We start from the raw sequence: 57,671 nt of genomic DNA, 5'->3' as shown, positions 1-57,671 counted from the left end.
ATGGGCGGCGCCTCTGGTGGTTATACTTCAGGCAAAAAGGAAGTAATTGATTGGTTACGTCAGCGATCTCGTCCGTACTTGTTTTCTAACTCGGTTGCACCTGCGATTGTTTCAGCATCGATTCGAGTACTGGATTTACTCGCTGAATCTGGGCACCTTCGCAGTAAACTATGGGAAAACTCAACGCACTTCCGTACACGTATGGAAGCGGCTGGTTTTACGATGGGAGGAGCCGATCATGCCATTATTCCTATTATGCTAGGTGATGCAAAAGTTGCCGCGGAGTTTGCTGAACGCGCTTTAGTATTGGGTATTTACGTGGTTGCTTTCTCTTTCCCTGTTGTACCTAAAGGAAAAGCACGAATTCGTACACAAATGTCAGCGGCACATTCCCGTGAACAGCTTGATACTGCGATTGATGCGTTCATTAAAGTTGGACAAGAGATGGAGTTAATTGGTCATGAAAATTAAAGCGTTAGCTAAATTAAAGCCTGAACAAGGGTTGTGGATGACGCAAGTTGAAAAGCCTGAAGTTGGCCATAATGACTTGCTTATTCGCATTAAAAAAACAGCAATTTGTGGCACAGATATCCATATTTACAATTGGGATGAATGGGCACAAAAAACGATACCTATTCCGCTTGTAGTTGGTCACGAATATGTAGGTGAAGTGGTTGGCATGGGGCAAGAGGTTCGCGGGTTTAATATTGGCGATCGGGTTTCTGGAGAAGGGCATATAACTTGCGGACATTGCCGTAATTGCCGTTGTGGACGTACTCATCTTTGTCGTAATACAAGTGGAGTGGGCGTTAACAGAACAGGGGCTTTTTCTGAATTTTTAGTATTGCCTGCGTTTAACGCGTTTAAGATCCCTGATCAAATATCTGACGATCTTGCTTCTATTTTTGACCCCTTTGGCAATGCAGTTCATACCGCGTTATCCTTTGATTTAGTAGGTGAAGATGTTTTGATCACAGGCGCTGGGCCCATTGGAATTATGGCTGCCGCTGTAGCAAAACATGTTGGCGCTCGTCATGTGGTGATCACTGATGTTAACCAATACCGTTTAGATCTTGCAAAAAAAATGGGTGTAACACGTGCTGTTAATGTCAAAGATGAAAAACTGGAAGATGTAATATCTGAACTGGGTATGACAGAAGGTTTTGATGTTGGTTTGGAAATGTCTGGTAACCCAACTGCGTTTAATAGCATGTTAAAAAATATGAACCATGGCGGTAAAGTCGCTCTATTAGGTATCCCACCTGCAGAGATGGCAGTGGATTGGAATCAGGTTATATTTAAAGGTTTAGTGATTAAAGGTATCTACGGTCGAGAGATGTTTGAAACGTGGTACAAAATGGCCAGTCTTATTCAATCGGGTTTAGATTTAACGCCTGTAATTACACATCATTTTAGTGTTGATGATTTCCAAAAAGGCTTCGATATGATGCGTTCAGGTAAGTCAGGTAAAGTGATTTTAGATTGGGAAAAATAACTGCTTTATCACTGATTTAACTTGCTGAGTTTAGCAGTTAACTTTTAGTGCTTACTTTATAGTATTTGTCTTTTTTTAGTCGAGAATGCTCAATACTGGTAGCATACTTATACCATTCCGAAAATTAATCGGAATGGTATAAGCTCATTTTATGAGAAGGTTAAACTTGGTTGATCAACATTACTCGTTGCTACTTTACGTCGATCAGTCAGCTCTGTGTATTCTGAGCTAAGAATTGTGTCGACATAATGCCATTGACTTTTAACTTTCTCTTGAGTGAAGGTGAGTGTTAAAAAGCCTCTATCTTTAGCATTTGAATATTTAAGTCCTTCAATCAAAGACACAAAACCATCCTCTGTGCTTTCTATTGCATCGTCGCTAATACTTAAATAATACTCAAGACCAGGGGAGGAAATAGAAGCCGTTGCAAACTCCACACCAACAACTTTATCATCGCTATTAGATAACTCATTTGCCCACGCATTATGCGTATCGCCGGCCACCACAACTAAATTTTTTGACGCGTCATTAAAGATGGCCAAGATTTTATCTCTTTCTGTCGCATACCCATCCCATGCATCTAAGTTATATGGCAGTTCTGGAAAAGATAATAAACTAAGTGCATCAGCCGTGAGTTTATCTGCATTAGCTTCATAGTAAGTCTGCTCATCTGCGGTTATGGTAGAATCTCCTGCTTTAATGCGCCCAGCTAACAAAGCTAATGTACCTAACTCAGCATAATCAGTTGTACTCATGGCATTTAATGCAACTGCACCCGGCAACTTCATTGCACCCATCAATACTTGTTGACCTAATAATTGCCAGCGCCCATTGTTGACGCTCACACTATCTTTAAGCCATTGTAATTGCTCCGCGCCCAACATAGTTCTTTCAGTTTCATAGAGATCTTTGTTAAACGTTGCTTCATCAAACAAAACACTACCATCGAAATAATCAGCGTAATCGAGTTGTTTTTCTCGTGCTAGAACCCGTGTATCTAACATATATAAATCAACGAGATCACCAAATGAAAATTGGCGGTAAATTTCTGCATAATTACCTTCACTCCAAGGTCGAATAGGTAACCATTCAAAATAAGCTTGTAACGCTGCGAGTTTACGATCGTCAAAACTGCCTTCATCCTCATTATGATTTGCAGCTCCTTCACTCCAGGTATCATCAGCTACTTCATGGTCATCCCAAACGGTAATAAAAGGTACTTTACTGTGTAAGAGTTGTAAGTCAGGATCGCTATGATATTGAGCGTAACGAGTACGATAATCGCTTAAACTAAAGATCTCAGTTGTCGGCAGTACTTGACGATCTAATGTCTCCGCATTATCACTTCCATACTCACCTCGGCCATATTCATAAATATAATCACCGAGATGTAAGATGGCATCTAAATCATCTTGTTGTGCCGCTAAGTTATAAACGTTAAAAAAGCCTGCAGGATAGTTTGCACAGGATAATACAGCTAATTTAACGGATTCAGGCGAACCATCAGGTAAGGTTTTAGTGGTACCAATTGAAGATGTTGTGCCATTACTGATGAAACGATAATAATAAGTTGTGCTAGCCGAAAGACCGATAGCATCTACTTTGATTGTATAATCTCTTGCTGCACTGGTGGTGGTATTACCGGTGTTAACTAGTTGAGTGAAAGCCTGATCTATAGCTATCTCCCAAGACACGGTTATCTCACCATCGCTACTTGGTGTTATACGTGTCCACAAAATAACGGTATCCGTTAAAGGATCACCACTGGCAATACCATGGTTGAAGCTAATACTATTTTTTGTTTGCTTGTCATCATCATCAATAGCACAGCCCATTAAACCGTATGATACAACGGCTGCACCTGCACCTTTTGCTGTTAATATGAGGAAGTCACGACGAGAAATAGAGCCTTTCATTCACTTTATCCTTCTGTATGTAAAAACGAGTAGTCTAGAGTGAGTGTGTGACAACTAAATGATAAAATAGTTAGTTATTTCATCATTTAGTTGCTGTTTCACATTACAGATAAAACTGAGAGAAGTGAGTACCTTAGGTTGCTTATGATAATAGGTGCCTATTATAAAAGGCACCTATTATAAAAGATTATCTATTATAAAAATTCTTTCCAATGTTAGAAAATAAGACTGTTACTTATAGTGACTGTAACAATCATTCTTCAGTTAAATTTTCAAATAATCTATCACAGCCTTTTTTTAATTCGAGTAGTTCTTGTAGAGGTAATTTTGCTTTACATAACATCTGTTCTGGAACGGCTTCTGCTTGTTTTTTTAAGTTGATACCTTGCTCAGTTAAAAATATTTCGCGTACGCGTTCATCGTCTTCACCGCGTTTTCGCATTAATACTTGCTTACTTTCAAGGCGCTTTAATAAAGGTGTTAAGGTGCCTGAGTCTAAATGTAATATCTGCCCAAGATCTTTTACATTGATACCGTTATTGCTCCAAAGCACAATCATCACTAGATACTGAGGATAAGTTAAGTCTAGCGCTTTTAACATCGGGCGATACGCACGAACAATGGCATTAGCTGTGCTGTATAAAGAGAAACACAGTTGCTTTTCAATGGCTAAGTTAGAACCAGGTTCTACTATTGAACAGTTATTAGCTGAGCAATCATTAGTTGAACTATTATCAACTAAATTATTACCAACTTCTTCACCTTCACTCACTTTCAAATCAACCTTATCGTTACTCATATTCAATCCGTTAAATAATTACATTGTGCACAATATACTTGCGTTATCGTTTCAATGCGAGATATAATTGCCGCACAATTAAGTTGTGCGCAATTTAATTAGAATGATAATTATTTCGATGTGCCATATTTGATCAATATTTGGCCCATGTTGTTTCCATATTTGATCAAAATGTAATGCTGAGGCGTATAGGACTTTTACGAAAGTCGATTCGATGATATTCAAATATCATGTATTCAAATATTCTGTTTCAGCAATACAATACAAAATTTTTTAATAAACGATTGCACTTATTACTTGAGTTCAACAATCGTTTTAGAGGAGTAATAGATGAACAATTTTAGTTACCACAACACGACCGCAATCCATTTTGGTCAAGGTCAAATTGCAGCGATCACTAACAGCATTCCAAAAGACAAAAAAATATTAGTGACCTATGGCGGCGGTTCTATCAAAGGTAACGGTGTTTATGATCAAGTTGTTACTGCGCTGGCTGACCATAACTGGGATGAATTCTCAGGTATTGAGCCAAACCCACAATACGATACATTAATGAAAGCCGTAGAGCGCGTTCGTGCTGAAGGGTTTGATTTCTTATTAGCGGTAGGCGGTGGTTCTGTTGTTGACGGTACTAAATTTATTGCCGCTGCAGTGAATTTTGAAGGTGAAGAAGCATGGGATATTCTTGCTAAACAAGGCAAAATTGAAAGCGCATTACCATTAGGCTGTATTTTGACACTACCTGCGACGGGTTCTGAAACGAATTCAGGTGCGGTTGTTACGCGTGGTAAAGAAAAATTAGCATTTGGTAATCCACTTGTACGCCCTCAGTTTGCGGTGCTTGATCCACAAACTACGTTAAGCCTTTCTGAACGCCAAACATCTAATGGTGTTGTTGATGGTTTTGTTCACGTAATGGAGCAATACCTAACGTACCCAGTTAACGCAAAAATTCAAGATCGTTTTGCAGAAGGTATCCTATTAACGTTAGTTGAAGAAGGTCCAAAACTGATTGTTGATTTACAAGATATGGAAGCGCGTACCAATGTAATGTGGGCTGCGACTCAAGCATTAAGTGGTTTAATCGGTGTAGGTGTTCCTCAAGATTGGGCAACACACATGATTGGTCACGAATTAACAGGTAACTTTGGTGTAGACCACGGTCGTAGTTTAACCATCGTTCTACCTGCTATTATGCAAGTATGTCGTGAAGAGAAAAAAGCAAAATTATTACAATACGCAGAGCGTATCTGGAATATTACAGAAGGTTCTGATGATGCACGTATTGATGCAGCTATCGAGAAAACAAAAGCCTTTTTCTCGGCAATGAAAACACCTGTATCATTAACTGAAATCGACTTAACTAAAGCAGATATTGATACTGCAATGGCAAGTTTAGAAGCGCATGGAATGACTAAACTTGGTGAAAACGGCACAATAGATTTAGCACGTTCTCGTCAAATCTTAGAAACAGCACTTTAAGTTTTTTGATCGCAAAGTTAGTAATGGCTTAATGTTATTAATTTGTAAGTAGAACAAACTTATCTAACGATATGTTAGATGATATAAACGCATGTCTAAGCAATTAGACATGCGTTTTTTTGTTTTTAGGTTACCCCCTGTGTCAGACTGGGTTTACTCTTAACCTATTTCTTTTTTTTATTTTCTTGCCTTTAAAATCCAAAGCCGATTAACCACGAAGACACGAAGGTGAGAGAAGGTTAGGTTCAAACCTTTACTATTAACTGACATTGTAGCTTTTCTTGGTGTCTTTCGTGCAGCGTAGCGGCTTCGTGGTTGTTTGCTGTTTTTTAAAATCAAAAGCCGATTTAACCACGAAGGCACGAAGGGGAAAGAAGGTTAGGTCAAAAGCCTTATTATTAACTAACATTGTAGCTTTTCTTCGTGTCCTTCGTGCAACGTAGCGGCTTTGTGGTTGTTTGCCGTCTTTTCAAATCAAAAGCCGATTAACCACGAAGACACGAAGGGTGAAGAAGGTTAGGTCAAAACAGTATTATTAAAGAAGCCGCATAAAAATTAGCTAATGAGTGCCAACTGTCTTGAAAAACACCAGTAAAGGACCTTGTCGTAGTTCGAAAACCAAAGGGATCAATATAGCTATCAGTAATGCGTTTTTAGCCAGACAAGGTTTGATATTATTAAAGGATTTGTGGATTAATATTCACTATTCATCATAAGATGAACCGCCCTGTGCGGAGCCGCATGCAGTGTGGTGTGGGGCTGGTGGTTAGATACCTCCGGCTACCCGATTAGGTGGTTATTAACCCATAATTGTTTGAATTAGTATATCTAAGTCGATTTTCGATGCCCCTTCAATCACATTTGCTAACCATGTACTGACCGTTGCAATGCTAGCTATATTTGTTAACTTTTGTCCTATTGTGGATTTAGATATAAGTTCAGATCTTACCTCTGAGTTTTCACATTTCGCAATATCACCAAGTTCTTGCGCATACTTAAACCTTTCCGAAGCTGTTGCTGATTTAAGTAATTGTAAGAATTGTTCATCTAATTCACCCGCTACAATCCCAACACCATTATCGACAAATTTAGTGGTCTTCATATCAACTTCAACGCCTTCGCCTAATAGCATCCCAATTCCATTCTTTTCAAAATGACAATCTTCCATTGAAATCATTGGCCCTTTAGGAAAAGTCAATTGTGGTGTTTTTTTCTTAAATGGCAATACTTTTGACATTATGTTACTCCTGTTAAAAGTGTAAAATATGAGGCTATGTAAGCCACTGTTTTTGTTCCGTTTAAATGCCTTGTCATGCCAACTTACCACGACTTCGAGCGACATATGCCAAAGGCGCATTATTTACACGACGATCCTCTCTAATACTAGAAACTGCTTGAGATATTGTTGATGACAATGTAAAAGCAGCCCCAGCAAATGCGACACGCTCATCAAGTTGAGTCGCGGAAGCAGATAGTCCAGCACCGATTATTGGAGTAATTGCACTAAAACTCAATTTTTTCCAAAATGGCTTCATTTTAGACTCAATGTATGAAACTTCATCTAGTGAGTCTTTAATAAAATTTTGCGTCAGCAAAATACGTTCTTCCAGACTATCAAGTTTTGAAACATTGATACAGTGCCCTTCAACACGGTTTCTAAACTCCGGAAGAAGCTGACCATGTTTTTCTTTAAACTTCACTAAGGTAGATGCTTTAATTGGCTCATCGGGATAAGGCAGTAACTCCTTCAAGATCATTGTTCGAGACTCTTCGCTTCTTTTGGAACTTTCTTGGCTAATGTTATTTCCTGTATAATTTGCATACAAATTAGCAATTTGAACACTATTAGTAACAGGTGCTGCATTTACTTCGGTTAAAGACCCAAGGCATGAAGCTAAGTAGGCCATAAATAGATTGGCGGCCCATGCTTCAATAGAATACCACTCATCATGACTTTTCTTCGCTAAGCCTTTTTCTACAAAATAGTTTTGTACAATGCCTAACTTCTCTGCGTGAATTAAAGCCTTACGATGTATTCCGAAAATCTTATGGTCAGGATTACGCTGCTGAATAGCTTGAACCGCTTGTAATTTGCTTTCAATTAACGCTTTAAAACTCGAGTCAAATGCTTCAATTTCATATAAATACTGTCCTGGGTGTAGATTTTCAACCAACCCCTCTCTTAATAACGTTCTCATGAACGATGTCATTTTTTCCGGCTGAGCCATATGGTCAATAGGCACTATAGAAGCTAATTTATCCCAGTAGAGAAGAGTATGGTATGTCCACTGTTTCCGAGGGATTGAAATAAAAGGAAAAAATAAAGCATTACTTCTCATTATCATATTACTCATAATTGATTGTTGGCATAACAGCTTTATTAACTCACAAAATGTCATTTTAACGGTGGAAATTCGACAAGAGTTAATGATTAAAATATTATTATTACTTTACGTTGGTTTATCGATAAAACAAAGATCTATAGTTCACTTGTGAAGTTTTAATCATCTAAAAGCGTAGGGCATTGTAATCTTTATAGTGCAAATACTGCAGGTGAGAGATATATGAACTTATTGATTATTTGAAAGCATCAACTCAAATAAAGTCAGGTGAATCTAACGCTTCAAATTACAGACATAAAAAAACCTAGCAGTGCTAGGTTTTTACTATTCTACAATTTAACAAATTATCTTGAAAAGATAACTCAATTCTAGAAAGGAATATCGTCATCAAAATCCATTGATGGCTCGTTAAACGCTGCAGGCTCTTGTTTTGGTTGAGCTTGTGGTGCTGCTGGACGTTGTGGTGCAGGTGCCTGTTGCGGAGCAGGTTGTGAAGGTTGCGGCGCTTGTTGTGGCTGATAAGCTGGTGCCATTCTAGGCGCTGCTTGTTGTGCTGGTGGCTGTTGTGGTGCATTACCCCAAGATTGTGCTGGTGCAGCTTGTTGTTGTGGTGCGTTTTGGTAACCACCTGGTTGCTGCTGTCCGCCTTGGTATGGCTGACCTTGACCTGCGTTTTGAGAGCGAGCATCTAACATTTGGATATCGTTAGCAATGATTTCAGTCTTGTAACGATCTTGACCGTCTTGACCTTGCCATTTGTTAGTTTGTAATTTACCTTCAACGTAAACTTTTGCACCTTTTTTCAGATACTGGCCGACCATTTCGCCGAATTTACCGAATACAACAATGTTGTGCCATTCAGATTTATTTTCGTATTCACCTGTTTGTTTGTTTTTCCAGCTTTCAGTGGTTGCGATTGAAAAGTTTGCCACTGCGCCACCATTTTGGGTGTAACGCATTTCTGGATCTTTACCTAGGTTACCTACTAGGACTACTTTGTTTACACTACGGTTAAACATGTTTTTTGCTCCGCTATTTCGACTTATTTATGTAAAATATTTGATTGTAATAGTGATTTAACTATTACCTAAAATGTATTGCGCTTGTTGTCGTTGAAAACGCTGTGTATTCGCTTTGATACAAATGGCCTATTTACTTCTATATAAACAATCTGCTCTTTTGCAATAACAACAACTTCTAACGCGCTCTCTAATGCTAGCAATCGCTAATGAGTATATTGGCTTGTTGTTGATCTTTTATGCCTAATGTAAATATAAAAGTGCAAACGTAAAAGTACCAATTTTGCTCGTGTCATGGATGTTACAAATGTCAATAGACAGTATAAACCAGACAATCATTAACCCTGTTAAGCATAAAAATAAGCCACTACTAGCAGCTAGTTTATAGGATAACCCACCCATAATACCACCGAAAAATTCACCTGAAAATTGATATGTGCTGTAGATCCCTATCGTACTGCCTTTGTTGACTGAAGAAGTTTGAATTGGAAGAAAGATTACTAAAGATGTTTCTAAAAAGTTAAAGCTTATAAAAACAGTAACGTAACTAAAAGCATTAAAATTTAACTGTGTAGAGAGTGCTATTACAAGTAGTCTTGAGTGTTATTAATAATATTAAAAACAGATGAAAGTGTTTGTTTTTCTGCTTTTTACTTAACTTTTGCTTAAACATACTAGTTTATAAAACAAGGAGAGAGCGAAATAGAATAATGATAGGTAGTTAATTTTCGGTTATCTTTTTTAGCGCAATAGAATGCGAAACTCTTTATACTATGGCAGTCATTTTTTTATTTTTTTGGAGTTTTTGTGCTGAGTTATCGCCATTCATACCATGCTGGGAATTTTGCAGATGTTTTAAAGCATACTGTATTAACTTCTATCCTTGATTACTTATTACAAAAAGACAAAGCTTTTTGTTATTTAGATACACACTCTGGTTGTGGCGCTTATCAATTAGACTCTGCGCAATCGTTAAAAACCGGTGAGTTTAATAATGGTATCGGTGCATTGTGGAACTTAACTAATTTACCAGTTCCTGTGGCACGTTATTTAGATCAAGTGAAAGCATTTAATGGGGAAGGGGCGTTATTGTCTTATCCTGGTTCTCCGATGATTTGTAACCAAATGCGTCGTGATGAAGATCGTATGTTCTTATTTGAATTACATCCGAATGAGTTTACTAATATGCGCGGTAACTTCTCTGGCGATCGCAGCATTAAAATGGCGAATAGCGATGGTTTACAAGGGTTAATTGCTAATATGCCACCTAAGGAACGCCGTGGTTTAGTATTAATTGATCCTTCCTATGAGATTAAAACCGAATATGATGAAGTGGTTGAAAAGCTAATTGCTGCACATCGTCGTTTTGCAACGGGGACTTATGCATTATGGTACCCTGTAGTGAAGCGACAATTAATTTCAAAAATGGAAAGATCCTTAAAAGCGTCAGGTATTCAAAATATTCAACTCTATGAATTGGCGATTGAAGCGGATAAAGAAGAGAGAGGCATGACCTCTAGTGGCATGATTGTAATTAATCCACCTTGGACGTTACAAAAAGAGATGCAACATAGTTTACCGTTTTTAGCGGAAACACTAGGTATTAACGGTGAAGGTTTTTACCGTATTGAAACGTTAGTCGCTGAGTAAGCACTTATTGGTTATCGATGGGTAACCAATACTTTTGAGCTTTAAATTAAATTATTCAAAGTTATTTTTTACCTGCATTTATTTGCGCCGTAAATAATTATAATAAAGTTCTATATTTGGGGTACTGAGGCTGTAACGAGTCATCGATACCTCTATCACCCTGCGATAGCATCAAAAAATAGCGGCTCTTTCTCTATAGTGTTAGATAATCCTTCGATAACCTACAAATCTTTCTTATTAAAAACCTATTAAAAGCAATGTTTTATCTTTTCATTAACATTGATAGAAATGATTGCTCTGATGTTGATAAATAAGCTTGTTTGAAGCTTACTTTAATGAAAAAAGAGCCGTGCAGGTATAATCTAAATCCTATAAACGGCAAGTTCGCAGGTTTGCTTATTCGGAACGGGTATATTAATGACTAAATTATTGTCAACACTCTATTTATCCCTACTTTCACCCACACCATCAGCATGATATATTAGCCTCCATTTATTTTTTTCATCTATTTAGCCCTTAAAGACTCACTTTTTTAAGAATACCTAAATTGACACTTTTACATGGAATAAGTCATGACTAAATCGACCGCTGATATTCGCCAAGGATTTATGGATTTCTTTGGTAAGAAAGGGCATCAAACCGTGAGCAGTAGTTCTCTCGTCCCTGATAATGACCCTACTTTGTTATTTACTAATGCAGGTATGAATCAATTTAAAGATACCTTTTTAGGCACTGAAAAAAGAGCTTATACTCGCGCAACGTCAAGCCAACGCTGTGTTCGTGCTGGTGGTAAACACAACGATCTAGATAACGTTGGTTACACTGCTCGTCACCATACTTTTTTTGAAATGTTGGGTAACTTTAGTTTTGGTGATTACTTTAAAGAAGATGCCATTGGTTTTGCGTGGGAATACTTAACTGACGTTTTGAAAATACCAAAAGAAAAGTTACTTGTTACTGTTTATGAAAGTGATGACGAAGCATTTTCATTATGGGCGAATAAAATCGGTGTACCAGAAGATAAAATCATTCGTATTGGTGATAAATCACCTGATAAAAAATACGAGTCTGATAACTTTTGGTCAATGGGCGATACTGGACCTTGTGGTCCATGTTCTGAAATTTTCTACGATCACGGTGAACACATTTGGGGTGGTCCTCCAGGAACTCCTGAAGAAGATGGCGACCGTTTCATTGAAATCTGGAATATCGTTTTCATGCAATTTAACCGCAGTGCTGACGGTACAATGGAAAACCTACCTAATCCATCTATTGATACGGGTATGGGCTTAGAGCGTATCTCTGCGATTATTCAAAACGGTCATTCAAACTATGATATCGACCTATTCCAAGGCTTGATCCAAAAAGTAGCGGATGTAACCGGCGCAGAAGATTTACAAGATAAATCATTACGTGTTGTTGCCGACCATATTCGTTCATGTGGTTTCTTGATCTGCGATGGTGTGATGCCGTCTAACGAAGGACGTGGTTATGTATTACGTCGTATTATTCGTCGCGCAGTTCGCCACGGTCATAAATTAGGTGCGAAAGAAGTATTCTTTTACCGTATTTATGAAGAGCTAGTTAAACAGATGGGCGATGCTTACCCTGAACTAGGTCAGCAACAAGAGTTCGTTGAAAAGATCTTACGTTTAGAGGAAGAGCAGTTTGGTAAAACACTAGAGCGTGGTTTACAAATTCTAGATAATGAATTAGATGCTTTACAGGGATCTATTATTCCTGGTGATGTTGTTTTCAAACTTTACGATACTTATGGTTTCCCTGCTGATTTAACCGCAGATATTGCGCGTGAGCGAGAGCTAACTATCGACCAAGATGGGTTTGACTCTGCAATGGCTGAGCAACGTAAACGTGCTCAAGCAGCAAATAACTTCGGTAAAGATTATAACGACATATTAAAAATTGAAGACAAAACTGAGTTTATTGGTTACCAAACGCTAACAGGCACTTCTACCGTGACAGCCTTGATCAAAGAAGGTCAGTTTGTTGATAGTTTAGTAGAAGGTGATAACGCACAAATAGTACTAGCTGAAACACCATTTTATGCGGAGTCAGGTGGTCAAGTTGGTGATGCAGGTGTGCTTAAGTTGAGCAATGGTATTTTTGTTGTAACTGATACTAAAAAATCTGCTGATGCTTTCTTACATATTGGTTATGTGAGTATGGGCTCTATCAAAGCGAATGAGTCTGTTGAAGCTGAAGTCGATGCTGAACGTCGTAAATCAATTGCATTACACCATTCTGCAACGCATTTACTACATGAAGCGTTACGTCAAACGTTAGGTGAGCATGTGACTCAAAAAGGGTCGTTATGTGATGCTGATAAACTACGCTTTGATTTCTCTCATTTTGAGGCAGTATCTGCTGAAGCACTTAATAAAGTGACATACATTGTTAACCAAGCAATTCGTAACAACTATGAAGTTGTGACTAAATTGATGGATATCGAAGAAGCTAAGAACCAAGGTGCAATGGCATTATTTGGTGAGAAATATGGCGATATGGTACGTGTTGTACAAATGGGCGATTTCTCTACTGAATTATGCGGTGGTACGCATGTACAACGTACGGGCGATATGGGGTTATTTATCATTACTTCTGAAGCAGGAACTGCTGCAGGAGTTCGTCGTATTGAAGCAGCTGCGGGTGATGCTGCTGGCAATGTATTGCAAAACCTGCGTGAGCAATTCAACAAAGCCTGTGATTTAGTCAAAGGCGATTCATTCACTCTAGGTGAAAAAATTCTACAAACACTGGACCGTAATAAAGTGCTTGAGAAAGAATTAGCACAACTTAAAGCTAAAGTAGCAAGTGAAGCGGGCTCAAATCTGACTGAGCAAGCAATTGATATCAATGGCGTTAAAGTTGTTGTTGCTTATATGGAAGGTATTGACCCTAAAACATTACGCGACAGTGTTGACGAAATGAAAAACAAACTACAATCAGGCATCGTGGTGTTAGCGACAACAGTCGGTGATGACAAAGTTAGCTTGATTGCAGGTGTGACTAAAGATTTAACTAACAAAGTCAAAGCGGGTGAGTTGGTTAATGTTGTTGCCATTCCTGTTGGTGGTAAAGGTGGCGGTCGCCCTGATATGGCGATGGCTGGAGGAAATAATCCTGCTGCATTAAAAGATGCACTGGCACTAGTAGAACCTTGGTTAATTGAACGTTTATAATAATTAAGAGTCTATACCCAACTGTATAGCAAGGAATAAAGATGGCACTAATAGTTCAAAAATATGGCGGTACTTCCGTTGGCACTGTGGAGCGAATCAAAGCAGTGGCTGACAAAGTAAAAGCTACAAAAGAAGCGGGCCATGATGTTGTGGTTGTTTTATCCGCAATGTCTGGTGAAACCAATCGTTTAATTGCTTTAGCGAAAGAATTTATTGAGAAACCAAGTGCACGTGAAATGGATGTATTATTAACAACCGGCGAGCAAACCACGATCGCATTATTGTCGATGGCGTTGCATAACTTAGGTGTTGATGCCGTTTCCATGACCGGTGATCAAATTCGATTGAAAACCGATCGCAGCCATTCTAAGGCTCGTATATTAGATGTCGAAACTGAAAACCTACAAAAACACTTAAAGCAAGGTCGTATTGTTGTTGTCGCTGGCTTTCAAGGCCGCAGTGAAGATAATAACATTACTACGCTTGGACGTGGTGGCAGTGATACCTCTGCCGTAGCGATTGCTGCTGCATTAAAAGCGGACGAGTGCCAAATCTACACCGACGTTGACGGTGTTTATACAACAGATCCACGCGTTGAGCCTAATGCTCGTCGTCTTGATAGCATTACTTTTGAAGAGATGTTAGAGATGGCTAGCTTAGGCGCAAAAGTGTTACAAATTCGTTCTGTTGAATTTGCAGGGAAATACAACGTGCCACTACGTGTACTTTCTAGTTTTAAAGATGGTGGTGGTACGTTAATTAGTTATGAGGAAAATAAAATGGAATCTCCTGTTATCTCTGGCATCGCATTTAATCGTGACGAAGCGCGTCTAACGTTATCAGGTGTTCCTGATCAACCGACTGTTGCAGCGCAAATACTTTCCCCTATTGGTGCCGCTAATATCGACGTTGATATGATTGTGCAAAATACATTAGGTGATGGTAAAACTGATTTTACGTTTACTGTACATCGTGATGATTATGTTGAAGCAACTAAATTGTTAGAAGTTGTTTGTACTAAGTTGAATGCTGACTCAGTACAAGGTAATAACGAGATTGCTAAAGTGTCTATTGTGGGTGTGGGTATGTGGAATCACCCTGGTGTGGCACAAAAAATGTTTGAAACCTTAGGTGAAGAAGGGATCAACATGCACCAAATTGCTACTTCTGAGATTAAAATTTCAGTGTTAGTAGATAGTAAGTACTTAGAATTGGCTGTACGCGCATTGCATAAAGCATTTGAACTAGAGTCTGAACCAAAGCAAGAAAAATAGAAATTGTGAACTGGGCACTAAATAAAAGATGAATTTAGTGCTTAGTGAGCCATACTCATGTTAACGGAAATGAAATAAAAATAATTTAGGAGCAGGATATGCTAATTTTAACGCGCCGTGTAGGCGAAACTCTTATGATTGGTGACAACGTGACCGTTACTGTTTTAGGTGTTAAAGGTAACCAAGTACGTGTCGGTGTTAATGCGCCAAAAGATGTGTCAGTGCATCGTGAAGAGATTTATATGCGTATTCAAGCAGAAAAGAACGCAGCCAGTTCACAGTAGACAGTGAATTGTTATTTAAAGAAGAGCTTAATTGCTCTTTTTTTATGTCTAAAATTCAACCATAATAGATAAAAAACAAGCAGTTTGTTTAATTACCAAGCAAGCAGTAAATTATTATGCTAAAAAGGTTTGACTTGTTTTCAGAAGACAGTAATATGTGCGCCAACAAGACGACGGTGGGGTGGCCGAGTGGCCGAAGGCGCTCCCCTGCTAAGGGAGTAACGGGTTTATAGCCTGTTCGAGGGTTCGAATCCCTCCTCCACCGCCATTCTTGTAGATTCTTAAAGCGGGTGTAGCTCAGCTGGATAGAGTACCTGGCTACGAACCAGGCGGTCAGGGGTTCGAATCCCTTCACCCGCACCATCTTTCTATTTGCACGAAAAGACGGTGAGCTTAAGAATTGAAATAAAAACATAAAGAATATCGCGGCGGGTGTAGCTCAGCTGGATAGAGTACCTGGCTACGAACCAGGCGGTCAGGGGTTCGAATCCCTTCACCCGCACCATTCTTTACAAGCTTACGAAAGTAAGTTTTTTTGTTTTTAGAGCTTATTAATATTATTCCCAATAATATTAAGCACCATGCGGGTGTAGCTCAGCTGGATAGAGTACCTGGCTACGAACCAGGCGGTCAGGGGTTCGAATCCCTTCACCCGCACCATTTCTTTATATTTCCATATATAATTTTATCTATTCCCTATAAATTCAAGTCCATTTGAATATTTAATCATAATAAATGACTATATTTATTTTTTTATGCTTATTTTTTCTTTAAAAATGCATGTTTTCTTCATAATTATGCATAAATAGTCAGTTTGTTTTATTTCTAAATAGTGATTTAGACCTCCCTTGCTTTCATCTTTATTAGACTATTTTTTGTTAAATGCAAACTATGGAAGTTGAGTCAAATTCCATTGCTTTCATTTTTTAGCCAAAACCACTATAATAAGCCCCTGTGAAACACTATTTTACTGAAAATACATATGTTCAACGCGTATTAAATCAAGTATTCTGGTGGTTGATGTTTATTATTTACATGGATTTAATCGTGATAAGTATTCAATACCCACTGTTGGCAGCATATTAAATATTTATTAGATTTGAATAAATATTCATTTTTAATCTGTTGAATGGCTGTTTCAGTGTGTATCTAGAAAAGGAAAGGGTACATTTATGGATATTACAGGATCTTTAGTTACTGCATTTATGCTATTGGGTCTCGGCATGGCATTTGTTTATATGTTTTTAGGTTTATTATTTATTTGTATAAATCTAATGGCTAAATATATTCCTGCAGACAAACCTGTTATTTCAGCTAAGCGTAAAGCACCCGTCGCTACTCAAGCTGCAAGTCAAACACAAGTAAGCCCTCAGGTAATCGCTGCAATCACTAGTGCAGTGCAACAATACCGCAAAGCACGAACAGTTTAATGGACAAAGAATCAATAAAGGAGCAAGTGAATATGTCTAAGCCTCTCGCAATCACCGAAGTTGTTTTACGTGATGCACACCAATCATTATTTGCAACACGTATGCGTATTGACGATATGTTACCAATCGCAGAGAAATTAGATAAAGTAGGCTATTGGTCTTTAGAGACTTGGGGTGGTGCTACTTTCGATTCATGTATTCGTTATCTAGGTGAAGATCCTTGGGATCGTATTCGCGCTTTAAAAGCGGCGATGCCAAATACACCACAACAAATGCTGTTAAGAGGTCAAAACCTATTAGGCTACCGTCATTATGCTGATGATGTGGTCCAGAAGTTTGTTGAACGTGCACACACTAATGGCGTAGACGTATTTCGTATTTTCGATGCAATGAATGACGTGCGTAATTTTGAGACGGCGATTAAGTCTGCCGTTGAAGTGGGTGCTCATGCTCAAGGTGCTCTTTCTTACACTACTAGTCCAGTCCATACCATTGATGGTTGGGTTGATATGGCGAAACGTCTTGAAGACATGGGGGCTCACTCTATCTGTATTAAAGATATGGCGGGTCTATTAAAACCTTATGTTGCAGAAGAGTTAGTCACAAAAATTAAAGCTTGCACCAATATCCCATTAGCCTTGCATTGTCATGCAACAACCGGTCTTAGTTTAGCGACTCAACAAAAAGCGATTGATGCTGGTGTTGATATTATTGATAGCGCTATCTCTTCAATGAGTATGACCTACGGTCATTCACCAACGGAGACATTAGTTTCTATTGTAGAGGGAACGCCGCGTGATACTGGGTTGGACTTACATCAATTAGAAGATATTTCTGCTTACTTCCGCGAAGTGCGTAAAAAATATGTGAAATTTGAAGGCGAATTGAAAGGTGTTGATCCACGTATTTTGATAGCACAAGTACCGGGCGGTATGTTAACTAATATGGAAAGCCAACTTAAACAGCAGGGTGCTGCAGATAAGATGGATGAAGTATTAAAAGAAATTACCTGTGTTCGTGAAGATCTTGGTTTAATTCCATTGGTAACGCCTACTTCTCAAATTGTTGGTACACAAGCCGTGATCAATGTATTGATGGGTGAGCGTTATAAAAATATCACTAAAGAAACGGCGGGTGTATTAAAAGGTGAATATGGCGCAACTCCGGCACCTGTTAATGCTGAATTACAAGCTAAAGTATTAGATGGCGCGACAGCAATTACTTGTCGTCCAGCGGATAATATTAAACCAGAAATGGCATCGATCGAAGCTGAGTTCAAAAAGCTAGCTGCTGAAAAAGGCGTTAAAGTTGCTGATAATGAGATTGATGACGCGCTTATTTATGCGTTGTTCCCTGAAATCGGACTTAAATTCTTAGAAAACCGCAACAACCCAGATGCATTTGAGCCTGTACCAAGTGCTGATGATATGAAAGTTGCTAACACTCCTGCTAAAGCTAAAAATGCGCCAGAGTCTTACTCGGTTTCGGTTGATGGACAACTATTTAACGTACAAGTTGGTCCAGAAGGTAGTATCGATGGTATTTCTCCAGTTAAAGCCAATGCTGCACAGGTGAACACAACAGTTGCGTCGTCAGCTGCTGCACCAGCTGCTGACGCCGAAGGTGAGGATGTACCGGCACCTTTAGCGGGTAATATCTTTAAAGTACTCGTAAACAAGGGTGATCACGTCGACGAAGGTGATGTACTGGTGATTATGGAAGCGATGAAGATGGAAACTGAAATTCGTGCTCCAAAATCAGGTACAGTGCAAGCCGTTAACATCAGAGAAGGCGATGCTGTGAATGTCGGTGACTCACTGTTTGTAATAGGTTAAGGAAGATAACGTGAATGGATTAATGACACTATGGGCCGATACGGGAATTGCAAATTTCCAGTGGCCTGAATTAGTGATGATGGCCGTTGGTGGTTTGCTATTGTATTTAGCGATCGCACGTAAGTTTGAGCCCTTATTATTACTACCGATTGGTTTTGGCGCTATTTTAGCGAATATTCCTAATGCAGGTTTTAATGATGAAGGTGGCATGCTTTATTACATCTACCATATTGGTATTGAAACGGGTGTATTCCCGTTAATTATCTTCATGGGGGTAGGAGCATTAACCGACTTTGGTGCCTTGATTGCTAATCCTAAAACCTTATTTTTAGGTGCAGCTGCTCAGTTTGGTATTTTTGCGACGTTATTTGGCGCTATTTTATTAAACTTAGTACCTGGTTTTGAATTCACGCTTGCAGATGCTTCTGCGATTGCCATTATAGGTGGAGCAGATGGGCCGACGGCTATTTTCTTAGCCTCTAAACTTGCTCCTGACTTACTTGGTGCAATAGCGGTTGCTGCTTACTCATATATGGCATTGGTTCCTATTATTCAACCGCCGATCATGCGTGCTTTAACAACGCCTGAAGAGCGTCAAATTAAAATGGAACAGTTACGCCCAGTTAGTAAGAAAGAAAAAATTATCTTTCCGTTAGCGGTGTTATTCATGACTATCTTATTTTTACCTGCTGCCACGCCATTGGTTGGTATGTTCTGTTTAGGTAATTTGATGCGAGAGTCTGGTGTTGTTGACCGTTTAAGTTCAACTGCACAAAATGAATTGATTAATATTGTTACGATTTTCTTAGGCTTAGGCGTTGGTTCTAAACTATCTGCAGACAAGTTCTTGAACTTAGAAACATTGGGTATTTTAGGATTAGGTGCGATTGCTTTCTCGATTGGTACTGCCTCTGGTGTATTGATGGCTAAAGCAATGGGACGTTTCTCGAAAAGTCCAATCAACCCTTTGATTGGTGCTGCCGGAGTCTCTGCGGTACCGATGGCCGCGCGTGTTGCTAACAAAGTTGGATTAGAAGCAAATCCACATAACTTCTTATTAATGCATGCAATGGGCCCTAACGTGGCCGGTGTATTAGGGAGTGCGGTTGCTGCTGGTGTATTATTAGCGATTGTTGGTTAGATAAGCTGATAACAATTACACTTATTGATTGAGGCCACTTTTTAGTGGCCTTTTTTATATGCTTTAGTAATACTTATTCTTAAAAAGTAAGGGTAAGAAAAAGGAGAGAAAGACTTTTGAGTATTTTCCTGAAAAATAGAGAATTATCTTTGCTATCTTTAAGAAAAAGAAATGAATGATTATTGGCTGCTATTTAGCAGTGGTTTTATCTCTTCAACATTATTTCCAGGTGGATCTGAGGTGCTGTTTATTTATTACTTGCAGCAACAGTTATCTTTAAAATGGGAATATTTTTTTGCTGTAACCATAGGTAATAGTTTAGGCGCAGTAGTCACATACTTACTCGGTTATTACATTAATTTTGGACAGGCAAAGGCGGCTTTAAAATATCCCAAAACATTATTGTTCTGTCAAAAGTGGGGAAATATTGCATTATTATTAAGTTGGCTGCCTATTGTGGGTGATGTGATCTGCTTATTTGCTGGCTGGCTTAAGCTTTCCAGAGGACCTGCTTTTATTAATATCGCGATTGGTAAAAGTTTGCGTTATTTGTTCCTAATGTTTTTATTCTTTATCTTTCCATAAGCCCCTTGATTAGGGAGTAAAAACGCTTAACAAAACATCAATTGTTTGCTGTTCTAAGTACTGCTTTCTTGTTTCTATTAAATGCTTATTTAGTTCAACTAATTTAGGTGGTAGAGTTAGCGCTCTAAAAAATCACCTAGGGGTTTACACTTGGCTAAGAATTTTCAACAGCGTATTAATTTCCTCAGCGAACATCCTGAGAGCTTCATTGCATTCGGTCGTGGTATTGAACGCGAAACGTTACGTGTAAACGAGGATGGTAAGCTATCTCAAGAGGGGCACCCTAGTGCTTACGGTAGCGCTCTTACACATACTTCTATCACCACTGATTTTGCTGAGAGTCTGTTAGAGTTTATTACGCCGGTTGCAACTAGTGTAGATCAACTGTTTAACTATCTTAATGACATTCATCATCATGTGGTTGTGAACTTGCCTAAGGAGCAATACCTTTGGCCAATGAGTATGCCTTGTTATGTAATGAGTGAAGATAATGTGCAATTAGCGCAGTATGGTTCATCTAATATCGGCAGAATGAAAACGACTTATCGTCAAGGTCTTAAAAACCGTTACGGCAGTATGATGCAGATTATTTCTGGCGTGCATTATAACTTTTCATTGCCTGCTGCGTTTTGGGATAATTGGGGTGAATTGCACGACTCACCGTTAACCGGTCAAGCAGCTCAATCTGCTGGATATATGGGGTTAATTCGAAATTACCTACGTTATGGGTGGGTTATTCCTTATTTGTTTGGTGCTTCTCCTGCTATTTGTAAATCATTCTTACAAGGTAAAGAAACAAAACTTCCCTTTGAAGCTACAGGTAAAGGAACGATTTATTTACCCTATGCAACGTCATTGCGTTTGAGTGATTTAGGTTATACCAATAGCTCTCAATCAGATTTAAACATCTGCTATAACAGCCTAAACACTTACCTTGATAGCGTGCGTAAAGCGTTATCTAAAAAAGAGTCCAAGTTTACTGCGATGGGAACGGTCAAAGATGGCGAATATGTTCAGCTTAATGATAATGTTCTGCAAATAGAGAACGAATTATATGCCTCTATTCGTGCTAAACGTGTTCAAAAAGCTAACGAGACGCCATCACAAGCATTAAAAGCACGTGGTATTGAGTATATTGAAATTCGTTCTTTAGATGTTAATCCATTTTGTAAATTAGGTATTACTGAAGAGCAAGTGAACTTCTTAGATCTATTTTTAACTTGGTGTGCAAGTGTTGAATCACCAACGTTATCACAGGAAGAATACGCAGCCTGTGCGGATAACTTTAATGAGATGGTAACACGAGGTCGTGAACCTGAACTTACTTTAACCATCGCTGAGCAAACTAAAGATGTTGCAGGTTGGGGAAAGTGGTTAAATCAACAACTGTCTGAAATGGCGTCGTTATTAGATAAAGAGCGCGTTGATAATCGCTATCAAAATGCAATGCAACATATCAGCCCTCGTTTTGAAGACCCAGAGCAAACCAGCTCTGCGCGTATTTTAAAACGTATCAAAGATTCTACGGGTGATAATGGCACATTAGCATTGAGTTTAGCAAAACAGTATAAAGTCGAGCTACAAGAGCAACCTTATTCTATTTGGTCTGAGGAGATATTTGCACAGCAAAAGCAAACTTCAATTGAAAAGCGTGAAGCCATTGAAGCTGCTGACACATTGAGTTTTCCTGATTTTTTAACCGATTACTTTACTAACGCTAAAAAAGTATAAACAGCAGATAGCTGGTCATCTCTAACAGCACGTACTTTGTATGTGCTGTTAAAATTTCTCTGCATAACGTGTTAGGTTATTATTAATCTGTTTTCTAATGTTATTCATTTAGCGCCAATAAAATAGGAAAACGATACGTTATTCGCGGTTAACTGAGAGGTTTAAAGTAAAGCTATGCACTTATTTAAAAAAATAATCACTTTAATTTTTCCTATCACATTAATCGCCTGTGCAACACCGCCTCCTAAAAATCCTGAAAATATTTGTGATATTTTTTTTGAAAATCGAGACTGGTATAGTGCTTCTAAAGAAATGCAAGAACGATGGGGGACGCCCATTCATGTGCCGATTGCTATTATGTATCAAGAAAGTAGTTTTAAACATGATGCTGCGCCACCGATGCAATATTTTTGGTTTATACCCATTGGTCGAGCGAGTGATGCCTATGGTTATGCACAAGCCAGAGACATGACTTGGAGTGACTACCAACGGGAAACGGGTAATAACTGGTCTAGTCGTGATGATTTTGATGATGCTATCGATTTTATGGGCTGGTTCACCAGCAAAACGCATAAAATAAACGGTGTGTCGAAGTGGGATGCTTACGGCCAGTATTTGAATTATCATGAGGGTTGGACAGGATACAAACGCAAGAGTTACAACAAAAAAGCGTGGTTAGTAAAAGTCTCTCGTAAAGTGGATGTACGTGCTAAAAAATATGCAACACAGTTAAAAGGTTGCCAAGAAGATTTGGATTCGAGTTGGTTATGGCGATTGTTTTATGCCTAGTTAGTAGATGCAATACTAAACTCAATCCTTGAAATGAATAAATAGATAATTAATTAAGTAATAAGGAAACACCCTATGCCATTATTAGATAGTTTTACCGTTGACCATACTATTATGAAAGCGCCAGCAGTACGTATTGCTAAAACCATGCAAACACCAAGTAAGGATACTATTACAGTATTTGACTTACGTTTCACTGCGCCTAATAAAGATATTTTATCTGAAAAAGGCATTCATACATTAGAGCATCTGTACGCGGGATTTATGCGTGATCATCTCAATGGGGATCAAGTTGAAATCATCGATATTTCACCAATGGGATGTCGTACAGGGTTTTACATGAGCTTAATCGGTGCACCTACAGAACAACAAGTGGGTCAAGCTTGGTTAGCGGCAATGCAAGATGTGTTAAATGTAGAAAACCAAAACCAAATTCCAGAACTAAATGAATATCAATGTGGTACTTATGCAATGCACTCATTAGCTGAAGCAAAAGAGATTGCGCAAGCAATTATAGATGCGGGTGTTGGTATCAATAAAAATGATGATATTTCATTGTCTGCAGAGCAATTACAACAACTGTAAATATGAGATAACTATTAAGGCTGCTTTGCAGCCTTTTTTTTGCTTTATTTTTTAGTGAATTGTTTTATATCAAGTATCAAAAAAACTGATGCTTTACATTGAGAGCTCAATAACGTCATTAATGGACTCTCATGAAGTACACCTTAAAGCAGTTACAAGTTTTTAACGCGATCGCGAGTAATGAAAGTGTTAGCCGTGCCGCGGAACACTTATGCATGACACAATCTGCAGTGAGTATGTCCTTAGCACAATTAGAAAACTTACTTGACCGACCTTTGTTCATTCGCCATGGAAACCGTTTAACCTTAAGCCACTGGGGGAGATGGTTAAGACCGCAGGCGCGAAAACTGATCCAAAATGCACAACAAATTGATCAAGGCTTAAAAGATCAGCATTTAATCAGTGGTACCTTATCATTGTGTGCAAGCCAAACCGCCGCTGAACACCTATTGCCAAAACTAATCAGTAATATCGATAGTGACTTCCCTGAACTACGTATAGAACTCTCCATTGAAAATAGTGAAGAGGTGATTCGAGGGTTATTAAATCATGAATTTGAATTAGGTATTATTGAAGGGCGCAATGATGATAGTCGTGTTATGCAAGAAGCTATTTTTGATGATCATTTAGTCATTTTTACTAACACCCATCACCCTTACGCACATTCAAAGGTAGTTAACCTCGCACAGTTAGAGCAAGCCCGCTGGATTTTAAGGGAACATGGAGCTGGTACGCGACGTATTTTTGAAAGCGCGGTACATGGTTTAATTGACCATCTTGATGTGTGGAAAGAATATGAAAGTGTCCCTGTTATTAAAGAATTGGTGAAAAATGGCAGTTATGTCGGCTGCTTACCTCTGTTAGATGTAAAAAGAGAAGTTGAGCGTTGTGAACTAGTCATACTGAATACTCCTGAGTTAGATATGCATCGTAGTTTATCATTTGTTTGGTTAGATGATTTAGGGCAAAACCCATTAAAAGATTGTGTTATTACAGAAGCTAAGCGTTTAGTACGTAGTATACAAAAAAATAGAATTAATCACTTTTCCGATTAATTCTATTTTTATTGAGTTGCTATGTAACCTTCGGCAGTGTCATTTTAAGCTATGCCATTTTGAGTTACATAGCTTAAGTTATGCGTCTTTATTAAGCCGCTTGATGTGATGTGGTGTTTGGTTGGATTTCAGAAACACCTTCTTCTTGAAACTGCATCTGTAACAGTAAATGTTGAGTAATATGCTGGCGTGTGATCGTACCCACTACAATACCATTATCAATCACTGGATAGATAGAAGGGCGTTTAGCGGCCGCTTTATTAAGGCGTTGATGGTAACTTAGGTATTGGCTTGATAATAAAACACCTGAATCGCTAACCGGGAATAAGATACTTTTATCGACGGTCATAAATTCAATTAACTCTGCAATACTTTGCTCTGGAGTGACACTTAATACTTCAGTTTGCATGACATCAGCGACACTTAACTGCTGATCTAACTCAAAATCATTTGCCCACCAGTTACGTAATAAATCCTGCTCTGATACAAAACCAAGTAGTTCTTTTTGCTCATTAATAACGACTGCTCCACGCGCTTGTTGTGCTGATAACTCTAATAAAGCAGAGGTTGCCGTTTGTTGTCCTGAAAAAGTGATAGCTTTTGTATCCATTAACTGTGCAACAGTTAGGTCAGTTAAAAAGGTATTGTTCATAATTGGTGTTCCTTGTGATGGTAAATAAGTCGTCGTAGCGAGGTCTGATGTTGATTTGTGAGTCATCGATGTCGGTGTTATTGATTCTGTTGGTAACGGGGCATCATTTGTTAATGGAACTGGAATATCTTGGTAAATTAACCAATAGCCTAAACCAACCATTACGCCTCCTCCGACAATATTGCCTAGGGTAACGGGGATTAAATTATTGAGTACAAAATGACTCACTGTTAGGTCAGCAAAACTATTTGCGTTATATCCCAATGAGATTAAATACTCAGCTGGTACGGTATGTTGTAAAACAATACCCAAAGGCACCATAAATAGGTTCGCGATACTATGTTCAAAACCGCTGCTGACAAACATTGCAACCGGTAGTATCAGTAAGAATGACTTTGTTAACATATCTTTACTGCTAAATGTCATCCAAATACCTAAACACACCAATAGGTTACATAGCACGCCTAAGGAAAATGCTTGTAGCCAGGTGTGGTGGATTTTATGCTGTGCAAGATGCAGTGCATTAATACCCCATTGTCCACCGTCAAGTTGGTACATTTTGGCACCAAAAATCAGTAATAAAATCAGCATCGCCCCAACAAAGTTGCCTAGGTAAACACGTACCCAGCAACCGATTAACTGCAGGGTACTTAATTTACCCTGTGCCCAGGCAACGCTACTCAATACGGTACTAGTGAATAATTCTGCTCCACATACCACTACGAGTATTAAGCCTAAACTAAATGCAGTGCCTCCCGCTAAACGTGTGAGGCCCCAAGAAGAGGCATCACTGCCGGTCGTTACCGTAACGTAAAAAACAAATGCAATGGCGATAAAAACACCCGCAAACACTGATAAGCCAAAAGAATGAAGTTTACTTTTGTTGGCTTTTTGTACGCCATAATTACTGACATCTGCTAAAGGATGTGACTTGGCTACTGCTTGGGTCGTATTCGTATTTAAGTGGTTAATGGCATGGTTCATATGCAATCACTAAGCCTCCTGCAATAAAATGATATGAAGTGGTCGTCATTGTTTATCTCCTATTGAATTCAACTATTCATTGAACACTTATTAATTGAACGCTATCGATGCGTTGTAAAAACAATACGATCCTTTTTAGTTAAAGAATATTTGATATTTTTTATTCTCAGAATCAAAAATATTGATGCTTAGTAGCTGTTGTAAAAAAATTAAGAACACATACTTACTTCAATCATTACAAGTTGGCGCAGACCATCTGCAATGATTATCTTAGTGGAGAGGTAGTTTGTTAGGAGGAATGCTGTTAAACACTAAATTTAGAGCAAAAAAAAGCAAACCGATTGGTTTGCTTGATAGAAAGTAGCTAATTTTTCATCACTCATAATAGCTAGATTAGATGATTATTATGCAAGATGACCTAATGCTATTAATTGAGCTAATGTTATTAATTTTCCTCACTATATAAATGAGGAATAATTTTCACTAATTTAACCATATTGTTTTCAACTTCAATGATTTCCATTGGATAACCACATATACGTGTACTGATGTTGGCGGTAGGGATTGTTTCAAGATGCTCAAGAATTAAACCATTTAAAGTACGAGGCCCATCTGTAGGTAAAGACCAACCCATTTCTTTATTGAGGTCACGGATGCCTAAGCTACCTTCAATAATATAACTGTCATCTTGTTGCTTGTGGATCTCTTCTGAACTATGTGGCTCTCGGGTTGTGGTAAAGTCACCAACTATCTCTTCTAGAATATCCGCCAGAGTCACTAACCCTTGAATATCACCGTATTCGTCCACCACTAAGCCCATACGTTCTTTATTTTGTTGGAACTTTATCAATTGCGTATTAAGTGGTGTACCTTCTGGAATAAAGTACAACTCACGTACACTTCTTAACAATGTGGTTTTAGTAAAGTCTTCTTTTAACAGGATCAATAGCGAGTCACGTGCGTGTAAGAAACCAATAGAATCATCAATGGTGTCGCGGTATAACAAGGTCATAGTATGGGTACGATGTTTTAACTGCTTTAAAATCGTATCCCAATCTTGGTTGATATCAATGGCTGCGATTTCGTTACGTGGCACCATGATTTCATCGACAGTGACTTTTTCTAACTCAAGAATACTTAATAGCATTTGTTGGTGATGCTCAGGGATCATTGATCCTGCTTCATGTACAACAGAGCGTAATTCGTCACTTGATAATGCATTATCACTTTGATTATGAACACTGATACCAAATATTCTTAATAAACCGTTAGAAATACCGTTAATACACCAAACTAATGGGCTTAATATTTTTTGTAGAGGTGCTAATAAGACCGAGCTAGGGAAAGCAATTTTTTCTGGATATAAAACCGCGAGTGTTTTAGGAGTAACCTCAGCAAAAATCAGTATTACTAGTGTCAGAACGCCTGTCGCAATAGCGATACCTGCATCACCAAACATGCGTTGACCTATAATGGTGGCAATCGCAGAAGCCAATATATTAACTAAGTTGTTACCAATTAATATCAAGCCGATCAATTTATCTGGTTTGTTTAATAGTTTTTCAACACGTAGTGCAGTTTTGTTTTTGTCTGCTGCTAAGTGTCGTAAACGATAACGGTTTAAAGACATCATGCTGGTTTCTGAACTAGAGAAATAAGCTGAGATGATGATTAAAACGGCTAAACTAATAAATAATGCGCTTGTGGGTATTTCGTTCAAGAGTGCTCTCGATAGTTGCTTTTAAAAAAATTAAAAATGATGGCCTTGATATTATCGAAGAAATGCAAATATAACAAAGTAGATTTTCTAAAAAGCCCTATAAAAAAGTATTTTGACGATATTATGTGAATTATTGAAAACTCGCTCTGCTAATCCTCAATTACCTACTTAGCTATTTACCAGCCTATATAGCGCTAACTACTACTGAACAGCGAACTGTAAAGTAACTATTGAGACTCTATATGCGCTCAATTAAAACTCAATAATGGTCATTTTATGACATTAATCACTTGTCAGCGTGTTGAATAATATTGATAATGCCGCCTTTTGAATAATAGGGCATGCTTATCAAACCTTTACTGTTTATCTCTATACTATTTTTGTCATTACCTTCCTATGCTGAGAATACACAAATACAATCCTTTTCAAGTGCTAAAAAGAAATTAGAGAAAGAAATCTATTTAGTACCTCAAGAACGCCACACTTTATATTGCGATGCAGAGTTTGATAGCAAAAAAAATGTAATTGCTACCTCCGGCTTTGAAAGTAAAAAATACAAAAAAAGAGCAAAGCGCATTGAGTGGGAACATGTTGTGCCAGCGGAAAACTTTGGACGTAATTTTACTGAATGGCGAAGTGGCGATAAACAATGCATAACGAGTAAAGGTAAAGCCTATAAAGGGCGACGTTGTGCAGAAAAAACCAATGCAGAATACCGATATATGCAAGCTGATATGTACAATCTATATCCTGCGATTGGTTCAGTTAATGCGAGTCGCAGCAATTATAACTTTGTAATGTTAGGTAATGTTCAAAGTAGCTTTGGTAGCTGCGCAATGAAAATAGAAAAGCGTAAAGTAGAGCCGCCTGTACAAAGCCGAGGTGTGATTGCACGTGCTTATTTATACATGGATACTATTTATCCTAGTTATAAAATGAGTCGTCAACAGCGTCAATTAATGACCGCTTGGCATAAAACCTACCCAGTTAACGCATGGGAATGTGAGCGCGCTAAACGTATTCAAAAAGTACAGGGCAACAATAACGAAATAGTACAACAGAGTTGCCAAGCTGCAGGACTCAACTAATACAACTCAAATAAGTTTAGTTAACCACACACTGTTTAATGAAACGGTTTAAATGAAATGAGTTTTATGAATTGTTTTAATACTCTCGTTTTAATACTTTCGTTTTAATACTCTCGTTTTAATATTATGGTGTGGGGTTGTAGAGGCTTGCTTTTAAGCAAAGGAATGGCTGTTTTATCAAACCATCTTGTTTAGTGCTGATAACTGTTTATCTTTTTTAACTGCTTATCATAACAAGATGGTATCACTTAGAACTGAACATTTTTGAGTAAAGGATCAGAGAATTATTTCTCTTACAAAGCGACTGCCAAAGTAAGCAAGCGTTAACATTGAAGAGCCAACAATAGTAATATAGATCACTAAACGACCACGCCATCCTTTCTTGAAATGCCCCCATAGCAAGGTTGCATAAATAACCCAAGCAACAATAGTCAGCACTGCCTTGTGTGCACTTTCACTTGCAAACATATCATCTAAAAACATAAAACCGGTGACTAATGTACAACTTAAGAGGACAAATCCAATTAAAATAAACTGGAATAAGCTTTTTTCAAGCGTCATTAAAGGCGGTAAATTCAAACCTGCGATGGGCGATCTGTGTTTCTTTAATCGGTAATCTACATAGGCTAATTGCAATGCAAATAAACTGGCAATGACCATCATGGCATAAGCGAGTAGCGCTAAAATAATATGAGAACCAACCTGCGGGTTATCTTCCAAGTGGGTAATGTAATGACTTGGTAAATACACCACAGCGATAAAATTGACAATATTAAACCCATACACGATTGGTAACAGAACGCCGGTATTGATTTTTTTGTTGATGGCCAATGACAGCGCTGCAATTAAAAAACTCACCAATGAAACAACATTTAAAATAGGCAAATTTTGACCATTTATTAAAAAGATGTTTTCATATAACCAAGCAGCGTGGCTTAATAGTGCGACACTTGATAAGGTAATAATCTGATAGCTTAACTTTGCTTGAGGTGAAAATAATTGGCGGCTAGCAAGTAAGCCACTTAGTAAATAAAATACAACACTGATAGTTGCCAGTTGACTCATATATTACTGCCTTTACTCATAAAAATGGCTTTTAATAACCTTCATTATAAGCTTTATTGAATGGATGAGAAGTTAATACTATTTTGAAAAAGCATAAATGCGTATAATACACAAAATCCTAATTATTTATAGCTATGAGACATAAACATGTTTGAGAATTTAACGGACAGATTGTCGAAGTCACTGAAAAGTATCAGTGGTAAAGGTCGATTAACAGAAGACAACATTAAAGGCACATTACGCGAAGTACGTATGGCGTTGTTAGAAGCCGATGTAGCTTTACCGGTTGTTCGTGACTTTATTAAAGCAATCAAGAAACGTGCGATTGGGCAAGAAGTTGCCAAAAGTTTAAACCCAGGCCAAGCCTTTATCAAAGTTGTACAAAACGAACTTGAATTGGCAATGGGTGAAGTCAACGAAAATTTAAATTTAGCGACCCAGCCGCCAGCAGTATTATTAATGGCAGGTTTACAAGGTGCGGGTAAGACCACCTCTGTTGCTAAATTATCATTATTATTAAAAAACAAAGAAAAGAAATCAGTTTTGGTTGTGAGTGCCGACGTTTATCGTCCTGCCGCGATCAAACAGTTGGAAACCTTAGCTGCTGAAGTTGATGTTGAATTTTTCCCAAGTGATATCACGCAAAAACCAATCGATATTGCTAATGCCGCTATTTCCCATGCGAAAAAGAAATTCATTGATGTTGTAATTGTCGATACGGCAGGTCGTTTGCATGTTGACGGCGAGATGATGGATGAAATTAAAGATCTACATGCAGCGATTAATCCAATTGAGACATTGTTTGTTGTAGATGCAATGACCGGCCAAGATGCGGCAAATACGGCACAAGCATTTAATGAAGCCTTACCATTAACCGGTGTTATCTTAACGAAAGCTGATGGTGATGCCCGTGGTGGTGCTGCACTTTCAATTCGTCATATCACGGGTAAACCGATTAAATTTATCGGTATGGGTGAAAAAATTGATGCGTTAGAACCTTTCTATCCAGACCGTATCGCTTCTCGTATCTTAGGAATGGGTGATGTTCTTTCATTAATCGAAGAGCTTGAAACTAAAGTTGATAAAGATAAAGCAGCTAAGTTAGCGAAAAAAGTTCAAAAAGGTAAAGGTTTTGACCTAGAAGATTTCCGTGACCAATTAGTGCAGATGAAAAGCATGGGCGGCATGATGGGCATGATGGATAAATTGCCGGGTATGTCGAATATTCCAGATGCAATGAAAGATCAAGTTAATGATAAAGCAACCAATCAAATGGAAGCGATCATCAATTCAATGACTAAAAAGGAACGTGCTAAGCCTGAAATTATTAAAGGTGGCCGTAAGCGTCGTATCGCCGCGGGTTCTGGTACGCAAATTCAAGATGTTAATAAACTGCTTAAACAGTTTACGCAAATGCAAAAAATGATGAAGAAAATGGCCGGTAAAGGCGGTGGCATGCGTAAAATGATGAGTAGCATGCAAGGCATGATGCCTGGTATGGGCGGTGGTATGCCGGGTATGGGAGGCGCTGGATTGCCACCTGGTTTAGGCGGTTTCCGTAAAAAGTAAAACATAATTAAGCGCAATGTTAGGATTGTTTAAAGCCCCGGTGAATCTTATTCAACGGGGCTTTTTTATATTTTAGCCGTTTGAATTGATTGCTGACTGTGATTTTGATTGTTCTTTTTCTAAATAAGAGTATAATTTTGCGGCTTTCTACAGAAGCAGGTGGTCAGAATTCACTGACTTTCGACGTTTAATAATATATATAGAGGACGATATGGTAACTATTCGTTTAGCTCGTGGTGGCGCTAAAAAACGCCCATTCTACCAAGTGGTAGTAACTGATAGCCGTAGCCCACGTGACGGTCGTTTCCTTGAAAAAGTTGGTTTCTTTAACCCAACTGCACAAGGTCAATCAGAAAAATTACGTTTAGATACAGATCGCATCAACCATTGGGTTGGTCTTGGCGCACAGCTAAGTGATCGTGTAGCTAAATTAGTAAAAGATAACGCTGTAGCTGCTTAATTGCAGTTAGGTGAAGGAGATATTAGGTGAGCGAACAAGCAAAACCAATAGAAATAGGCAAATTTGGTGCAGTTTACGGCATCAAAGGCTGGTTAAAAGTCCACTCCTACACCGATGATCCTGAAAGCATTTTTCAATACAAGCCATTGTTAATGAAATCTAATGGGGCTTTACGTGAAGTGAATATCACTGAATGGAAACGTCACAATAAAGGTTTTGTTGCAAAAATAGACGGTTACGATGTTCGTGAAGAAGTACAAGCCTTAGTTGGCCTTGACCTTCTTGTTGAACCATCTAGTCTTCCAGAGTTGGAAGCTGACTACTATTGGCGCGATTTAGTCGGGTGTCAGGTTAATACTGACAAAGGTTATCATCTTGGTGTTGTCACTGATTTGATGGAAACAGGCTCTAAAGATGTGCTTGTTGTAAAAGCCAACTCGAATGATGCTTTTGGACAAAAAGAGCGGTTAATTCCGTTCATCGAAGAGCAAGTAATATTGAATGTTGATATTACAGGCCAACTAATTACAGTTAATTGGGAACCTGATTTCTAATTACCCTAGGAGAAAAGTTATGTGGTTAGGGGTTATTAGCCTCTTCCCGGACATGTTTCGGGCCATTAGCGAGAATGGGGTAACAGGTCGAGCGATTAAAAATAACTTGCTCTCTATCGAGTGTTGGAATCCACGTGATTTCACATTAGATAAACATAGAACGGTCGATGATCGTCCCTATGGTGGCGGGCCTGGGATGCTGATGATGGTGCAACCTTTACGGGATGCAATCAACGCAGCAAAACAGAGCGCAAGAGAAGCAGGGCATGAGGCAAAGGTAATTTACCTTTCTCCTCAAGGTCGACGTTTAGACCATCAAGGTGCACAGTCTTTATCAAGTTCTCGAGCTTTGATATTAGTGGCAGGGCGCTATGAAGGAATAGACGAACGTATAATCGAAAGCTTAATAGACGAAGAATGGTCTGTTGGTGATTATGTGTTAAGTGGTGGTGAGCTGCCGGCAATGATTTTAATGGATGCTGTGGTGCGTTTTGTACCGGGTGTTTTGGGTCATAGTCAATCAGCTGAGCAAGATTCATTTGCGGATGGATTGCTTGATTGCCCTCACTATACAAGACCTGAGGTGTTAGATGGAAAGCAAGTGCCAAGTGTTTTATTAAGTGGTGATCACGAGAAAATTCGTCAATGGCGATTAACTCAATCATTACAGCGCACGAAACAAAGAAGACCCGATTTATTACAAAACCTAGCTCTGACTGACGAGCAAGCAAAATTGCTTGCTGCTCTGAAAAGCAACTCCAACTAGACAGCGATGTTATTAGTTAACTAGGCATAAAAAGGTATAAAAATGAGCAAGATTATAGAAGCAATTGAAAACGAACAACTTCGTACAGATATCCCTAAGTTCTCTCAAGGTGATACTGTTGTTGTACGTGTTCGCGTAAAAGAAGGTGAAAAAGAGCGTCTTCAAGCATTTGAAGGTGTTGTTATTGCTAAGCGTAACCGTGGTTTACATTCAGCATTCACAGTTCGTAAAATCTCGAACGGTGAAGGTGTTGAGCGTGTATTCCAAACTCACAGCCCACTTGTAGGAAGCGTTGAAGTTAAACGTCGCGGTCTGGTTCGCCAAGCTAAACTTTACTACTTACGTGAACTTACTGGTAAAGCTGCTCGTATTAAAGAGAAGCTAGGTAAGTAATTTCATTTTCTCAGTTAATTAAAATTGGTTGAGAAATGTAAGTTGCAAAATTGCTATAATAAAAAGGTCTGCTTAATGCAGGCCTTTTTTTTGGCAATTTTTAAGATAAGGGGAAAGGTTAAATGTTACAAAATTTAATTAAATATACCTTATTCACAGTTGCCTGCTGCGCAACATTACTCGGACTACTAGGTGTTATTTTACCTTTGCTCCCCGCTACGCCTTTTTTTATATTGGCACTCTTTGGATTCTCTAAAAGCTCACCACGTTTTCAACAGTGGTTATTAAATCTACCTGCTGTTGGCGATGATTTAAAACATTGGCAAGCCCACAAAAAAATCAATAAACAACGTAAACCGATTATTTATTTAAGTATTGTCATTAGTTTCCTGATCTCTATCCTTTTATTGATAGGACAGCTGTTTTTACAATTAATGTTAGTCGTAATAATGCTTATTTTACTTCTCTTTATCAAAAAGTTACCTGAGTCCTAACAACACGAGTTCTAGCTGCGTGAATATCTTGTGTCGAATTTACTTTATGAGTGTTTGATTATGGGATTTTATCTGCTCAAAAACATCAAATAGTCCGTTTTGAAAATGTGATTTAATAAGGTCTGTGATAATCTAAGCCGATAAACGCCCTAGAGAGAGATAAAATGAAAATAACCTTACCTGAATATGAGCAAGCAAACGTATTAGTTGTCGGTGATGTCATGCTAGATAGATATTGGCATGGTCCTGCAGCACGTATCTCTCCTGAAGCGCCAGTGCCTATCGTTAACGTTAAACAAATAGAAGAACGTCCTGGTGGGGCGGCAAACGTTGCACTGAATATTGCTGCATTAGGCGCAAAGTCAAAAATAGTGGGCTTAGTGGGCGACGATGAAGCCGCACAATCGATTAAAGACAGCCTGCATTCCGTACACGTAGAAACAGATTTTGTCACCGTTGCTAATGCACCGACAATTACAAAATTACGCGTATTAAGCCGCCACCAACAATTAATTCGTTTAGATTTTGAAGAGTCATTTGCTGATGTTGATAGTACAGCAATGATTAATAAGATGAGCACCGCATTAGATCAGTCTAATCCAGTGATTGTCTTTTCTGACTACAATAAAGGCTCATTGGCTGACGTACAAAAAATGATTCAACTTGCCAAAAGTCGAGGCGTCAAAGTCTTGGTTGACCCTAAAGGGACGAGTTTTGAAAAATATCGCGGCGCTACACTACTTACGCCTAATCTCTCTGAATTTGAAGGGGTTGTGGGGCATTGTAAAAATGATCAAGAACTATTTGAACGTGCTAGGCAGTTAATTAAAGATTTACAACTAGAAGCCTTGTTAGTGACTCGTAGTGAGCATGGTATGACTTTGATCCGTGAGCATGAAGAACCTTTTCACCTACCGACTCAAGCTCAAGAAGTCTTTGATGTGACCGGTGCAGGGGATACAGTGATTGCGGTATTAGCGGCCTCAATTGCTGCAGGTAGCAGCTTTGAAGATGCTTGTGCGCTAGCTAATGCTGGTGCAGGTGTTGTGGTAGGCAAAATTGGTACTTCAACAGTGAATACCATTGAGTTAGCAAATGCAGTCTATAGCCAACAAGAGATTGGCTTTGGTGTGCTAACCGAAAGCCAATTACAATTAGCAGTAAAATTAGCGCAGCATCGTGGAGAAAAGGTCGTCATGACTAATGGCTGCTTTGATATTTTACATGCTGGCCATGTTTCCTATTTAAATACTGCTCGTGAACAAGGCGATAGACTAATTGTTGCAGTTAATAGTGATCAGTCTGTGCGTGATTTAAAAGGGGAAGGTCGTCCTATTAATACTGCCGACCGACGTATGGCTGTGTTAGCGGGGTTAGGTGCTGTGGATTGGGTGGTTGAGTTCTGTGAAGATACCCCACAGCGTTTGATTGCAGGTGTTTTACCTGATCTACTGGTTAAAGGTGGAGATTATACTCCTGAACAGATAGCTGGCGGTGCAGAAGTCATTGCCAATGGTGGCGAGGTACGAGTACTGCAGTTTAAAGATGGCTGCTCAACAACCGAGATCATTAAAACAATTCGTAATGAACGTTAAGATTAATTGAAAATTGACGATAATAAAAAGGGAAGCAGAAGCTTCCCTTTTTTGATCTTAGCACTAGTTAATTTAGTACTTTTTAATTTGATGCTAGAACTTAGTATTTTATGTTAATAACAATGTCGATGAATTGCTATTTTAGTGTTGTTACTTTTTAGCTTTTGAAATCTCAGAAACACTCGCATCTGGGCTCATTGATACATCTGTTAATCCTGCAGAGATATCAAAAATATCTTTCTCAGATAATGTACCCGCTGATAGTTTTAGTTGCAGCATGTTAATAATGTAATCATAACGAGCATTGGCTAATAAGTTTTCAGAGCTGTATAAGTTACGAGTAGCATCCAGAACGTCAACGATAGTACGAGTTCCTACTTCAAAGCTTGCTTCAGCAGCATCTAATGCACTTTGTGATGAAACAACCGTTTGCTCGTAAGCGCGAATAGAACTTAAAGAAGCTTGTACGTTGTTATAACCGCTGTTGATTTGTGCATCAGTACTACGGAAGCTTTGTACTAGATCTTCACTTGCTACAACATAGTTAAATTGTGCTTGTTTAACACGAGAAGTAATACCGCCACCCGTGTAAATAGGCACATTTAAGCTAAGCCCAAAAGTAGCGGCTGTTGCATCATAAGATGTTGAGTTTGAATCATGGTAATTATAATCGTTGTAACCTAAACCAGCGGTGAAATCGAGCGTTGGCTCATGACCCGCTTCAGCTAATTCTATATTCATTTTAGCCAGTTCTTTAGCGATACGTTTGCTATGTAAATCTAAATTATACTCTAACGCTTTGTTACGCCAAATTTTCACATCACCTTCAAGTGGCTGTGGGTCAAATGTTTTAGTGTTTAAGTACGCAACTTGTTTAACATCTTCACCAGTTAATTCACGTAACAAGTAATAATTATTAGCCAGTGTATTTTCTGCTGTGATTAAATCAGCCACTGTTCTATCGTACTCAGCCTGCGCTTCATGCACGTCGGTAATAGCAATTAAACCCACATCAAAACGTTGTTTAGTTTGTTCTAGTTGACGCTCAACAGCACGCTTGTTCGCTTGCACAGATTTAACTGATTCGTCGGCACGTAATACATCAAAATATGCAGTAGCAGCGCGGAATAATAAATCTTGAGCGGCATAACCGTAAATAGCAGCGTATTGTGTTGCTTGTTTCTCTGCTATATCAGTTTGTTGCCAGTAAGTGCCATTATAAAGTGACTGTGTTAGCTCTAGACTCGCGCCATAGTTGGTGTTGGTATTAGTACTAATGCTTGATTGCACGTGGTTGGCATCTAACCCAAAACCAATTTGTGGTAATAAAACCGATTTTGATTCTGATACTTGCTCAACAAACACATCATATTGTGCCTTGCTTTTTAAAATAATGGGATCTTTGTATTTGGCTGTTTCATAAACTTGTTGTAGCGTATCAGCATTGACGGCAACACTTGATAAGCCTAGTAAGCTTGCAATATAAAGGCGTTTTAAATTCATGGTATGGAAATCCTGTTGAATGTGTTTTTGCTAATATGAAGAAAGGCTAATTTTTAATATTGTAGGGTATTATAAAAAACTATTTTTAACTATTACTTGTTGCTTAATAATACAATAAAAATTTGAATTAAATTGCATTTCTTTTTGCTTTATAATAGGGATTTCACTATATACAAATGATTTTTAAAGCGATTTTAAAAAAATTGTGTGTCTGTGTCATCATTAACTTTAATCATTAATCATAATGTTTATCCTATAACTTTTTAAAAAATGAGTAAATCGTTTATTGGTGCAGTTTATGCATTTAAGTATTTCATTTACACGCTCAATCATAGGTCATTAGCGATATTGCAAACGTGCCCTAAACGAGTGATTTCAACTCATATCAGGTTACTGCTGATGTAAAACAAATAATGAAAGGGAAAATAATGTACGACAAAAATGATGTAGAAATATTAGGCTGTGAATCACTTTATAAAGGTTTTTTTAAATGCAATAAATTTACTTTAAAGCATAAATTATTTTCTGGTGAATGGAGCAAACCTATTCAACGTGAATTTTTTGAAAGAGGAAAAGCGGCGGCTTTATTAGCCTATGACAAAGCACAAGATGCGGTGATCTTAGTTGAACAGTTTCGTTTTGGCGCGATGGATAGCAAGCAGTCTCCTTGGTTGTTAGAATTAATTGCCGGCATGATTGATGAAGGTGAAGATGCACAAGAGGTGGCAAAGCGAGAAGCATTTGAAGAAGCAGGATTAGTGATTGATCAATGCCAATTTATGCTCAGTTATTTTGTGAGCCCCGGCGGTACCACTGAAACTATCGACTTATTTGTAGCGAATGTCGATAGTCGTAATGTGGAAGGTGTTTTTGGCTTAGCTGAAGAGGGGGAAGATATTCGAGTTCATGTGGTCCCTAGAGAGCAAGCTTACCAATGGGTGCAATCTGGAAAGATTGATAATGCGGCAACTATTATTGGATTGCAGTGGTTGCAACTAAATTATAAAAATGGCTTAAATATTTAATTTTTTACTTATTTTTTTACTCACTACACATTTAGAGTTATTAAAATGTGCTTTTGTCGACATTTTTAATCATTAATTCCTTTTCATTATTGTGAGAATGATAAAATAAATAACTGAATTTTAATAAAAATGACCATTTAGCGTGGTGTGTTAACTATAAAACTTAGAGTGAATAATATAAAAATGAATGGTGTACTTCAGACGGTAGCAACGCTAAATGCGGATCACAAGGGGGAGGTAAAGTTATTACAAATTACCGACACCCATCTTTTTGCTGACAGAGAAAAAGACTTATTAGGCATTAAAACAGTCGATAGTTATGATGCTGTTATAGAGCATGCCCAGCAATACACCGCTAAATGTGCTGCAGTTTTGTGCACCGGTGATTTGTCACAGGATCATTCTACTCAGTCTTATGTTGATTTCAGTGAGCGTATTAAAACATTAAAAATGCCTTGTTATTGGTTGCCAGGCAATCATGATATGCAAGAAGTGATGTTGCCTGCTTTGTTGAACGAAGGACTTGCGCAAACCAAACAAATCATCAGCGAATATTGGCAAATTATTTTACTGGACTCTCAAGTCTCAGGCGTACCTTACGGCCACCTCAGTGAGTCACAATTATTTTTCCTAGAAGATAAGCTTAAGCAGCACCCAAACAAACATACCTTGATTGCAATTCATCACCATGTGTTGCCCGTAGGTTCGGCTTGGTTAGACCAACATATTTTGAAAAACAATGCGCAGCTTATTGAGCTGATCAGTCAGTTCAATAATGTGAAAGCGGTTTTATCTGGTCATGTTCACCAAGCTTTTGATGTCACCAAAAAAGGGGTACGTTACCTAACCAGTCCATCTACCTGTGTACAATTTAAACCACAAAGTGATGATTTTGCTGTTGATGATAAAGCACCTGGATATCGCTATTTAACACTTACAAAATCAGGTAAAATAAACACCCAAGTTGAGCGTATTGATATTGGAGAGTTTGTTACTGATGTGAATGCGACCGGATACTAAATAATCTCAATGCGGAATAAGTAAAACAAGCTAGCGTAGCTATTTTTTCGTTAAACTATTCTGCAGTAAGCCGTTATTGCTTTTATAGTCCCTATAGCAGCGAACAAAACCAATAATATTTTTAAATTTAACTTATTAGCTTATTAAATTATTAACTTATAGAAACAAAATAACTTCTGTTTGCATTACACTGGCCTGAAGTTAAATAAGAGGCAAAATGACAACCGCTAACATAACCAAAGTATTACTTTCACTTCATGGTTTTCATAGCTCTCCTGCATCACTTAAAGCACAACAAATGCGTGATTATTTGTTGTTAGAACATCCTGAAATTCATTTCGTTTGCCCACAACTTCCCGTCTACCCTGAAGATATGTGGTCTGTCATTGAATCTATCTTCAAACAATATGATGGATGTGAAATAGGAGTTATGGGTAGTTCTTTAGGTGGATTTCTAGCGACCAAGGTGGCTCAGCAATATGCGGTAAAAGTGGTACTCATTAACCCCGCAGTAACACCCAATATTTTGCTAGATTTCTACCAAGGTGAGCAGACTCATCCCTATCTTCAGCAGCAATACATTATTAACGCTGATTATATTGAACAGCTCAAGGCTTTACATGTAGAGCAAATTAACTATCCAGATAATATTTGGGTGTTATTACAACAGAAAGATGAAGTTTTAGACTACCGAGATGCAATAAAAAAATATAAACAATGTAAAATAACCTGTGAAAATGGGGGCGATCATAGCTTTATCGGCTTTGAACGTTATGTTGCAGAAATAATTCATTTTCTTTACTAAATACATACAATCAACTGTTTTGTTCTGTGGTAACTTACGCGCAGAATTAACAACCATTAAACTTCATCATTATTAAACAGAATAACCATAGGTGCATGCATGAGCGAACAATATAATTCAGATTCCATTGAAGTATTAAACGGACTCGATCCCGTTCGTCATCGACCTGGTATGTATACTGAAACCAATCGACCAAATCATTTAGCTCAAGAAGTAATTGATAACTCGGTAGATGAAGCATTAGCAGGTCATGCAAGTTCTATTCAAGTGATACTTCACGAAGATCAGTCATTGGAAGTTATTGATGATGGTCGAGGTATGCCGATTGATATGCATCCAGAAGAGAAAATCTCAGGTGTTGAATTAATCTTTTGTAAGTTACACGCCGGCGGTAAATTTTCTGGTAAAAATTATGAAATATCTGGTGGTTTGCATGGTGTTGGTATTTCCGTAGTTAATGCGCTTTCTACGCGTGTTGATGTACAAATTCGTCGTGATGCAAAAATATTTCATATTGCCTTTGAAAATGGTGACAAAGTAGAAGAACTAAGTGAAATCGGCGTTTGTGGAAAGCGTAATACCGGTACTAGCGTACACTTTAGGCCTGACCCAAAATACTTTGATAGTTTTAAATTCTCTGTTTCACGTCTATTACATTTATTAAAAGCTAAAGCCGTACTATGTCCGGGTTTAACTATTAAATTTAAAGATAAAGTGAATAAAAATAATTATGAATGGTGCTATCAAGATGGCCTAAATGATTATTTATTAGAAGCCGTTGCAGAGAACGAATTATTACCATCTGTGCCTTTTGTTGGTAAGTTTTCTGCCAACAGTGAAATGGCTGACTGGGCCGTGGTATGGCTGCCAGAAGGCGGCGACTCTATTACTGAAAGTTACGTTAACTTGATCCCAACCTCGCAAGGTGGGACGCATGTTAATGGTTTCCGACAAGGCTTGTTAGATGCGATGCGCGAATTTTGTGATATTCGTAATATTCTACCACGTGGTATTAAATTAAGTCCGGAAGATATCTGGGATAAATGCAGCTATGTACTGTCTGTAAAAATTAAAGAGCCACAATTTGCAGGGCAAACAAAAGAACGTTTATCTTCTCGTCAATGTTCAGTTTTTGTTTCAGGTGTTGTTAAAGATGCCTTTAGTTTATGGTTAAACGCAAATGTAAATGAGGCGGAAGCCTTAGCTGAATTCTGTATTAATAATGCCCAAGCTCGTAATCGTAAAAGCAAAAAAGTCGCACGTAAAAAAATCACGCAAGGGCCTGCTTTACCAGGTAAATTAACTGATTGTTCCACACCAGATCCAATGCGAGGAGAGCTGTTTTTAGTTGAAGGGGACTCCGCTGGCGGTAGTGCGAAACAAGCTCGAGACCGTGAATTTCAAGCGATTATGCCATTACGAGGTAAAATAAAAAATACTTGGGAAGATGAGTCCGATGTCATTTTAAGCTCAGAAGAAATTCACAATATATCAATAGCAATTGGTATTGACCCTGCCTCTACAGACTTGTCTGGATTACGCTATGGAAAGATTTGTATTCTTGCCGATGCGGATTCCGACGGATTACATATTGCGACCTTAATTTGTGCTTTGTTTGTTCGTCATTTTAGAGCTGTTGTTGAAGCCGGTAACTTCTATGTGGCAATGCCACCTCTATATCGAATCGATATCGGTAAAGAGGTTTATTATGCTTTAGATGAGTCTGAAAAAGATGGCATATTAGATCGCATTAAAGCAGAGAAAAAACGTGGCAAAGTTAACGTTCAACGATTCAAAGGTCTGGGTGAAATGAACCCTCTACAATTGCGTGAAACCACCATGGATCCGAATACACGTCGCTTAGTACAATTGACTATCGATGATGCTGATAAAATGATGGAAATGATGGATATGTTGCTCGCTAAAAAACGTGCTGGAGACCGTAAAATGTGGTTAGAAGCAAGTGGTGACATGGCTGCAATTGATTGATATGTTATAAAGAATAAGTTGTCCTAAATAAAGCATAAACTGTCACCTATTCCTCTGTATTAAATTGATTGATACAGAGGAAATACGCCAGGTAAAATGACTGCTTTCTAATGATACCCTTACCCCTTAGATAACCTGCGGTTGTTAATCATTTTTTAATTAGCTTCCAACTGGTTTTTAACTGCTCGCTATTGATAGCTAAATGAGTATGACTGCTCACTGCTTATTTTATCTTGCCCTTTCAACGCGGGCATAAACCGCTCGTTTTCTATAAAGTTTAATACGGCTTTATCAAGCATTTCATGACCGCTAGATGTTGTTAATTTTACCGCCATCGTTTGTCCATTTTTCATGACTATCATTGTTGCTTTTACTTGTCCTTTTTGTTGTCTTAAAGCTGCCCGCTGAGGGTATTTAGGCTTTTTACCTGAAATGGCGACGGCTTCCTGTAATATCGTTGGTTTATCGATACTTTTTGCTTTGATCCTTGTCGGTTCTATTCTTGACCTTGAAACCTGCTCTGGTGGCTGTTTTGCTATGATTTTAATTTTATTATTACGAATAATTTGTGCTGGATTATTAATCGGTAATGTCGAAGCAATGGATGTTAAAACCCTATTTTCATTAAGGCCGTCGTCATTAAGGCCGCCGGAGGAGGAGCTGATATTTTTTACTTTTTTACTCGGTTTACTGTTAGTTATTTTTTTAGGAATTAGAGCAGGTAAGTTAATCATATTTTGGTTAAATATAAACTCTTTTAATAGCGCATCGTCGGTACTCAGATGATTTTTAATACTGTGTTGATGGCGTGTTTTAGCCTGTTGATAATCGGGTTGGATTACTTCTAACAGATAAGCTTCTGTTGTGATGGATGCCGATTGTTGTTCGGTTATGCTATCAATTATTGATGCTGCCTGTTGTTTAGATTGCGGTGCTATCTGCAGTTTTTGGTCGCTTCGTTGTTGATTAATGTGCTGTCGATTACTAGTAAGGGGCGCTTCTTGTTCTTTGATTATTGTTGTAGAAGCGGATATTTTCAAAGGTGAGGCTGCTTTGGTTATCGGTGTTTCTGTTAATATCGGTTGGGTTATTTCCGTTACCTTTTTTGTTGTTAACTGCTTAACTTGATTGCTTGGTAATAGATCTTCATGAAAATAGAAAAATACTGCATATAATAAAAAGCTTATGATAATAAAAGGGAAGTAGTGATAAGCTGATTTCATATACTAGGTGCCTTAATGTCCGTTGAAGTTGTTAGTCTGTTTTGGCTTTGAAAATTAATGGACCTTGAAAATTAATGAGCATAACAACTTAATGGGGATAACAATGCCAATAAGTTATTTCTTTAGTATAGGCTTTTCATCTGTATTCGCATCAGTAGGATCGAGTGTTTGATCATACATTTTAGCAATTGAAGATGGACTGACTCGTTTGATGTCTTCAGTTTGAGGATGAATAGTTACATTTACCTCCCCCGTTTCCTTCGAAAATTCATAATGATAAGGCATGCTTGTTTGTTCTGATACGGGACCATTTTGAATGTTTTCCGTTGGAGTTGTCTGCAGCGTATTGTTAACAATCAGCGTCGCTTCATTGGCTAAGTTGTTGGTTGTGCTATTGATTAAGCTTTGCTGTTGGCAAAGGTGATTAAACTTAGCAAGTATGGTGTCTAGATGTAAGCGTACTGTGTTAATAAAAACACCAAACAAGTGATAAGGTAATAAAGCCAAAATCATCACAATGAGGCTAGCCGCTACTGGAACTAATGCCTGCGAAATCATCACTAACAGCCCTTGATTATTGCTGCTATTTTCTTCTGCAATAATCGGTAGAAGCGCAATGCAGCACAGCAAAGCACCTATCGCCCCTAGCATCGGAGAAATGATGGCGATAGTACGCAATAACGATTGTCCTCGTGAGAGCTTATTTATCTGTATAGCAGCATAGGCTTGCATTTTTTCTATGGGAGAAGTAGGTAACCCTTCAATACCATGAGCCAACATTTTTAATGCGGGTGTCGATGTTTTTTGACAGGCCAATAAGGCGTCGGTCTTTTGGTGTTTATTTAAAGCGGCAAAACACTCTTGTAGTGTAAAGCGCTCCCGTTGAAAATAATAAACAGTCCAAAAGAACAAGCGTTCTAGTGTCACAATAGTTGTGACAAAAGATAACAACAGTAATAACCACATAATCATGCCCATTACCCCGCCTTGTTGGAACCAAAGAGGTGTGTTTTCAGCTACTATTGAGGTTAATGATTGATATGAAGTCGCGCTTGTTTCTATACTCATTATCGCTGCGTCCTAGCATCAAAATGAACAAAATAGGGAGTGATCATTCAAAGAGCGCTCAACGAACACTCTGCAAATATTTCACGAATATTGAGCAAATACTAATTGATATCTTGCCAATCAATATCTTCAACATAAAGGCGTTCATTGGCAATATAATAAAGGTGATAACCCGCGCTAACTATCGCATCATTGGTTGGGTTTAAACTCATATCATTGCCACTTTTATCTTTGCTAAAGCCTATTAAGATCATATCGTAGCGTTGTTTGAATGTCTGAAATAACTCACCGAAGCTAGTGTCGCTGATCAAATCGGGGATTAAAATACTGTATAAGGTGGCGCCGTTTAACGTTGAAAGCAATCGCTCGGTGACTTGGCTTGAACCAGGGTCTTGCATGCTTCTTACCATTATTTGTGCACTGTTGTCGATACTGCATTCAATATAGGGGCAGTGAATCTTTAATAGCTTGGCTTTACTTTCGTCAAAAAAGTGTGCGGTTATATTCGCATTCTTATCAGTGAAGGTAGCAATACTGAGGGCTATGGATAAGGTTTCATCGTCCGTACTGCCGTCGATAATAATACGTTGAGCTGTTTTTAGGCCAACTCTATTGAGCTCTTGCGTGTCGGAAAACGAGTCTAGTTTAGCGAAGGAAACCTCATCAATTTCTGGAAACGGGTTCTCCATATCTTCAGTGACACATAATAATATTTGACGATTATGGCGTTTTTTATCGCCAAGAATTAACTGTATGACTTGCTTCGTTGAGTGTTTGTCCCAGCAAAACAGCAGTATATGCCCGGTTAAGTGTGAAAAGTCATTACTGCCGTTCATATTCTTTCTCGCTATATCAATGAATAATTGGGTGGTTTTTCCAATAAATGAAGCAAATACAATTAATCCAGACGGAATTTGCCAGAAGGCAACAATCAATTTACCAAAGTTTGTTTCCGGACTAAAGTCACCAAAACCAACCGTTGAAACGACCACCATATTATAATAAAAAAACTGCAACGGGTGCTCAGTTAGAGCACTCTCATTAGCAAAAACAAATAAAACATAAGTAATCGCTGCTTGCATTATGATCAGGCCAAACATTGCAGGCCAAGTCATATTACGCGTTAGCTTTTGTATGATTTTGGTTATTTTAAGTGGCGTTAAAAAAGGTAGCATCGCGTTACCTTAATCGTTATTAGTATGTGATAAAAAGTAACGATAAGCGGGGTTATTAGTTTCATCTTTATAACTGTAGCCTAGCGCATTTAGGTGTTCACTAAACTCGTCAACCTGAGTATCACTGACTTCAAACCCTGCGAGTACTTGCCCATATGCCGCACCATGGTTACGGTAATGAAATAAAGTGATATTGGCATGCATACCTAATAAATTTAAAAATTTAAGCAGGGCATTAGGGTGTTCTGGAAATACAAAGCTATATAAACGTTCCGTTAACTGTTGAGAAGGCACACCACCCACCATATAACGAACATGTAATTTAGCGGTTTCATCGTGACTTAAGTCGGTAACCGTATAACCTGCAATGGTGAGGTTTTCTGTTAAACCGGTTAATTCTTCAAAGCCATTGGGTGTTCTTACGCCAACAAAAATATTAGCCTGCTTGCTATCGCTATAACGATAGTTAAATTCAGTAATGGCTCTGCCATCTAGTTGATTACAAAAAGCTAAGAAAGCACCTTGTTTTTCGGGAATGGTAACCGCTAAGATACTTTCATTTTGCTCACCTAATTCACAACGTTCAGAAACATAACGTAGACTATGAAAGTTAACGTTTGCACCACTTAAAATAGCGGTAAGGCGTTGATCTTTTAGTTGATGTTGTTGTGCATATTTTTTTAATCCGGCTAATGATAAAGCTCCAGCAGGCTCTGCTATTGCACGCGTATCATCAAAAATATCTTTAACCGCAGCGCAAATTTCATCACTACTAACCGTGATCACATCATCAATATATTGCTGACATAAGCGGAACGTTTCTCGACCAATGGTTTTTACTGCCACACCGTCTGCAAACAAACCTACTTTAGGTAATGTCACTGGGCCGCCAGCAGCTAAAGCGGCTTTTAAACAAGCTGCATCTTCCGGTTCCACTGCAATAATTTGAATATGCGGTAATAATTGCTTGATATAAACGGCGATCCCCGCTGCTAATCCACCGCCACCAACCGGTACAAATATCTTATCGATATGTGCATCTTGTTGTAATAGTTCTTTTCCTACCGTGCCTTGTCCTGCAATAATATCAGGATCATCAAAAGGATGGATTAAGGTGTAACCGTGCTCCTTTGCAAGCGCCAACGAATGTGCGTTGGCAGCATCAAAACTCTCACCAAATAAGACTACTGTTGCACCAAAAGTGCGTACCGAATTAACTTTAATCTCTGGTGTGGTTTTAGGCATCACTATAGTGGCTTTAACACCCATCTTTTTAGCTGATAAAGCTAAACCTTGAGCATGGTTACCAGCCGAGGCTGCAATTACACCATTTTTCTTTTGTTGGTCACTGAGACTTGAAAGCTTGTTATACGCACCACGTAATTTAAAAGAGTGAACCGGTTGTAAATCTTCACGTTTTAATAAAATATGGTTATTTAAACGAACAGATAGCTTATTTAGTGGCTGTAGCTTAGTTTCAATCGCTGCCTCATAAATAGGGGCTAATAAGATTTTTTTTAAATATTGTTCACTTGATATTACTGTCATGACAAGCCTTGTTATGCTGTGAGTCTAAGGTCTAAGGTCTAAGGTCTAAGGTCTACTAAGATTTTACGGTTGCAAATAGCTCGCCCAAACGTGTCACGCTTGAAGGTGCTAAAGCGTCGCTAAATTCAATACTGTCTTTAGGGAATAACGCAACAATGGTGCTACCTAGTTTAAAGCGACCCATTTCAGCCCCTTTTTGCAAGATGATCTCTTGATCCTGATAATCCCAATATTGAATCTCTTTATTTTTTTGTGGCGTTAATGTGCCTTCCCAAACCGTTTCAATACTGCCTACGATAGTTGCGCCCACTAATACCATCGCCATTGGTCCGATTGCTGTTGAGAAAATAGCAACGGCACGTTCATTTCGAGCAAATAAGTTAGGAACATTTTGCGCAGTTAATGGGTTAACTGAAAATAAGTCACCAGGGATAAAAATCATTTGCTCTAATTTACCCGTAATTGGCATATGGATACGGTGATAATCTTTAGGTGCTAAATAAACGGTAGAAAAAATACCGTCATCAAAGGGAGCTGCGACGTCATCTCGTCCGCCTAATAATTCACGTAAACTAAAGTCATGGCCTTTAGCTTGAAAAATACGTCCCGCTTTAATGTCTCCCTGTTGGCTAACACATCCGTCAACGGGGGTTGCTAGGTTGTTGTCGCCTTCAATAATCGGGCGTAAACCTGCTTTTAATTCACGTGTAAAAAAGTCATTAAAGGTCTCAAAGTCAGCAGCCTCAGAATGCTTTGCCTCACTCATGTCGATTTTAAATTGCTTAATAAATTTAGTAATTAAAAATGTCGTGAACTTACCCATTTTTGCATTCGCTAATTTACCTGCTAATAAAGTAACAAGGTGTTTAGGTAAAAGGTATTGGCCAATAATTTTTAGTTTATCGCTCATAGTAAAACTCTCTGCTTTTAAATATTAATTAATCTCTGTTTTTTACCGTTTTAAATTTTTTTAAATACGGTTTTCAATTGTACTTTTTTATAAACGTCTATTTTAGTAGATATTTGGATCGCGGTGACGTGCATTTTTTGCATCATCCATGGTTTCTAAAATACGTAAGAAACTCTTAAAGCGCGCCCTATCAATTTTACCTTCTTCAACGGCTGCAACTAAGGCACAACCTGGATCTGCTTGATGTTTACAATCTCGAAAACGACAACCACCTAGGTGCTCTCTAAATTCAATGAAACCACTTGCAATGCGTTCAGCTTCTAAGTGCCACAATGAAAACTCACGTATTCCTGGGCTGTCTATTAAATCGCCACCATCGCTGAAGTGATATAAACGGGCTGTGGTAGTGGTGTGTTTACCAAGACCAGAACCTTCTGAAATTTCACCTGTAACAGCTTCAACTTCAGGCAATAACATGTTCAGTAATGACGTTTTACCCACGCCAGACTGGCCTACAAAAATATTGATTTTATCTTTCATAACTGATTTTAAATCGTCTAGACCATCGCCATGCATTGAACTATACAAAACCTGATAGCCAATATTACGGTAACTCTGTAATTCTTGATCAATGATTTTTGCTGACTCTGTGTCTAATAGGTCAACCTTGTTTAAAACGATAATTGGTGTGATCCCAATATCTTCACAGGCAACTAAGTAGCGGTCAATAATGTTACGAGAAAACTCAGGTGCAATGGAGCTAACAATAATAATATGGTCAATATTAGCTGCGATGGGTTTAATACCATCATAATAATCTGGTCGTGTTAATACGGTTTTACGAGGATGCACAGCTTCAATAACACCACTAATACCTTGGTGAGATTCTTTTCCTGCACGCCATACAACGCGGTCGCCAGTTACTAATGAACGAATTGAACGGCGTAAGGTACAACGTTCTACTTTGCCATCTTGATCTTCAATGTCAGCATGTTGACCGAACCGACTAACCACCAACCCTTCCAGCTGCGGACCTAGTTCAGATTCATCCCATTGTTTATCGTTTTTGGGTGTTAAGCGCTTGTTATGATTGCTTTGAACACGACGAACTTGGTTTTTACTGAGTTTTTTCTTCTTAGCCACAGGCTTCCTTTGCTACCACTGGTGATTTGAATGGCGTATCATACTATATTTTTTAAATAATAAAGCTATTCATCAAGAGAAAAGGGTGGTTAACAAAATGAACAAAAATAATTTGGTCTGGATCGATCTAGAAATGACAGGATTAAATCCTGATAGTGATAAAATTATTGAGATTGCAACGATTGTAACTGACAGTGATTTGAATATCTTAGCGGAAGGCCCACAGTTTGTTATTCATCAGAGTGATCAAGCTCTGGATGCCATGGATGAGTGGTGTACTGAGCACCACGGTAACTCTGGTTTAACTGCACGTGTTAAAGCAAGCAAAATTAGTTGTGAACAAGCGGAGAAAGAGACGCTTGAGTTTTTACAAAAATGGGTGCCGGCAGGTGCAGCTCCATTATGTGGTAATAGTATTGGCCAAGATCGTCGTTTTATGGTCAAACATATGCCGACCTTAGAAGCTTTCTTTCATTACCGCAATATTGATGTTAGTACGATTAAAGAGTTAGGTCGTCGTTGGGCTCCTGAGATGGTTGAAGCACATAAAAAAACCGGAACACATTTAGCGTTACAGGATATTAAAGAGTCTATTTCTGAATTACAGCATTATCAAAAGCATTTTTTTAGTTATTAGTTCGCTTTTCAAGCAAGTTAGTAATGATTTGGTTGAAAAATCTGCATGTAAGCTTTGTTAAGCTTAAATTAGCTAAAAAAAGCTTGCAATCATTAACGCCATCTCTATAATTCGGGCTCGTAACAAAGGGGCGTCACCAAATGCCTTAGTTCTGGTTTTATTAGAAAATTTGTTACAGGAAAATGTGATGCGGTACTAGCTCAGTTGGTAGAGCACGACCTTGCCAAGGTCGGGGTCACGAGTTCGAGTCTCGTGTACCGCTCCAAATCTTAAAGTTGAATATCATATTTACTTTTAAGATAATTTCCAATTAGTTTTAGATGAAGCGGTACTAGCTCAGTTGGTAGAGCACGACCTTGCCAAGGTCGGGGTCACGAGTTCGAGTCTCGTGTACCGCTCCAAACTACATTTTAAAAATGAAACTAAAACTAAATTATGAAGCGGTACTAGCTCAGTTGGTAGAGCACGACCTTGCCAAGGTCGGGGTCACGAGTTCGAGTCTCGTGTACCGCTCCAAATTACTTCCATACAAAAATCTATTAATACTCTCAAACTCAATAAAACGACCTTGCTTTTTAAGTGCTGGGGTCATGTGTTTTTTTAGTCTCGTGTACCGCTCCAAATTACTTCTATATAAAAATCTATTAATACTCCCAAACTCAATAAAACGACCTTGCTTATTAAGTGCTGGGGTCATGTGTTTTTTAGCCTCGTATTTTTTATCTAGCAGATTCAATATAGGGCTCCAAATTTCCTGTTTTACACTCCCCATCAAAGTATCTACCCATATTGTAAACATAAGCTCTGCATTCAAAATACGACTTCTCGAACAATTATCTATTATTACCTATTATTAATTTTTCGTTAATAAACTAAAGGTGACTAATTGTGGCGTATGGTCAGAGGCAATCGTTGCAATACTTTTAGCATTAATCATTTCTAAATCTCTAAAAAATATATGATCTAAGGGTAGGCCAAGAATAGTCAGACGCTGATCTTTAGAGAACTGTGTTTCATTAAAGCCTGCTTTTACTAGTGTGCCGATAATCTCTTCCGTCCTTGCCTCACTCCAAGTATTAAAGTCCCCACTAATAATAATTGGCCCCTGATGTTGTTCAATAAGTCGGATATAAGGTGCAACTTGCTCTTTAAGTGGCTCAGCTGTAAAAGTGAAGTTCACACCGTGTAAGTTCACCAATAATAATGATTGTGTTGTGTCTTTAAATGCATAGGTCGTTGCTATACCTGTTTTAGGAACTAGGGTCCAAGGTTCAGAATAACGCGTTCCGCAGGCTTGTTGTGCTTGAACGCGACTAAATGTATTAACGCCATAATTTTGTTTTTGGTAATTAAAGGCAATGTTTTGATAATAGGACAGTTTTTGTTGTTGGCTAAAATGGATCAAGTCTTGGTCATATTTAGCTTCCTGCAAAGTGATTAGATCCGCTTGATTTGCCCATTCATTTAACTTCTTAGACCATTGTTGATGCTGCTGTTTATAAATATTCCAGTTTAATAGAGAAAACGTACTATTGAGCGCATCGGTGGGCGCTGTACTTTTTACATTAATGAGCGCAGGACAAGTTGTAGAGTACTGGCGATATTGCTGATCAATTAATGTCATTTTCCCTGGGCTACTTGGTAAAAAACTCCAGCCAAAGACAGCTGTCAATAATAGTAAAGCGCCAAAGATAATTTTCTTGGTTAAGATTCGTTTGCGAAGATGAATTTTAATGTTGAATTTCCTTGAATGGTAACGACTATAAGTTGCTTGATAAATAAACATCTGCCTAAATGAAATGTGATATTAATTCCCCTATAGTTATGTTGTCATTGATAGCGACTATCTATACGGGTTATATTGCACTTCCTATTAACTCGATTTAAGAAGCTATTATGCCATTAGAAAGAACACTTTCCATTATTAAACCAGATGCTGTCGGTAAACACCTAATTGGCGCCATCTTACAGCGTTTTGAGAATGCTCATTTTACGATTGTTGCTGCAAAAATGATGCAATTAACTCGTGAACAAGCAGAAGGTTTTTACGCAGAACACAAAGGCAGAGAATTTTACGAACCACTGGTTGAGTTTATGACTTCAGGTCCAATTATGGTTCAGGTTTTACAAGGCGAGAACGTGATCCCTACTTACCGTGAATTAATTGGTAAAACAGACCCTACTCAAGCAGCAGCAGGTACTATTCGTGCAGATTATGCTGATTCGACTCGTTATAACGCTGTGCACGGTTCAGATAGTCCTGAATCTGCTTCTCGTGAGATTGCTTACTTTTTTACTGATGATGAAATTTGCTTGCCTGCCGCTAATTAATTTATTTTATTTACAAATGCGCTTTCTTAAAACTACTTGTTCTTATAGGTTCAAGTAGTTTTTTATCCTCACGCTACTTCAAATGCTTTGTTACAAACTAGCTTTCTTATCACGACCATGTGCGATATCAAGTAGTGATACTTCTTTGTTTATTATAACAATGCTGAATTGATCCTAGAATTTACGCTTTCTGGTTAAGGGACATGAAACTTACCTTAAAATGTATCCATTGCATAAATTTTCCTTGCTGACTTTGTATCTCAAAGTATCATTAGGATATTATGCCAATCGTAATTATATAGAGCACATACTTAATACAATCGGTATTATCCACAATTAATTAATAGATAAAGTTAAGGCAATTATGAATGAAGTGATCATGCTAATGGAGCAAGTTCCAAGTTATTATTTTGGAACTGTTTTAATCTTAGGACTATTGATTGGTTCATTTTTGAATGTTGTTATTTATCGCTTACCGGTGATGATGGAGCGCAGTTGGAAAGCCGAATGCAAAGATGCTTTCCCTGAAGCCAATATTGACCTAGACGAAACACCTTTTAACCTCGTGTTGCCACGTTCGCGTTGCCCTCAATGTAGCCACCTTATTGGCTCTCTTGAAAATATTCCGCTGATTAGTTGGTTAGTTCAAAAAGGCCGTTGTAAGCATTGCGATTGCAAGATATCAGCGCGTTACCCAAGTATAGAGTTGCTGACAGGGGTAATGTCCGTTGCTGTTGCATATTTTGTTCCCTTTGGTTGGCCCGCTTTATTTGCCTTGATTTTTACTTGGGTATTGATCTGCCTTACTTTTATCGATTTCGATACCATGCTGTTACCTGACCAACTCACGTTGCCATTAATTTGGTTAGGGCTATTAGTGAATATGTCCGGTACTTTTACTGGCCTAGAAGATGCTTTGCTCGGTGTGGTATTTGGTTATTTGAGCCTGTGGTCTATTTACTGGGGGTTTAAATTACTCACCGGTAAAGAAGGGATGGGTTACGGTGATTTTAAATTACTGGCTGCACTAGGGGCTTGGTTTGGTTGGCAGGCATTACCGCTGATTATTCTATTATCTTCATTTGCAGGTGCAATCATCGGCATTGCTGTGATTGCCGCCTCTAAAGACAAACAAAGTCGACCATTACCTTTTGGACCTTATTTGGCAATCGCTGGCTGGGTTTATCTCATATATGGTGTTGAACTAACAACATTATATTATTCTCTTATTTTATAGCTTAATAGCATCAAGATATGTGTAAAAAATCAAATCAAGATACGCTTCAACAGTTTGACTGTAGTGATTTTATGGCAGACTGTAATGGTTCTATAGCAGATTGCAGTGGTTCTATAGAAGGCTATAGCTCCTCCTCGCCTAGCGGTGATGTACCTATGGCTGAGAATAATATTCCTATGACACCTTGCTCCGTATCGCGAGAACAATCACCTATTGTAAATAGCCCGACAGTGCCCAATAGTCCAAAAGCCCAGTTTAATAGTCAAAACACTACAGACTATAACGACCAAGATTGGATGCTGTATGCACTCGCATTGGCAGATAAAGCAGAAGCCGTCGGTGAGATACCCGTTGGTGCTGTATTAGTGAAAAATAATGAAGTGATTGCAGAAGGTTGGAATCTTTCTATTGTTGAGCATAATGCCTGTGCGCACGCAGAAATTATCGCGATCACTAATGCAGGTAAAGTATTAAAAAATTATCGTCTTATTGATTGTACGCTATATGTGACACTAGAGCCTTGTCCTATGTGTGCAGGGGCTTTGGTACACGCTCGTATCAAAAGATTAGTATATGGCGCGGGTGATTATAAAACGGGGGCTGCGGGCAGTGTTTTTGATTTAGTACGTAATGAACATTTAAATCATCAGATTGAAGTGACATCGGGTATTTATGCTGAACAGTGTGCGAATAAAATAAGTGATTTTTTCAGGCGTCGCCGCAAAGAGAAAAAGGCGCTTAAACAGGCAAACAAAGGAGAGAAAGGTAATGTCTAGTAAAGTGGTTAATTTTGAAATTGAAAAAGAGACTAAAAATAGCGTACGTTATAAAGAAGTACCAGAAGAAGGGCAAGCGCCTATTGTTGGTAGTTTATATGTGCAAAAGTGGTTTGCTGGAAATAGCAAAAATATACAAGTTACTATAGAAAAGAAGGACTAATTACTTAATCCCTCTTACACCATGATGTTTGAAAGCTTGGATATTACGATGTTGAAACACTTGGATTCCAACATCGCTCTTTTTATAAGTCCTGAATTCAAGTAATTAAGTAGTTAAGTAGTTAAGTAAGTAATCAAGTATAAGTAATTAGATTTATTGAGCCTGTGAGCAAAGCGCTAAGTTATGTTGTAGGTGAACTAACAAATCAACTCGTTTCATTATTCCGATCAATTTCCCTTCATTAAGTACAGGGAAAATATTCTCTGTGTATTTTTGCGTTTTAATCGCGACTTCTGAAAGGTCCTCATCGGCCTTTAAAAAAGTAAACTCTTTAGCCATTATATCGTTTACTCGAACTGGTTTATCACAATGGTAAGCGCTGATCATTAATGCTTTTTGGCAGTCAATGAGCGACACCATACCAATGAGTTGCTGACTACTATTTATCACGGGTAATTGTGCCTGTTGACTACTTATCAATACTTTAATAATCTCTGCCAACGGTGTTTGACACTGCACGCTAAGAGGTTGTTTTTGCATAATTTGTTGTACCGTTTGCTTGCTCATTTTATTACCTTAATCAGTTAGCTTATTTAGTTTCTGTTTGATGTAAGGATAATACTGCAATAATTTCGATAGTTAAAATCGATTGTTTTTATTGGTTTGATAGTTTTAAGCTATTTTATGCCGTAATGGTAATAGTGTCGGTATAGTAGTAATAATGGCAGATCGTGGCTGTTTAGGATATTAAATTAACATAGATGTACATAATTTAGATGTAACGTATTAAATTGAAAACATAGTATTAAACGAAGGTTTATGTTTAGAAACAGTTACCTTCATACCTTGCTAATTTTTGCATCTTGAATGATAGCTGCGATAAGTGAGTAGCCCCAATTAAGACCTAATTAAAGGCCTTGATTAAAAGGTCGCAGCTTAAATGTGTGATTAAAAAAAGACTTAGAAAATATAATTAAAGCAGTGAGCAAAGCCGGCTCACTGCGGGGAGCTTATGTTTATTTTTTGTCTGTTGAAGTTGCATCCGTTTGTGTTTTTATTGCCGCGCTGGATGCTGCTTCAAGTGCTTTTTTAGCAGCCTTTTCCGCAGCTTCCTTTTTCAATGCTTTTTCTTTCTCTGCTTTAATCGCGGCCAAACGATCTATTTTCGCTTGCTGCTTAGCGACTTCAATCGCTGCTAAACGATCTAACTCAGCTTGTTCTTTAGCCGCAGCGATCGCCGCCAAACGTTTAATTTCAGCTTGTTTTTCTGCCTCAATGTTAGCTAAACGTGTGACTTCGGCCTGTTTCTCTGCTTCGATGGCCGCTAAACGATCTATCTCCGCTTGTTTTGCTGCTTCAATAGCCGCTAATCGATCTATTTCAGCTTGCTTTTCTGCCGCTTCGATTGCAGCTAACCGATCTATTTCAGCTTGTTTCTCTGCGGCTTCAATTGCTGCTAGTCGTTCTATTTCAGCTTGCTTTTCTGCTTCTATTCTTTGTGCTTTTTCTTGTTCTTGTACATGCCAAGTCAAGGTTTTCAAATATTGGCGAATATTATCTACGTAATGTTGTGCTTCGCGCCCACGTGCATAACCATAGCGAGTTTTTGTGTACCATTTCCGTTGATGCAATAGAGGTAAGTTATCTTTTACATCGGCCCATGAATTGGGGTTTTGTTTACGCATTTTAGTAATTCGGCGTACATCTAATAAATGACCTAAACCTATATTATAGGAAGCTAATGCAAACCAAATTTTCTCATCTTCTGGGATGCTTTCAGGTAATCTTTTTATCAGTTGAGTCAGATATTTAGCTCCGCCCTCAATACTTTGTTCTGCATTGAGTCGGTTTTTGACACCGATAAACTTGGCTGTATCTAGGGTCAACATCATCATGCCTCGCACACCCGTAGGAGATCGAGCCTTAGGGTTCCAATGTGACTCTTGATAACTTACGGAGGCAAGTAATAACCAATCTACATCTGGTGTCGCGTATTTTTTAAATAAGGTTTCGTATTTTGGCAATTTGCTTGTAATGCGTTTTAAGAAGGTACGCGTATCCACATAATCGAAGTGTCCAACATGACCAAAGTACTTTTCTTCTATTTTTGCAATGGTGCCTAATTTGTATTGATTGCCCATAAATTCAATCATTGCTGAATACAAAGTATCGTCAGGAGCTTTTCGTATTAACCAAGCTACAGGCTGCTTTTCATTGATAGTAAATGCTTCTGCTAGTGCGGGATAGTAGCGTTGTTTTTGTGCCAAAGTGGTACTGTCTACGATCGCAAACTTGATCTCTTTTTCTGCTATTTTTCGTAATAAGGACTCTTGATCTTCGTTCTCTAATACATCGATCACTAGGTCTGGGTATTCTTGTTGTGATTTACTAATGTTTTCTTCGTGGCTACTGCCTTTTAACACACTCACGGGGCCATTAATGTCTGCCATTTCTCGCGGGCGATAGGTACCTTTGTGGTAAACAAGTTTTTGAGTGAGGTAATAGTAGGGCGGGGAACTACGGTATTTTTCTGCTCGATTAGGCGTTAGCGTTAATCCAGCCCCGGCAAAATCAATGTCGTTATTATCTAGTGCTGAAAATAAATCGTCTAAGTTTTCGAACTCTTTGACTACTAATTTTACTTTTAAATAATTAGCAAACTTCTTTCCAAGTTCATAATCTAGACCGCTGTAATTCTCACCATCATAGTTATAGGTTAATGAACTGTTGGTGGTGCCCATTATTAATGTGCGGCGTTTTTGCATTTCTTGTAGGTCTGTAGTGTGTACAAACGGGTTACAGGCGCTGATAAAAGACACCAAAATAATGGATAAAAAAATCTTTAAGCGAGAAGAAATAAGAGTAAAAGAGACAGGTTTATTCATAGACAGTTGTATCAATCCAGTTAGTCGAGTGGTCACATTATCCAATAAAGGATTTAAATATCCATTTATTTACCAATTAACGGGTTTATTTATCACAGACTATAGAGTGTTTCTATTTAATAAAAAATGCTTTTCTTTTATAATATAGAGCTAAACCCAAGTTCATTTATTTATCCAACGAGAGTAATAACCTATGGAAATTTTGCGAGGGGCACCTGCCTTATCGACATTTCGTGTTAATCAGTTGTTGAAAAACTGTGAAGCGTTAGATTTACCTGTGA

51 protein-coding genes and 7 tRNA genes (2 of these 58 cut by a window edge) are annotated in these 57,671 nt (G+C 38.3%); 40 read left to right on the top strand and 18 right to left on the bottom strand.

Features of this window, described 5'->3' with window-relative positions:
• Together MT391_RS08990 and tdh are read left to right on the top strand one after the other, a co-directional pair.
• Positions 1–471: the 3' end of a glycine C-acetyltransferase gene (locus MT391_RS08990; RefSeq protein WP_499497652.1), read on the top strand. The gene continues 735 nt to the left of window position 1, outside the view; the window shows 471 of its 1,206 coding nt (coding positions 736–1,206); the start codon falls outside the window, past its left edge; the stop codon is at positions 469–471.
• Positions 461–1,495, top strand: a complete 1,035-nt coding sequence (gene tdh / locus MT391_RS08985) for an L-threonine 3-dehydrogenase (RefSeq protein WP_499497650.1) — start codon at positions 461–463, stop codon at positions 1,493–1,495. Before MT391_RS08990 ends, tdh begins: the two co-directional genes overlap by 11 nt.
• 149 nt (positions 1,496–1,644) lie before the next feature.
• Here tdh and MT391_RS08980 read toward each other — a convergent pair whose 3' ends face one another.
• Together MT391_RS08980 and ohrR are read right to left on the bottom strand one after the other, a co-directional pair.
• On the bottom strand, positions 1,645–3,411 hold the full coding sequence (locus MT391_RS08980; protein WP_499497648.1) for an alkaline phosphatase D family protein: 1,767 nt from the start codon (positions 3,409–3,411) through the stop codon (positions 1,645–1,647).
• A gap of 253 nt (positions 3,412–3,664) precedes the next feature.
• A complete protein-coding gene (gene ohrR, locus MT391_RS08975) occupies positions 3,665–4,210 on the bottom strand; it encodes a transcriptional regulator OhrR (protein ID WP_499497646.1) in 546 nt (181 codons plus the stop codon).
• A 330-nt stretch (positions 4,211–4,540) separates the two neighbouring features.
• Between ohrR and MT391_RS08970 the strand changes: the two genes are divergently transcribed.
• Positions 4,541–5,692, top strand: a complete 1,152-nt coding sequence (locus MT391_RS08970; protein WP_166372543.1) for an iron-containing alcohol dehydrogenase — start codon at positions 4,541–4,543, stop codon at positions 5,690–5,692.
• 799 nt (positions 5,693–6,491) lie between these two features.
• Here MT391_RS08970 and MT391_RS08965 read toward each other — a convergent pair.
• The 3 genes from MT391_RS08965 to MT391_RS08955 all read right to left on the bottom strand — a co-directional run bounded on the left by MT391_RS08965 (position 6,492) and on the right by MT391_RS08955 (position 9,053).
• Positions 6,492–6,929 (bottom strand): hypothetical protein, encoded by a 438-nt coding sequence (locus MT391_RS08965; protein ID WP_499497645.1) that lies wholly within the window; start codon positions 6,927–6,929, stop codon positions 6,492–6,494.
• 73 nt (positions 6,930–7,002) lie between these two features.
• Positions 7,003–8,046, bottom strand: a complete 1,044-nt coding sequence (locus MT391_RS08960; protein ID WP_499497643.1) for a hypothetical protein — start codon at positions 8,044–8,046, stop codon at positions 7,003–7,005.
• 356 nt (positions 8,047–8,402) lie between these two features.
• Positions 8,403–9,053, bottom strand: coding sequence for a single-stranded DNA-binding protein (locus MT391_RS08955; protein ID WP_499440676.1), 651 nt, complete (start codon positions 9,051–9,053; stop codon positions 8,403–8,405).
• Positions 9,054–9,860: 807 nt separating this feature from the next.
• On the opposite strand from MT391_RS08955, the gene MT391_RS08950 reads away from it, so the two are divergent.
• The 16 genes from MT391_RS08950 to MT391_RS08875 all read left to right on the top strand — a co-directional run bounded on the left by MT391_RS08950 (position 9,861) and on the right by MT391_RS08875 (position 24,612).
• Entirely contained in the window at positions 9,861–10,703 is an 843-nt protein-coding gene (locus MT391_RS08950; RefSeq protein ID WP_166372546.1) for a 23S rRNA (adenine(2030)-N(6))-methyltransferase RlmJ, read from the top strand.
• A 572-nt stretch (positions 10,704–11,275) separates the two neighbouring features.
• Positions 11,276–13,903, top strand: a complete 2,628-nt coding sequence (gene alaS, locus MT391_RS08945) for an alanine--tRNA ligase (protein WP_499497641.1) — start codon at positions 11,276–11,278, stop codon at positions 13,901–13,903.
• A 41-nt stretch (positions 13,904–13,944) separates the two neighbouring features.
• On the top strand, positions 13,945–15,177 hold the full coding sequence (locus MT391_RS08940; protein ID WP_299667875.1) for an aspartate kinase: 1,233 nt from the start codon (positions 13,945–13,947) through the stop codon (positions 15,175–15,177).
• A 98-nt stretch (positions 15,178–15,275) separates the two neighbouring features.
• A complete protein-coding gene (csrA, locus tag MT391_RS08935; RefSeq protein ID WP_166372549.1) occupies positions 15,276–15,461 on the top strand; it encodes a carbon storage regulator CsrA in 186 nt (61 codons plus the stop codon).
• Positions 15,462–15,636: 175 nt separating this feature from the next.
• Positions 15,637–15,729, top strand: a tRNA-Ser gene (locus MT391_RS08930).
• An 18-nt stretch (positions 15,730–15,747) separates the two neighbouring features.
• Positions 15,748–15,824 (top strand) — tRNA-Arg (locus MT391_RS08925).
• A 65-nt stretch (positions 15,825–15,889) separates the two neighbouring features.
• Positions 15,890–15,966: transfer RNA gene (locus MT391_RS08920), tRNA-Arg, on the top strand.
• Between the two features lie 78 nt (positions 15,967–16,044).
• Positions 16,045–16,121: transfer RNA gene (locus MT391_RS08915), tRNA-Arg, on the top strand.
• Positions 16,122–16,633: 512 nt separating this feature from the next.
• The gene (locus tag MT391_RS08910) at positions 16,634–16,891 is read left to right on the top strand and encodes an OadG family transporter subunit (RefSeq protein ID WP_166372550.1); all 258 of its coding nucleotides are present in this window, start codon (positions 16,634–16,636) and stop codon (positions 16,889–16,891) included.
• Positions 16,892–16,923: 32 nt separating this feature from the next.
• Complete coding sequence (oadA, locus tag MT391_RS08905) at positions 16,924–18,726, top strand: sodium-extruding oxaloacetate decarboxylase subunit alpha (RefSeq protein ID WP_499497639.1); 1,803 nt, start codon at positions 16,924–16,926, stop codon at positions 18,724–18,726.
• Between the two features lie 10 nt (positions 18,727–18,736).
• On the top strand, positions 18,737–19,867 hold the full coding sequence (locus MT391_RS08900) for a sodium ion-translocating decarboxylase subunit beta (RefSeq protein WP_166372552.1): 1,131 nt from the start codon (positions 18,737–18,739) through the stop codon (positions 19,865–19,867).
• Between the two features lie 171 nt (positions 19,868–20,038).
• Positions 20,039–20,452, top strand: coding sequence for a YqaA family protein (locus MT391_RS08895; RefSeq protein WP_499440670.1), 414 nt, complete (start codon positions 20,039–20,041; stop codon positions 20,450–20,452).
• A 150-nt stretch (positions 20,453–20,602) separates the two neighbouring features.
• Positions 20,603–22,183 (top strand): glutamate--cysteine ligase, encoded by a 1,581-nt coding sequence (gene gshA, locus MT391_RS08890; protein WP_499497637.1) that lies wholly within the window; start codon positions 20,603–20,605, stop codon positions 22,181–22,183.
• Positions 22,184–22,357: 174 nt separating this feature from the next.
• The gene (locus MT391_RS08885) at positions 22,358–22,972 is read left to right on the top strand and encodes a transglycosylase SLT domain-containing protein (RefSeq protein WP_166372555.1); all 615 of its coding nucleotides are present in this window, start codon (positions 22,358–22,360) and stop codon (positions 22,970–22,972) included.
• A 75-nt stretch (positions 22,973–23,047) separates the two neighbouring features.
• Positions 23,048–23,557 (top strand): S-ribosylhomocysteine lyase, encoded by a 510-nt coding sequence (gene luxS / locus MT391_RS08880; RefSeq protein ID WP_166372556.1) that lies wholly within the window; start codon positions 23,048–23,050, stop codon positions 23,555–23,557.
• 131 nt (positions 23,558–23,688) lie between these two features.
• Complete coding sequence (locus MT391_RS08875; protein WP_499440665.1) at positions 23,689–24,612, top strand: LysR substrate-binding domain-containing protein; 924 nt, start codon at positions 23,689–23,691, stop codon at positions 24,610–24,612.
• Positions 24,613–24,703: 91 nt separating this feature from the next.
• On the opposite strand, the gene focA is transcribed toward MT391_RS08875, so the two are convergent.
• Complete coding sequence (gene focA, locus MT391_RS08870) at positions 24,704–26,248, bottom strand: formate transporter FocA (RefSeq protein ID WP_499497674.1); 1,545 nt, start codon at positions 26,246–26,248, stop codon at positions 24,704–24,706.
• A 445-nt stretch (positions 26,249–26,693) separates the two neighbouring features.
• Positions 26,694–27,968, bottom strand: a complete 1,275-nt coding sequence (locus tag MT391_RS08865; protein ID WP_166372558.1) for an HlyC/CorC family transporter — start codon at positions 27,966–27,968, stop codon at positions 26,694–26,696.
• 341 nt (positions 27,969–28,309) lie between these two features.
• Here MT391_RS08865 and MT391_RS08860 point away from each other — a divergent pair, with 341 nt between their 5' ends.
• Complete coding sequence (locus tag MT391_RS08860; RefSeq protein WP_499440664.1) at positions 28,310–29,056, top strand: endonuclease; 747 nt, start codon at positions 28,310–28,312, stop codon at positions 29,054–29,056.
• A 276-nt stretch (positions 29,057–29,332) separates the two neighbouring features.
• On the opposite strand, the gene MT391_RS08855 is transcribed toward MT391_RS08860, so the two are convergent.
• On the bottom strand, positions 29,333–30,121 hold the full coding sequence (locus MT391_RS08855) for a cytochrome C assembly family protein (protein ID WP_166372560.1): 789 nt from the start codon (positions 30,119–30,121) through the stop codon (positions 29,333–29,335).
• 147 nt (positions 30,122–30,268) lie between these two features.
• Here MT391_RS08855 and ffh point away from each other — a divergent pair, with 147 nt between their 5' ends.
• The 7 genes from ffh (at position 30,269) to hldE (ending at position 35,952) form a co-directional block, all read left to right on the top strand.
• A complete protein-coding gene (ffh, locus tag MT391_RS08850; protein ID WP_166372561.1) occupies positions 30,269–31,690 on the top strand; it encodes a signal recognition particle protein in 1,422 nt (473 codons plus the stop codon).
• Positions 31,691–31,901: 211 nt separating this feature from the next.
• Positions 31,902–32,150, top strand: a complete 249-nt coding sequence (gene rpsP, locus MT391_RS08845) for a 30S ribosomal protein S16 (protein ID WP_028869134.1) — start codon at positions 31,902–31,904, stop codon at positions 32,148–32,150.
• A 26-nt stretch (positions 32,151–32,176) separates the two neighbouring features.
• Positions 32,177–32,704 carry a ribosome maturation factor RimM gene (gene rimM, locus MT391_RS08840; protein ID WP_166372562.1) on the top strand — a complete coding sequence of 176 codons (528 nt, stop codon included), beginning with the start codon at positions 32,177–32,179 and terminating at the stop codon, positions 32,702–32,704.
• A 19-nt stretch (positions 32,705–32,723) separates the two neighbouring features.
• Positions 32,724–33,470 (top strand): tRNA (guanosine(37)-N1)-methyltransferase TrmD, encoded by a 747-nt coding sequence (trmD, locus tag MT391_RS08835; RefSeq protein ID WP_166372563.1) that lies wholly within the window; start codon positions 32,724–32,726, stop codon positions 33,468–33,470.
• Positions 33,471–33,512: 42 nt separating this feature from the next.
• The gene (rplS, locus tag MT391_RS08830) at positions 33,513–33,863 is read left to right on the top strand and encodes a 50S ribosomal protein L19 (RefSeq protein WP_166372564.1); all 351 of its coding nucleotides are present in this window, start codon (positions 33,513–33,515) and stop codon (positions 33,861–33,863) included.
• Positions 33,864–33,985: 122 nt separating this feature from the next.
• The gene (locus tag MT391_RS08825) at positions 33,986–34,357 is read left to right on the top strand and encodes a YbaN family protein (RefSeq protein WP_166372565.1); all 372 of its coding nucleotides are present in this window, start codon (positions 33,986–33,988) and stop codon (positions 34,355–34,357) included.
• 164 nt (positions 34,358–34,521) lie between these two features.
• The gene (gene hldE, locus MT391_RS08820; protein WP_499497634.1) at positions 34,522–35,952 is read left to right on the top strand and encodes a bifunctional D-glycero-beta-D-manno-heptose-7-phosphate kinase/D-glycero-beta-D-manno-heptose 1-phosphate adenylyltransferase HldE; all 1,431 of its coding nucleotides are present in this window, start codon (positions 34,522–34,524) and stop codon (positions 35,950–35,952) included.
• Between the two features lie 150 nt (positions 35,953–36,102).
• On the opposite strand, the gene MT391_RS08815 is transcribed toward hldE, so the two are convergent.
• Positions 36,103–37,455, bottom strand: a complete 1,353-nt coding sequence (locus MT391_RS08815) for a TolC family outer membrane protein (RefSeq protein WP_166372567.1) — start codon at positions 37,453–37,455, stop codon at positions 36,103–36,105.
• Positions 37,456–37,883: 428 nt separating this feature from the next.
• Here MT391_RS08815 and nudF point away from each other — a divergent pair, with 428 nt between their 5' ends.
• The 4 genes from nudF to parE all read left to right on the top strand — a co-directional run bounded on the left by nudF (position 37,884) and on the right by parE (position 42,294).
• Positions 37,884–38,480 carry an ADP-ribose diphosphatase gene (gene nudF / locus MT391_RS08810; RefSeq protein WP_499440658.1) on the top strand — a complete coding sequence of 199 codons (597 nt, stop codon included), beginning with the start codon at positions 37,884–37,886 and terminating at the stop codon, positions 38,478–38,480.
• 183 nt (positions 38,481–38,663) lie between these two features.
• Positions 38,664–39,500 (top strand): 3',5'-cyclic-AMP phosphodiesterase, encoded by an 837-nt coding sequence (gene cpdA / locus MT391_RS08805; RefSeq protein WP_499497632.1) that lies wholly within the window; start codon positions 38,664–38,666, stop codon positions 39,498–39,500.
• A gap of 217 nt (positions 39,501–39,717) precedes the next feature.
• Positions 39,718–40,305: a YqiA/YcfP family alpha/beta fold hydrolase gene (locus tag MT391_RS08800; RefSeq protein ID WP_499497631.1), complete on the top strand. Its 588-nt coding sequence runs from the start codon at positions 39,718–39,720 to the stop codon at positions 40,303–40,305.
• Positions 40,306–40,404: 99 nt separating this feature from the next.
• Positions 40,405–42,294 carry a DNA topoisomerase IV subunit B gene (gene parE, locus MT391_RS08795; protein ID WP_166372571.1) on the top strand — a complete coding sequence of 630 codons (1,890 nt, stop codon included), beginning with the start codon at positions 40,405–40,407 and terminating at the stop codon, positions 42,292–42,294.
• 188 nt (positions 42,295–42,482) lie between these two features.
• Here parE and MT391_RS08790 read toward each other — a convergent pair whose 3' ends face one another.
• The 6 genes from MT391_RS08790 to rsgA form a co-directional block, all read right to left on the bottom strand.
• Positions 42,483–43,517 carry an energy transducer TonB gene (locus MT391_RS08790; RefSeq protein ID WP_499497629.1) on the bottom strand — a complete coding sequence of 345 codons (1,035 nt, stop codon included), beginning with the start codon at positions 43,515–43,517 and terminating at the stop codon, positions 42,483–42,485.
• Between the two features lie 114 nt (positions 43,518–43,631).
• Positions 43,632–44,585: a MotA/TolQ/ExbB proton channel family protein gene (locus tag MT391_RS08785; RefSeq protein ID WP_499497628.1), complete on the bottom strand. Its 954-nt coding sequence runs from the start codon at positions 44,583–44,585 to the stop codon at positions 43,632–43,634.
• A gap of 101 nt (positions 44,586–44,686) precedes the next feature.
• Entirely contained in the window at positions 44,687–45,760 is a 1,074-nt protein-coding gene (locus tag MT391_RS08780; RefSeq protein WP_499497626.1) for a potassium channel family protein, read from the bottom strand.
• Between the two features lie 9 nt (positions 45,761–45,769).
• Positions 45,770–47,308 carry a threonine ammonia-lyase, biosynthetic gene (gene ilvA, locus MT391_RS08775; protein WP_299667291.1) on the bottom strand — a complete coding sequence of 513 codons (1,539 nt, stop codon included), beginning with the start codon at positions 47,306–47,308 and terminating at the stop codon, positions 45,770–45,772.
• A gap of 55 nt (positions 47,309–47,363) precedes the next feature.
• Positions 47,364–48,218 carry an archaetidylserine decarboxylase gene (asd, locus tag MT391_RS08770; protein WP_499497624.1) on the bottom strand — a complete coding sequence of 285 codons (855 nt, stop codon included), beginning with the start codon at positions 48,216–48,218 and terminating at the stop codon, positions 47,364–47,366.
• 102 nt (positions 48,219–48,320) lie between these two features.
• Complete coding sequence (gene rsgA / locus MT391_RS08765) at positions 48,321–49,361, bottom strand: small ribosomal subunit biogenesis GTPase RsgA (RefSeq protein WP_499440650.1); 1,041 nt, start codon at positions 49,359–49,361, stop codon at positions 48,321–48,323.
• A gap of 97 nt (positions 49,362–49,458) precedes the next feature.
• Here rsgA and orn point away from each other — a divergent pair, with 97 nt between their 5' ends.
• The 4 genes from orn (at position 49,459) to MT391_RS08745 (ending at position 50,514) form a co-directional block, all read left to right on the top strand.
• Complete coding sequence (gene orn, locus MT391_RS08760; protein WP_028869118.1) at positions 49,459–49,998, top strand: oligoribonuclease; 540 nt, start codon at positions 49,459–49,461, stop codon at positions 49,996–49,998.
• 189 nt (positions 49,999–50,187) lie between these two features.
• A tRNA-Gly gene (locus MT391_RS08755) sits at positions 50,188–50,263 on the top strand.
• A 60-nt stretch (positions 50,264–50,323) separates the two neighbouring features.
• Positions 50,324–50,399, top strand: a tRNA-Gly gene (locus MT391_RS08750).
• 39 nt (positions 50,400–50,438) lie between these two features.
• Positions 50,439–50,514: transfer RNA gene (locus MT391_RS08745), tRNA-Gly, on the top strand.
• A 337-nt stretch (positions 50,515–50,851) separates the two neighbouring features.
• Here MT391_RS08745 and MT391_RS08740 read toward each other — a convergent pair.
• Positions 50,852–51,784, bottom strand: coding sequence for an endonuclease/exonuclease/phosphatase family protein (locus MT391_RS08740; protein WP_499497622.1), 933 nt, complete (start codon positions 51,782–51,784; stop codon positions 50,852–50,854).
• Positions 51,785–51,894: 110 nt separating this feature from the next.
• On the opposite strand from MT391_RS08740, the gene ndk reads away from it, so the two are divergent.
• The 4 genes from ndk (at position 51,895) to MT391_RS08720 (ending at position 54,505) form a co-directional block, all read left to right on the top strand.
• Positions 51,895–52,329 (top strand): nucleoside-diphosphate kinase, encoded by a 435-nt coding sequence (ndk, locus tag MT391_RS08735; protein ID WP_499440648.1) that lies wholly within the window; start codon positions 51,895–51,897, stop codon positions 52,327–52,329.
• A gap of 364 nt (positions 52,330–52,693) precedes the next feature.
• Positions 52,694–53,566, top strand: coding sequence for a prepilin peptidase (locus MT391_RS08730; RefSeq protein ID WP_499497620.1), 873 nt, complete (start codon positions 52,694–52,696; stop codon positions 53,564–53,566).
• Positions 53,567–53,583: 17 nt separating this feature from the next.
• Positions 53,584–54,342, top strand: coding sequence for a tRNA adenosine(34) deaminase TadA (gene tadA / locus MT391_RS08725; RefSeq protein ID WP_499497618.1), 759 nt, complete (start codon positions 53,584–53,586; stop codon positions 54,340–54,342).
• A complete protein-coding gene (locus tag MT391_RS08720; protein ID WP_299667269.1) occupies positions 54,335–54,505 on the top strand; it encodes a hypothetical protein in 171 nt (56 codons plus the stop codon). Before tadA ends, MT391_RS08720 begins: the two co-directional genes overlap by 8 nt.
• A gap of 153 nt (positions 54,506–54,658) precedes the next feature.
• On the opposite strand, the gene MT391_RS08715 is transcribed toward MT391_RS08720, so the two are convergent.
• Entirely contained in the window at positions 54,659–55,072 is a 414-nt protein-coding gene (locus MT391_RS08715; RefSeq protein WP_166372236.1) for a CBS domain-containing protein, read from the bottom strand.
• Between the two features lie 449 nt (positions 55,073–55,521).
• A complete protein-coding gene (mltF, locus tag MT391_RS08710; protein ID WP_499497616.1) occupies positions 55,522–57,426 on the bottom strand; it encodes a membrane-bound lytic murein transglycosylase MltF in 1,905 nt (634 codons plus the stop codon).
• Positions 57,427–57,583: 157 nt separating this feature from the next.
• On the opposite strand from mltF, the gene purL reads away from it, so the two are divergent.
• Positions 57,584–57,671, top strand: partial view of a phosphoribosylformylglycinamidine synthase gene (gene purL / locus MT391_RS08705; protein WP_499497614.1) — the 5' end (the start) only. Its footprint extends 3,809 nt past the window's final position; the window shows 88 of its 3,897 coding nt (coding positions 1–88); the start codon lies at positions 57,584–57,586; its stop codon lies beyond the right edge, outside the window.

Source organism: Vibrio sp. 1-Bac 57 (genome assembly GCF_037546855.1).
Lineage (GTDB): Bacteria > Pseudomonadota > Gammaproteobacteria > Enterobacterales > Psychromonadaceae > Psychromonas.
Note: the sequence above shows the minus strand (reverse complement) of the source record. Positions and strands in the feature narration are given on the sequence as shown.

Bases quoted from the DNA above. Each gene is read 5' to 3' on its own strand.
- focA (WP_499497674.1), bottom strand. From the start codon at position 26,248: ATGAACCATGCCATTAACCACTTAAATACGAATACGACCCAAGCAGTA.
- MT391_RS08720 (WP_299667269.1), top strand. From the start codon at position 54,335: ATGTCTAGTAAAGTGGTTAATTTTGAAATTGAAAAAGAGACTAAAAAT.
- oadA (WP_499497639.1), top strand. From the start codon at position 16,924: ATGTCTAAGCCTCTCGCAATCACCGAAGTTGTTTTACGTGATGCACAC.
- MT391_RS08780 (WP_499497626.1), bottom strand. From the start codon at position 45,760: ATGCTACCTTTTTTAACGCCACTTAAAATAACCAAAATCATACAAAAG.
- MT391_RS08910 (WP_166372550.1), top strand. From the start codon at position 16,634: ATGGATATTACAGGATCTTTAGTTACTGCATTTATGCTATTGGGTCTC.
- MT391_RS08860 (WP_499440664.1), top strand. From the start codon at position 28,310: ATGCTTATCAAACCTTTACTGTTTATCTCTATACTATTTTTGTCATTA.
- ilvA (WP_299667291.1), bottom strand. From the start codon at position 47,308: ATGACAGTAATATCAAGTGAACAATATTTAAAAAAAATCTTATTAGCC.
- MT391_RS08875 (WP_499440665.1), top strand. From the start codon at position 23,689: ATGAAGTACACCTTAAAGCAGTTACAAGTTTTTAACGCGATCGCGAGT.
- rpsP (WP_028869134.1), top strand. From the start codon at position 31,902: ATGGTAACTATTCGTTTAGCTCGTGGTGGCGCTAAAAAACGCCCATTC.
- MT391_RS08970 (WP_166372543.1), top strand. From the start codon at position 4,541: ATGAACAATTTTAGTTACCACAACACGACCGCAATCCATTTTGGTCAA.
- nudF (WP_499440658.1), top strand. From the start codon at position 37,884: ATGTACGACAAAAATGATGTAGAAATATTAGGCTGTGAATCACTTTAT.
- tadA (WP_499497618.1), top strand. From the start codon at position 53,584: ATGTGTAAAAAATCAAATCAAGATACGCTTCAACAGTTTGACTGTAGT.
- MT391_RS08965 (WP_499497645.1), bottom strand. From the start codon at position 6,929: ATGTCAAAAGTATTGCCATTTAAGAAAAAAACACCACAATTGACTTTT.
- MT391_RS08730 (WP_499497620.1), top strand. From the start codon at position 52,694: ATGAATGAAGTGATCATGCTAATGGAGCAAGTTCCAAGTTATTATTTT.
- tdh (WP_499497650.1), top strand. From the start codon at position 461: ATGAAAATTAAAGCGTTAGCTAAATTAAAGCCTGAACAAGGGTTGTGG.
- MT391_RS08740 (WP_499497622.1), bottom strand. From the start codon at position 51,784: ATGTTTATTTATCAAGCAACTTATAGTCGTTACCATTCAAGGAAATTC.
- MT391_RS08790 (WP_499497629.1), bottom strand. From the start codon at position 43,517: ATGAAATCAGCTTATCACTACTTCCCTTTTATTATCATAAGCTTTTTA.
- MT391_RS08940 (WP_299667875.1), top strand. From the start codon at position 13,945: ATGGCACTAATAGTTCAAAAATATGGCGGTACTTCCGTTGGCACTGTG.
- csrA (WP_166372549.1), top strand. From the start codon at position 15,276: ATGCTAATTTTAACGCGCCGTGTAGGCGAAACTCTTATGATTGGTGAC.
- MT391_RS08885 (WP_166372555.1), top strand. From the start codon at position 22,358: ATGCACTTATTTAAAAAAATAATCACTTTAATTTTTCCTATCACATTA.
- MT391_RS08955 (WP_499440676.1), bottom strand. From the start codon at position 9,053: ATGTTTAACCGTAGTGTAAACAAAGTAGTCCTAGTAGGTAACCTAGGT.
- MT391_RS08800 (WP_499497631.1), top strand. From the start codon at position 39,718: ATGACAACCGCTAACATAACCAAAGTATTACTTTCACTTCATGGTTTT.
- ndk (WP_499440648.1), top strand. From the start codon at position 51,895: ATGCCATTAGAAAGAACACTTTCCATTATTAAACCAGATGCTGTCGGT.
- asd (WP_499497624.1), bottom strand. From the start codon at position 48,218: ATGAGCGATAAACTAAAAATTATTGGCCAATACCTTTTACCTAAACAC.
- parE (WP_166372571.1), top strand. From the start codon at position 40,405: ATGAGCGAACAATATAATTCAGATTCCATTGAAGTATTAAACGGACTC.
- MT391_RS08960 (WP_499497643.1), bottom strand. From the start codon at position 8,046: ATGAGTAATATGATAATGAGAAGTAATGCTTTATTTTTTCCTTTTATT.
- alaS (WP_499497641.1), top strand. From the start codon at position 11,276: ATGACTAAATCGACCGCTGATATTCGCCAAGGATTTATGGATTTCTTT.
- MT391_RS08855 (WP_166372560.1), bottom strand. From the start codon at position 30,121: ATGAGTCAACTGGCAACTATCAGTGTTGTATTTTATTTACTAAGTGGC.
- orn (WP_028869118.1), top strand. From the start codon at position 49,459: ATGAACAAAAATAATTTGGTCTGGATCGATCTAGAAATGACAGGATTA.
- MT391_RS08825 (WP_166372565.1), top strand. From the start codon at position 33,986: ATGTTACAAAATTTAATTAAATATACCTTATTCACAGTTGCCTGCTGC.
- MT391_RS08980 (WP_499497648.1), bottom strand. From the start codon at position 3,411: ATGAAAGGCTCTATTTCTCGTCGTGACTTCCTCATATTAACAGCAAAA.
- MT391_RS08715 (WP_166372236.1), bottom strand. From the start codon at position 55,072: ATGAGCAAGCAAACGGTACAACAAATTATGCAAAAACAACCTCTTAGC.
- trmD (WP_166372563.1), top strand. From the start codon at position 32,724: ATGTGGTTAGGGGTTATTAGCCTCTTCCCGGACATGTTTCGGGCCATT.
- MT391_RS08785 (WP_499497628.1), bottom strand. From the start codon at position 44,585: ATGAGTATAGAAACAAGCGCGACTTCATATCAATCATTAACCTCAATA.
- MT391_RS08815 (WP_166372567.1), bottom strand. From the start codon at position 37,455: ATGAATTTAAAACGCCTTTATATTGCAAGCTTACTAGGCTTATCAAGT.
- cpdA (WP_499497632.1), top strand. From the start codon at position 38,664: ATGAATGGTGTACTTCAGACGGTAGCAACGCTAAATGCGGATCACAAG.
- ohrR (WP_499497646.1), bottom strand. From the start codon at position 4,210: ATGAGTAACGATAAGGTTGATTTGAAAGTGAGTGAAGGTGAAGAAGTT.
- MT391_RS08895 (WP_499440670.1), top strand. From the start codon at position 20,039: ATGAATGATTATTGGCTGCTATTTAGCAGTGGTTTTATCTCTTCAACA.
- hldE (WP_499497634.1), top strand. From the start codon at position 34,522: ATGAAAATAACCTTACCTGAATATGAGCAAGCAAACGTATTAGTTGTC.
- rplS (WP_166372564.1), top strand. From the start codon at position 33,513: ATGAGCAAGATTATAGAAGCAATTGAAAACGAACAACTTCGTACAGAT.
- ffh (WP_166372561.1), top strand. From the start codon at position 30,269: ATGTTTGAGAATTTAACGGACAGATTGTCGAAGTCACTGAAAAGTATC.
- luxS (WP_166372556.1), top strand. From the start codon at position 23,048: ATGCCATTATTAGATAGTTTTACCGTTGACCATACTATTATGAAAGCG.